The 57,671-nt window shown below is 56.3% G+C and carries 48 protein-coding genes, 3 tRNA genes and 1 pseudogene (2 of these 52 only partly in view); 31 read left to right on the forward strand and 21 right to left on the reverse strand.

Annotation, left to right across the window (positions count from 1 at the left end):
• A protein-coding gene (locus V3C19_RS03025; protein ID WP_130083072.1) for a phosphoglycerate kinase crosses the window boundary here: on the forward strand, positions 1-932 show its 3' portion. Its footprint begins 283 nt before the window's first position; only the last 932 of its 1,215 coding nucleotides appear in the window; its start codon lies off the left edge, out of view; its stop codon occupies positions 930-932.
• Between the two features lie 234 nt (positions 933-1,166).
• The gene (locus V3C19_RS03030; RefSeq protein ID WP_295931675.1) at positions 1,167-2,120 is read left to right on the forward strand and encodes a TraB/GumN family protein; all 954 of its coding nucleotides are present in this window, start codon (positions 1,167-1,169) and stop codon (positions 2,118-2,120) included.
• Here the strand turns inward: V3C19_RS03030 and mfd are convergent.
• The 4 genes from mfd to V3C19_RS03050 form a co-directional block, all read right to left on the reverse strand.
• Positions 2,117-5,293: a transcription-repair coupling factor gene (gene mfd / locus V3C19_RS03035; RefSeq protein WP_295931673.1), complete on the reverse strand. Its 3,177-nt coding sequence runs from the start codon at positions 5,291-5,293 to the stop codon at positions 2,117-2,119. The genes V3C19_RS03030 and mfd overlap by 4 nt on opposite strands.
• A gap of 124 nt (positions 5,294-5,417) precedes the next feature.
• Positions 5,418-6,599 (reverse strand): SHD1 domain-containing protein, encoded by a 1,182-nt coding sequence (locus V3C19_RS03040; RefSeq protein ID WP_295931667.1) that lies wholly within the window; start codon positions 6,597-6,599, stop codon positions 5,418-5,420.
• Positions 6,600-6,629: 30 nt separating this feature from the next.
• Entirely contained in the window at positions 6,630-9,182 is a 2,553-nt protein-coding gene (locus tag V3C19_RS03045; protein WP_130083068.1) for an MFS transporter, read from the reverse strand.
• Between the two features lie 26 nt (positions 9,183-9,208).
• Complete coding sequence (locus V3C19_RS03050; protein ID WP_295931666.1) at positions 9,209-10,192, reverse strand: hypothetical protein; 984 nt, start codon at positions 10,190-10,192, stop codon at positions 9,209-9,211.
• Between the two features lie 191 nt (positions 10,193-10,383).
• On the opposite strand from V3C19_RS03050, the gene V3C19_RS03055 reads away from it, so the two are divergent.
• Positions 10,384-11,166, forward strand: coding sequence for a hypothetical protein (locus V3C19_RS03055; protein ID WP_130083066.1), 783 nt, complete (start codon positions 10,384-10,386; stop codon positions 11,164-11,166).
• 51 nt (positions 11,167-11,217) lie between these two features.
• Here V3C19_RS03055 and V3C19_RS03060 read toward each other — a convergent pair whose 3' ends face one another.
• Entirely contained in the window at positions 11,218-12,045 is an 828-nt protein-coding gene (locus tag V3C19_RS03060) for a histidinol-phosphatase (RefSeq protein ID WP_238623767.1), read from the reverse strand.
• 121 nt (positions 12,046-12,166) lie between these two features.
• Between V3C19_RS03060 and V3C19_RS03065 the strand changes: the two genes are divergently transcribed.
• On the forward strand, positions 12,167-13,258 hold the full coding sequence (locus tag V3C19_RS03065; protein WP_130083065.1) for a phosphate acyltransferase: 1,092 nt from the start codon (positions 12,167-12,169) through the stop codon (positions 13,256-13,258).
• On the opposite strand, the gene tilS is transcribed toward V3C19_RS03065, so the two are convergent.
• Both tilS and V3C19_RS03075 read right to left on the reverse strand, forming a co-directional pair.
• Positions 13,212-14,219 (reverse strand): tRNA lysidine(34) synthetase TilS, encoded by a 1,008-nt coding sequence (tilS, locus tag V3C19_RS03070; RefSeq protein WP_330937150.1) that lies wholly within the window; start codon positions 14,217-14,219, stop codon positions 13,212-13,214. The genes V3C19_RS03065 and tilS overlap by 47 nt on opposite strands.
• Before the next feature lie 105 nt (positions 14,220-14,324).
• Positions 14,325-14,600, reverse strand: coding sequence for a type B 50S ribosomal protein L31 (locus V3C19_RS03075; RefSeq protein WP_130083063.1), 276 nt, complete (start codon positions 14,598-14,600; stop codon positions 14,325-14,327).
• Positions 14,601-14,748: 148 nt separating this feature from the next.
• Between V3C19_RS03075 and V3C19_RS03080 the strand changes: the two genes are divergently transcribed.
• The 6 genes from V3C19_RS03080 to V3C19_RS03105 all read left to right on the forward strand — a co-directional run bounded on the left by V3C19_RS03080 (position 14,749) and on the right by V3C19_RS03105 (position 19,431).
• A complete protein-coding gene (locus tag V3C19_RS03080; RefSeq protein ID WP_149874166.1) occupies positions 14,749-15,627 on the forward strand; it encodes a hypothetical protein in 879 nt (292 codons plus the stop codon).
• Positions 15,628-15,792: 165 nt separating this feature from the next.
• Positions 15,793-15,868 (forward strand) — tRNA-Phe (locus V3C19_RS03085).
• A 37-nt stretch (positions 15,869-15,905) separates the two neighbouring features.
• Positions 15,906-15,982, forward strand: a tRNA-Pro gene (locus V3C19_RS03090).
• A 1,234-nt stretch (positions 15,983-17,216) separates the two neighbouring features.
• Entirely contained in the window at positions 17,217-17,981 is a 765-nt protein-coding gene (locus V3C19_RS03095; RefSeq protein ID WP_130083060.1) for a hypothetical protein, read from the forward strand.
• A 124-nt stretch (positions 17,982-18,105) separates the two neighbouring features.
• Positions 18,106-18,393 carry a hypothetical protein gene (locus V3C19_RS03100; protein WP_130083059.1) on the forward strand — a complete coding sequence of 96 codons (288 nt, stop codon included), beginning with the start codon at positions 18,106-18,108 and terminating at the stop codon, positions 18,391-18,393.
• A gap of 96 nt (positions 18,394-18,489) precedes the next feature.
• A complete protein-coding gene (locus V3C19_RS03105) occupies positions 18,490-19,431 on the forward strand; it encodes an Amuc_1434 family mucin 2-degrading aspartic protease (protein ID WP_130083058.1) in 942 nt (313 codons plus the stop codon).
• A 107-nt stretch (positions 19,432-19,538) separates the two neighbouring features.
• Here the strand turns inward: V3C19_RS03105 and V3C19_RS03110 are convergent, their stop codons facing one another.
• The gene (locus V3C19_RS03110; protein ID WP_290511878.1) at positions 19,539-20,861 is read right to left on the reverse strand and encodes a UDP-glucose/GDP-mannose dehydrogenase family protein; all 1,323 of its coding nucleotides are present in this window, start codon (positions 20,859-20,861) and stop codon (positions 19,539-19,541) included.
• Between the two features lie 171 nt (positions 20,862-21,032).
• Here V3C19_RS03110 and V3C19_RS03115 point away from each other — a divergent pair, with 171 nt between their 5' ends.
• From V3C19_RS03115 to V3C19_RS03135, 5 genes are all read left to right on the forward strand, one after another.
• The gene (locus V3C19_RS03115) at positions 21,033-22,022 is read left to right on the forward strand and encodes a malate dehydrogenase (RefSeq protein WP_130083056.1); all 990 of its coding nucleotides are present in this window, start codon (positions 21,033-21,035) and stop codon (positions 22,020-22,022) included.
• 147 nt (positions 22,023-22,169) lie between these two features.
• Positions 22,170-24,320 carry a hypothetical protein gene (locus V3C19_RS03120; RefSeq protein ID WP_130083055.1) on the forward strand — a complete coding sequence of 717 codons (2,151 nt, stop codon included), beginning with the start codon at positions 22,170-22,172 and terminating at the stop codon, positions 24,318-24,320.
• A gap of 16 nt (positions 24,321-24,336) precedes the next feature.
• A complete protein-coding gene (locus V3C19_RS03125) occupies positions 24,337-26,238 on the forward strand; it encodes an NPCBM/NEW2 domain-containing protein (protein WP_295933661.1) in 1,902 nt (633 codons plus the stop codon).
• Between the two features lie 87 nt (positions 26,239-26,325).
• Entirely contained in the window at positions 26,326-28,716 is a 2,391-nt protein-coding gene (locus tag V3C19_RS03130) for a hypothetical protein (RefSeq protein WP_295933663.1), read from the forward strand.
• A 288-nt stretch (positions 28,717-29,004) separates the two neighbouring features.
• Complete coding sequence (locus V3C19_RS03135) at positions 29,005-29,646, forward strand: NAD(P)H-dependent oxidoreductase (RefSeq protein ID WP_130083052.1); 642 nt, start codon at positions 29,005-29,007, stop codon at positions 29,644-29,646.
• A gap of 11 nt (positions 29,647-29,657) precedes the next feature.
• On the opposite strand, the gene V3C19_RS03140 is transcribed toward V3C19_RS03135, so the two are convergent.
• Together V3C19_RS03140 and V3C19_RS03145 are read right to left on the reverse strand one after the other, a co-directional pair.
• Positions 29,658-30,428 (reverse strand): RluA family pseudouridine synthase, encoded by a 771-nt coding sequence (locus V3C19_RS03140; RefSeq protein WP_130083051.1) that lies wholly within the window; start codon positions 30,426-30,428, stop codon positions 29,658-29,660.
• An 11-nt stretch (positions 30,429-30,439) separates the two neighbouring features.
• Positions 30,440-31,132, reverse strand: a complete 693-nt coding sequence (locus V3C19_RS03145; protein ID WP_295874101.1) for a pseudouridine synthase — start codon at positions 31,130-31,132, stop codon at positions 30,440-30,442.
• 137 nt (positions 31,133-31,269) lie between these two features.
• Here V3C19_RS03145 and V3C19_RS03150 point away from each other — a divergent pair, with 137 nt between their 5' ends.
• From V3C19_RS03150 to V3C19_RS03210, 13 genes are all read left to right on the forward strand, one after another.
• A complete protein-coding gene (locus tag V3C19_RS03150; protein ID WP_161981203.1) occupies positions 31,270-32,652 on the forward strand; it encodes a tetratricopeptide repeat protein in 1,383 nt (460 codons plus the stop codon).
• Between the two features lie 184 nt (positions 32,653-32,836).
• Positions 32,837-33,694: a hypothetical protein gene (locus V3C19_RS03155; RefSeq protein WP_130083048.1), complete on the forward strand. Its 858-nt coding sequence runs from the start codon at positions 32,837-32,839 to the stop codon at positions 33,692-33,694.
• Between the two features lie 7 nt (positions 33,695-33,701).
• Positions 33,702-34,613 carry a hypothetical protein gene (locus V3C19_RS03160; protein ID WP_130083047.1) on the forward strand — a complete coding sequence of 304 codons (912 nt, stop codon included), beginning with the start codon at positions 33,702-33,704 and terminating at the stop codon, positions 34,611-34,613.
• 111 nt (positions 34,614-34,724) lie between these two features.
• Positions 34,725-35,615, forward strand: a complete 891-nt coding sequence (locus tag V3C19_RS03165) for a hypothetical protein (RefSeq protein ID WP_130083046.1) — start codon at positions 34,725-34,727, stop codon at positions 35,613-35,615.
• Complete coding sequence (locus tag V3C19_RS03170; RefSeq protein WP_295933667.1) at positions 35,608-36,528, forward strand: hypothetical protein; 921 nt, start codon at positions 35,608-35,610, stop codon at positions 36,526-36,528. The genes V3C19_RS03165 and V3C19_RS03170 overlap by 8 nt, the downstream gene beginning before the upstream one ends.
• Before the next feature lie 582 nt (positions 36,529-37,110).
• Complete coding sequence (locus V3C19_RS03175; RefSeq protein WP_295933670.1) at positions 37,111-37,821, forward strand: hypothetical protein; 711 nt, start codon at positions 37,111-37,113, stop codon at positions 37,819-37,821.
• Positions 37,822-37,876: 55 nt separating this feature from the next.
• On the forward strand, positions 37,877-38,785 hold the full coding sequence (locus tag V3C19_RS03180) for a hypothetical protein (protein ID WP_149873750.1): 909 nt from the start codon (positions 37,877-37,879) through the stop codon (positions 38,783-38,785).
• Positions 38,786-39,020: 235 nt separating this feature from the next.
• Positions 39,021-39,791, forward strand: a complete 771-nt coding sequence (locus V3C19_RS03185; protein WP_295933674.1) for a hypothetical protein — start codon at positions 39,021-39,023, stop codon at positions 39,789-39,791.
• The gene (locus V3C19_RS03190) at positions 39,781-40,680 is read left to right on the forward strand and encodes a hypothetical protein (RefSeq protein ID WP_130083041.1); all 900 of its coding nucleotides are present in this window, start codon (positions 39,781-39,783) and stop codon (positions 40,678-40,680) included. The genes V3C19_RS03185 and V3C19_RS03190 overlap by 11 nt, the downstream gene beginning before the upstream one ends.
• 109 nt (positions 40,681-40,789) lie before the next feature.
• On the forward strand, positions 40,790-41,629 hold the full coding sequence (locus V3C19_RS03195; RefSeq protein WP_295933678.1) for a hypothetical protein: 840 nt from the start codon (positions 40,790-40,792) through the stop codon (positions 41,627-41,629).
• Between the two features lies 1 nt (position 41,630).
• Entirely contained in the window at positions 41,631-42,512 is an 882-nt protein-coding gene (locus tag V3C19_RS03200) for a hypothetical protein (RefSeq protein WP_130083039.1), read from the forward strand.
• Between the two features lie 131 nt (positions 42,513-42,643).
• On the forward strand, positions 42,644-43,498 hold the full coding sequence (locus V3C19_RS03205) for a hypothetical protein (RefSeq protein WP_149874352.1): 855 nt from the start codon (positions 42,644-42,646) through the stop codon (positions 43,496-43,498).
• Complete coding sequence (locus V3C19_RS03210; RefSeq protein WP_295933680.1) at positions 43,495-44,355, forward strand: hypothetical protein; 861 nt, start codon at positions 43,495-43,497, stop codon at positions 44,353-44,355. Before V3C19_RS03205 ends, V3C19_RS03210 begins: the two co-directional genes overlap by 4 nt.
• A 150-nt stretch (positions 44,356-44,505) precedes the next feature.
• Here the strand turns inward: V3C19_RS03210 and V3C19_RS03215 are convergent, their stop codons facing one another.
• The 6 genes and pseudogenes from V3C19_RS03215 to V3C19_RS03235 form a co-directional block, all read right to left on the reverse strand.
• Positions 44,506-45,261 carry an amino acid ABC transporter ATP-binding protein gene (locus tag V3C19_RS03215; RefSeq protein WP_275667852.1) on the reverse strand — a complete coding sequence of 252 codons (756 nt, stop codon included), beginning with the start codon at positions 45,259-45,261 and terminating at the stop codon, positions 44,506-44,508.
• The gene (locus V3C19_RS12815; protein ID WP_342778974.1) at positions 45,254-45,937 is read right to left on the reverse strand and encodes an amino acid ABC transporter permease; all 684 of its coding nucleotides are present in this window, start codon (positions 45,935-45,937) and stop codon (positions 45,254-45,256) included. Before V3C19_RS12815 ends, V3C19_RS03215 begins: the two co-directional genes overlap by 8 nt.
• A 135-nt stretch (positions 45,938-46,072) precedes the next feature.
• A pseudogene (locus V3C19_RS12820) lies at positions 46,073-46,738 on the reverse strand (transporter substrate-binding domain-containing protein); the annotation flags it as partial.
• 215 nt (positions 46,739-46,953) lie between these two features.
• Positions 46,954-47,328, reverse strand: coding sequence for a fluoride efflux transporter CrcB (crcB, locus tag V3C19_RS03225; protein ID WP_295933688.1), 375 nt, complete (start codon positions 47,326-47,328; stop codon positions 46,954-46,956).
• A gap of 306 nt (positions 47,329-47,634) precedes the next feature.
• The gene (locus V3C19_RS03230; protein WP_330937151.1) at positions 47,635-48,558 is read right to left on the reverse strand and encodes a tail fiber protein; all 924 of its coding nucleotides are present in this window, start codon (positions 48,556-48,558) and stop codon (positions 47,635-47,637) included.
• Positions 48,559-48,873: 315 nt separating this feature from the next.
• Positions 48,874-48,950, reverse strand: a tRNA-Pro gene (locus tag V3C19_RS03235).
• 102 nt (positions 48,951-49,052) lie between these two features.
• On the opposite strand from V3C19_RS03235, the gene argC reads away from it, so the two are divergent.
• Genes argC through V3C19_RS03250 form a run of 3 tightly spaced genes read left to right on the forward strand, consistent with a single transcriptional unit; the run spans position 49,053 to position 51,894 of the window.
• Entirely contained in the window at positions 49,053-50,096 is a 1,044-nt protein-coding gene (argC, locus tag V3C19_RS03240; protein WP_130083033.1) for an N-acetyl-gamma-glutamyl-phosphate reductase, read from the forward strand.
• 31 nt (positions 50,097-50,127) lie between these two features.
• Positions 50,128-51,381: a bifunctional glutamate N-acetyltransferase/amino-acid acetyltransferase ArgJ gene (gene argJ, locus V3C19_RS03245; RefSeq protein WP_130083032.1), complete on the forward strand. Its 1,254-nt coding sequence runs from the start codon at positions 50,128-50,130 to the stop codon at positions 51,379-51,381.
• A 12-nt stretch (positions 51,382-51,393) separates the two neighbouring features.
• Positions 51,394-51,894, forward strand: a complete 501-nt coding sequence (locus V3C19_RS03250) for a YkgJ family cysteine cluster protein (RefSeq protein WP_130083031.1) — start codon at positions 51,394-51,396, stop codon at positions 51,892-51,894.
• A gap of 173 nt (positions 51,895-52,067) precedes the next feature.
• Here V3C19_RS03250 and V3C19_RS03255 read toward each other — a convergent pair whose 3' ends face one another.
• The 5 genes from V3C19_RS03255 to V3C19_RS03275 form a co-directional block, all read right to left on the reverse strand.
• Complete coding sequence (locus V3C19_RS03255) at positions 52,068-53,210, reverse strand: tetratricopeptide repeat protein (RefSeq protein ID WP_130083030.1); 1,143 nt, start codon at positions 53,208-53,210, stop codon at positions 52,068-52,070.
• Positions 53,211-53,342: 132 nt separating this feature from the next.
• The gene (locus V3C19_RS03260; RefSeq protein ID WP_295933693.1) at positions 53,343-54,350 is read right to left on the reverse strand and encodes a hypothetical protein; all 1,008 of its coding nucleotides are present in this window, start codon (positions 54,348-54,350) and stop codon (positions 53,343-53,345) included.
• Between the two features lie 74 nt (positions 54,351-54,424).
• Positions 54,425-56,926, reverse strand: a complete 2,502-nt coding sequence (locus tag V3C19_RS03265) for an excinuclease ABC subunit UvrA (protein ID WP_130083028.1) — start codon at positions 56,924-56,926, stop codon at positions 54,425-54,427.
• A gap of 1 nt (position 56,927) precedes the next feature.
• Positions 56,928-57,566 carry a polymer-forming cytoskeletal protein gene (locus V3C19_RS03270; RefSeq protein WP_130083027.1) on the reverse strand — a complete coding sequence of 213 codons (639 nt, stop codon included), beginning with the start codon at positions 57,564-57,566 and terminating at the stop codon, positions 56,928-56,930.
• Positions 57,567-57,637: 71 nt separating this feature from the next.
• Positions 57,638-57,671, reverse strand: partial view of a polymer-forming cytoskeletal protein gene (locus V3C19_RS03275; RefSeq protein WP_238623766.1) — the end only. Its footprint extends 551 nt past the window's final position; the window shows 34 of its 585 coding nt (coding positions 552-585); the start codon falls outside the window, past its right edge — the gene reads right to left on this strand; it ends in the stop codon at positions 57,638-57,640.

Raw genomic sequence — 57,671 nt, forward strand, 5'->3', positions numbered from 1 at the left:
TTGGCCCGGAAGCTGAAGCGGCCCGCGCCGCCATGAAGGACGGCGACGTGGCCCTGCTGGAAAACGTCCGCTTCTATCCCGGTGAAAAGAAAAACGATCCGGAATTCGCCAAGGCTCTGCTGGGCAACGCCACTCTGTTCGTGAACGACGCGTTCGGCACCGCCCACCGCGCCCACGCTTCCACGGAAGGCGTTACCCACTTTGCGGAAAAGAGCGCTATGGGCTTCCTGATTGAACGCGAGCTGGAATATCTGGAAGGCAAGCTGGAAAACCCGGAAAAGCCCTTTGTGGTGATCATGGGGGGGGCCAAGGTGTCCGACAAGATCGAAGTGCTTTCCAAGCTGATGGAAAAGGCTGATACGTTCCTGATCGGCGGCGCCATGGCCAACACGTTCCTGGCTGCAGAAGGTTATGACCTGGGCGCTTCCAAGATTGAAGGCGACAAACTGGATCTGGCTCGTGAAATTCTGGCGAACGCCAAGGCCAAGGGTGTCAAGTTCGTGCTTCCGGCCGACGTTCGCGTGACCATGAAGTTCGAAGACGGTGCGGAAACGTTCTGCACGGCTCCCTTCGCGGAGGGCGGCAAGGTGCCGGAAGGCGGCATGGCCATTGACATTGGCGACAAGGCCATCGAAGAATTCTCCGCTATCATCAAGAATGCCAAAACTGTTCTGTGGAACGGCCCGATGGGCGTCTTTGAAATGGACTGTTTTGCCAAGGGCACCAAGGAAATTGCGGAAGCCCTGGCCGATTCTTCAGCCATCTCCATCGTGGGCGGCGGCGATTCCGTAACGGCCGCCAAGAAATTCAAGGTTCAGGACAAGCTTTCCTTCTGCTCCACGGGTGGCGGTGCTTCCCTGGAACTTTTGGAAGGCAAGGTGCTGCCCGGCGTGGGCGCCCTGTCTGACAAATGCTGCTGTAAACAGAAGTAAACCGTCATGTGACGGTTTGCTTCCGGGACGTCAGCTCTGCGCGGCCTGATTCTTCATCCCCCGTTCCCCTGAGGGAACGGGGGATTTTTTATGGTCTCCCGGTATTCCGCATTACCTTCCTGGCAGGGTAAGGAATAGAAGGGACTCTGCGGAAGTTTTTTTGGCTTGCTCTGCGGATGATGGCCGCTAGGCTGGTGGTGTATGAACATATTGCGCGGTATTTTGTTTATCTTCATGCTGTTCTCTTCCGCACTTGTTGCCGTAGCTGGCTCCGGCAGGAATGCGGAAGAATACGGCGGGTACCCGGCTACGTTCCTGAGGCTGGAGGCGGATTCCCCTGAACGGCAGGATTTGGCAACGCCCGTGGCTTCCTATGTGAATGACGGCGGACAGGAGGTGAGGCTGATCGGGGCGATGCATGTGGCTGAACCGGAGTATTACGACCGTTTGAACAAACTGTTCGGGCAATGTGATTTGCTGCTGTTTGAAATGATCGGCGGGGAAGGGCTCCAGCGGCAGGAGGAATTGCGGAGCAGGATTGACCGGAGCAAGCCGCTGGGCGGCTTGACGAAGGAAGAAGCCTGCGAATGGAACCGGCTGGAGGCATGGGAAAAGGAACAGAGGGAGGAAGAGTCTTCCTTCCTGCTGAACTGGCTGGGGGAAGCCTATAAAAGATTCAGCAAAGCCTTGAATTTGCAGGCCCAGATGGATGGAATCGATTACTCTCCGTCCCACTTCGTCCATGCGGACATGACCATGGGGGAATTCAGGAAGGCGCAGGAAGAAAAGAAGGAGAGTTTTATGGGATTGATGGCGAAGGAGATCATGTCTTCCCTGAAGGAAGAGTACTGCGGCTATCAGCCGAATCAAATCAAGATGGCGATGGATCTGATTACGGGAAATGTTTCCGGACTGAAGAATGAATTGATGCGTATGCTGGCCTATACCAGCCCTGATTCTCTGGAGGATACGGTGATTCTGAAAGGCAGGAATGCCAAATGCATGGAGATATTCGACCAGTGGAAAGGCAAGGGTGCGCGCAAGATTGGCATCTTCTACGGGGCGGCGCATCTGCCCGGTCTGCATGCGGAGCTGCTGAAGCGCGGCTACCGACTCAGGGAAGTCCAGTGGCTGACTGCCTGGAATACCCGGGAGCAGGCTGACGGCAGGGATGCGGACCAGGATTAGATCTTTTTAAGCATTTCCAGAGTTTCCTGAAGCTTTTCCGCCGGGGTGATTCCCGCCAGGCGCGGAAATTTGTTGGACAGGAGGATGAAATCCCCGTTCCGGGTAAGCATCAGGCGCTGGCCGCTGACTTCCACCATGGATATATTGGCCATGGTGGCCAGTATCTTGATTTTGTGCGTGGCAAGCAGATGATGCACCGTTTCCGGTGCAGGTCCGAATCGGTCTTCCCAGGTGCGGAGCAGGGCGTCCGTCTCCTTGATGGTGCGGGCTCCCGCCAAATCCTTATAGGCGGCGATGCGCAGCGGGGCGTCGCTGATGTAGTTCCGCGGAATGAAGGCGCCCAGGTACTCCTTGCGGGATTTGGTCGCAAACTGCGTTTCACTGTTCACGATGAAATCCGCCCGGAGGGCGGCGTCCGCCCTGGGTGCGGAATGTTTGCCCTGCATGTGGGAGATGGACTGCTGGAGAAGCTGGCAGTACAGGTCGAAGCCGATGGCGGCGATGTGGCCGCTTTGCTGGGTGCCGAGCAGGTTGCCCGCTCCGCGGATTTCCAGGTCGCGCATGGCTATCTTGAATCCGGAACCCAGTTCCGTGTACTGTTTGATGGCGGAGACGCGCTTGCGGGCGTCTTCCGTAGTGGATGAGGACCTGGGCAGCATGAGGTAGGCGTACGCGCGGTGTCCTGAGCGGCCCACACGGCCGCGGAGCTGGTACAGATCCGCCAGGCCGAAGCGGTCCGCCCTGTCAATAATGATGGTATTGGCGTTGGGAATGTCTATGCCCGATTCAATGATAGTGGTAGCCAGCAGAATGTCCGCCTCTCCCCGCACGAAGGAGCTCATGACCTTTTCCAGTTCATCCTTGGGCATTTGTCCGTGGCCGATGACGATGCGCGCCTTGGGGACCAGGGCCTGTATTCTGTCCCGGAACAGTTCGATGGTTTTGACGCGGTTGTGCAGCAGGAATATCTGGCCGCCGCGCTCCAATTCGCGCTCCATGGCCTTCTTCATGATGCGTTCGTCATAGGGGCAGACGCTGGTCTGCACCGGCTGCCTGTTGACGGGCGGCGTGTCGATGGAACTCATGTCCCTGGCGCCCATCAGGGCAATGTACAGAGTGCGGGGAATAGGGGTGGCCGACAGGGTGAGCACGTCTATTCCCTTGAAGCGCTCCTTGAATTTTTCCTTGTGCTTGACGCCGAAGCGCTGTTCCTCGTCAATGACTACCAGTCCCAAGTTCTTGATGGATACGTCTTCGGAAATGAGCCGGTGGGTGCCGATGACGATGTCCACGGAGCCGTTTTTCAACCCTTCCAGCGTGGATTTGACTTCCGCCGCGCTGTTGAGGCGGCTCAGCATTTCAATCCGCACGGGATATTCGCTCATGCGTGACTTGAAGGTGCGGAAGTGCTGCTCCGCCAGTACGGTGGTGGGCACCAGCACGGCCGCCTGGCGGCCGCCGGTTACGCATTTGAATGCGGCGCGGATGGCTACCTCCGTCTTGCCGAAGCCCACGTCTCCGCAGATCAGGCGGTCCATGGGCCGGGTGGATTCCATGTCCGCCTTCGTCTGGGCGATGGCGCGGAGCTGGTCGGGCGTTTCACGGAACGGGAAGGAGCTTTCAAACTCCCACATCCATTTGCTGTCCGGCGGGTGGCTGTAGCCTTTGCCCGTCTGGCGTTCCGCTTGCACGTTCAGGAGCTGGGCGGCGTAGTCCGCCACGGAGCGTTCCGCGGATTTTTTGGCGCGCTGCCATTTGGAATCCCCCAGTTTGTTGAGTTCCGGCGTCCTGCTGCCCAGGCCGATGTAGCGGGAAACCAGGTGTGCCTGGCTGAGGGGGACATGCAGGATGGTGTTGTCCCGGTAGAGGATGTTCATTTCCTCGTCTCCGGAATCCGGAGAGGTGGAGATGTTGATGAACTTCCCGATGCCGTAGCTGGTATGGACCACCAGGTCCCCCGGATTGATGTCTTTCAGGGAGGCCTGGGCGCGTGCCTTGCGCGCCTTGTCTTCCCGGCTGGCGCGCCGCCGCGCCGTGGCGGACTGGTACCTGCCGAACAGCTCGGAGGAGGAGAGAACCGCCGTCTTCGCACCGGGGATGCTGAATCCGCCGGGCAGGTCTCCCCGCAGGCAGGTGATGGAAAGCAGGGCAGGGGTCCCGGCGCAGATATCCTTGAACCGCTCCTCTTCCGCCTGATTCGGGAAGAACATGCTGACGTTCCATTTCCGGTCCAGCCATTCCCTTATCTGGCGTTCGGCCAGTTCGCGGCGCATTTCCTGCATCACGAAGTCCCCGGCGTCAAAGCTGCCCAGGGGATTGTCATGGATGGCGAGAGAGAAATCCTCCTCTCCCTCCGCACTTTCCGGGGGAGCGGTCAGGATGCACGCGTGTCCGCGCTCCTTGCAGAAGGGGGTGGTGATGACCAAGTCTCCCGGCCTGATCCAGTCGCGCAGGGTTTCCGCGGCGTCCGCCTCCTGCAGAACGAGGTTGACGTGCTCCACCTTCCGGAAGGAGACCTGGGTATCCACGTCGAATTCCCGGATGGACTCGATTTCATCGTCAAAGAATTCCAGGCGCACGGGATTGGCGGATTGGAGGGGGAAAACGTCCAGAATGCCGCCGCGGCGGGACCACTGCCCGCGGGAAATGACCTGCGGAACGCCTTCGAATCCGGCTCCCGTGAACAGCTTTTCCAGCTCGTCCGGCGGCCGTGTTTCCCCCGCTTTCAACACCATGCCCTGATTCTGCATGCCCCTGGTGGAGGGAACCTCGTCATTCAGGGAATTTTCCGTCAGAACAACGGTCTGCCTGCCTATCTGCCCGGAGGCAATACGGTGCAGCACGTTCAGCCGCTCGGCGGTGAGTTCCGGGTCTCCTATTTCTTCGCCCAGTGCCACCTCCTTTTCCGGGACGAACAGGATATTGTGCACGCCCCATGTCTCCAGTTGTGAGGCTACGGATTCCTGGGCCCGCAGATGGGGAGTCACCACCCAGGTGCGGCACGTGTCCGGAACGCTGTTGATGCACAGGACCGCAACAAACGGCACGCCGGGCAACGCGGTGTGGTCGAAAACGGCCTGTTCCTCCGTGCCCAGCTTCGCGAGTTCCCTGTGGAAGGGGGCGGTGCGGGCCACCCTGTCCAGCAGGGAAGATATGGAAGCGTTTTCTGCCATGCGTGTCTGAAAGCCCCTGTTGAGGGGAGTTTGCCGCCTTTCCCCGCCATGTCAACGGTTTTTCAGGGCACGTGTGTTCCCCGTTCCCGACAGGGAACAGGCAGATTGTATGGAAAGAAAGTGATCAGGAAGAGGCGCGGAAGCGGATCTTGACGCCCGCCTTACGCCATTTTTGCTCGATCTCCTTGGCCAGTTCCTCGTAGGTCCTGCCGTCCAGAAGGAGTTTCTGCGCCTCCTTTTCACTGGTGCCGGACTGAATGGCCTTCATATAATTCTTGATGCGCTGGGCGTCCCCTTTTCCATCCATGTGGTAGAAGTAATAGGCCATCAGTGCGGCCAGGCCGTAGTGAAGATTGGCGTTTTCACTCGTGAACTGGGTGTAGGGCATGTTCATGAAGGCCTCCAGGCCGGGAGCCTCAAAATCGTCCCCCAGGGCGCGGCCCCCCGTGTTTTTCTTGCCGTACTCCGTAACGCGGGAAACGATGTGGGAGCGGTTGGCGCCGAAGTTGAAGCGGCCCCCGGCATAGGGCGTCATGGCCACATATTCCGCGGCCCCCTCGCAGAACCAGCTGGCCTGCTTGGCCTGCGGAGACATGAGCTGGTGCGTCAGTTCGTGAATGAGGGTGGTGGAATCCTTGTCCCGGTCAATGATGTAGGTGCTCCCCATGGGCTTGACACCCAGTGACTGGAAAGGCACCAGAATTCTGCCCCGGTCCCCCGGCCGCGTGGTTCCCAGGAAAATGCCCGCCGTTCCTTCGAGCCCCCCGTTTTCCAGATAGGTGCTGAACTTTTCGTACAGGTAGGCCGGGAATTTGGCGGAATCGTCATGGGGCGGAATGTTGCCGATGGGCAGCGTTTTGTTGGCCAGGTGGGTGGCTTCAAACAGGAGGCCCAGCCGCTTGATCATGCCTGCGCCCAGCTTGGCGTCGCAAATAAAGCGGAAATGGGGTGTCTCGTAAATATATTCCCCTTTTTCCTCCTTGATGGTTTCCACCTTGAAATTGTCCGGGCATTTGACGGTTCTGGGCCAGGGCTGCTTGTAATTGTCTGCTGGGTTGGAGGGGGGAGCTCCCGTTCCCTGTTCCGCGATGAAGTTCCGGTCCGCCTCGGAAAGCTGGTTCAGGGGAATGGTTACCGTCTGGCCTCCGGCGCGGGTCAGCACTGCCTTCTGGCCGTCCAGTTTGACGAATTCGGCCTCCAGGGTTTTTCCCTGGGTGTTGGTCCAGGTGCGGCCTTCCGCCGGGGAAAGCAGGGACAGGAAACACAGGGCCCCCGCAGTCAGGCAGTTGCGTGCAGGTGTCTTCATTGGGATAGTCTGGGTGGTGAGTCTGGTGTGTCAGTGCCTGGGCCTCGGCAGCATCAGGAGCAGAAGTCCGCAGAACAGCATGAGGCATCCGGCAGCGGCCAAGGTCGTGGTCAGGGGGATACCCTGGTCCTTGAACCAGCCGCCGAAGAAGGAGATGAGCGCGCCCACCCCGGCGGAGGTAAGGTTCAGGAGACCATAGCCGGTGGCAGAGTAACGCTCGTCAATATGGGAGCGTAACACAGGCATGAGGGTGGCGTCCAGCGATCCTTGCGCCAGCCCCTGCGTGGCCACCAAACCGAGCATGAGCACCAGAGGGACCGCAATGTCCCAGCCGAAGATACCGGGCAGCAGCGCCAGGACGACCAGCGGGCCGGATATGCTGAAGGCAATGCCCGGTACCAGCGCGCGTGCGCGGGTATTGCGCCTGTACCACATATCCGCAAGAATGGCGCCTCCCAGCACCGCGATGTATTTGGCAATGGAACTCCAGAGCGTGGCGGCGGGGCCAGCCTCCGCGGAGGAAAGGTGGTACTGGTCATGCAGCAGGGTGGGGTACCACGTCAGCAGGAACCAGTTGCCCGCTCCCGCAAAGGCTACCACGCAAAGCAGCATCCACATGGGGCGTCCGCTCAGCAGGCTGGAAAGGACGGCACCTGTGGAAAGCTTGGACGCGGGAAGCTTTACTGTCTGTTCGTCGTTGTCCACATTGATCAATACGGTTTCTTCCCCGGGCTTGTCCTTCTTCCGGGCAAGGGCCGTGTCCGCGGGCGCCTTGCCGGGGTCTTTCAGGAACAGGATCAGGACGATGGCGTAAGCCACGCCGATCAGACCGAACAGGGCAAAGGTCATGCGCCAGCCCGTCCAGGAAGCCATGGTAGCGCCGAATCCGGCGATGGCCATGCCCACGTAAATCCCGCTCATGTGCAGGCCCGTGGCGATGGAGCGTGTGCTGCCGCGGTGGTAGTCCGTGATCAGGGCCAGCGCGGCGGGAATGTAGAAGGCCTCACTGATGCCCATGGCCCCGCGGGCGATGAGCAGGGAGGTATAATCCTCCGCGTGCCCGGTCCACCAGGTAACTACGGACCAGACAACCAGGGAACAGAGAATCATCAGGCGGCGGCTGTAGCGGTCCGCCAGAAATCCGCCTACCGGGCTGAGCAGCGCGTAAATCAGCAGGAAGACGGAGGTAACCATGCCGAACTGGGCCTCCGTCTGGGGAATGTCCCGTACAATGGGTTCATGCAGGGCGGAAAGAAGCTGGCGGTCAAAGTAGTTCAGCATCACGACGAACCACAGCACGATGACGGCCACCCAGGCCCACAGACCGGGCCTGGTGTTCGGATCCGTGACGGCGGAGACGTTCCTGACGCCGTTGCGCACGGCGGAAATGATGATGATGGCCAGGACGATGACCGTGAGGATGAGAACGGCATAGTCCACCGTGCTCATCTCAAAATGGTATCCCGCGGTTGCGGACGCGTTCACGGGAGTACGTACGCCGGGAGCGGTTTCTCCGCTGATGGTGATGATCTCATTGCCTCGTGTGACAGCAGGGGCCGTGGCGATGCCTGCGGGCCATTCCCCCAGGCGGCTCCATTCATCCTTTACAATGTCATAGGCCAGGATGTCCCTGGACTGCATCACGGGCCTGGACGGGTCCGGGGAGTTACCGCGCTTGTCCCCGCCAATCAGGATGATGGTGTTCTCCTTGACGGGGGCGGGGCCGGCCGCTGCCGCTACAGGCGTTCCGGGACCGGTGCGCTCCTTCTTCATGCGCCCCCACTCGGCGGGGTTCGTGGAGCCTAGATCGTAGTCGATCAGGTCGGAAAGGTAGGTCCTCTCCGTTTCTCCTGCGGCATTTTTGGAAAGGGAACATCCCCCCACCAGGAAGAGAGTGCTGTCGGAAAAGGCGGCGGTGGCAAGAATGCGCCCCGGACCTTGGAACGGAGGCAGAGTCTTCCACTCCATGCTGGCCGTTTCAGGGGATGTGTCCAGCACGTACACGGTATTCAGGGCCGCTTCCGGTTCGTCCCGGTCCCGTCCGCCGATGACATAGAACTTGTCTCCCGAACCGACGAAAGCGGCTTCCGTCACGGGGCGGGGAAGGGAAGGAAGCTTTTCCACGGACCCGTCCGCCTTGATCAGCAGGGTGCCTTGCCAAATGCCCTCTTCATTGTGGCCGCCGGCCAGCACCACGCCCTTGCCGACGCTGGCGCATGCCGCGTAACCCAGCGGAACGGGCAGGCTGCCGACTTTGTTCCATTGTCCGTTGGTGAGTTTGAAAATATCCCGGTGGTACGCCTTCGGGCCGCGTTCCTCCGGCGTGGCGGCTCCGGGAGCGGCATTCGGGAAATTGGCCCCTCCTGCGGCAATGATGGACTGGGAGCCGTCTTTTTCCGTCACGGTCCCGGCAATCATGCCAGCGCGCCCCACGGGATCGGGCAGGTCAGGAATGCTGCCGGCGGAATGGACATCCACGGAAAAGGATGCGTGGGCGGTCGGGACAGCCGTCAGCATCAGGCAGGCGAGGACCGCGCACCATGTCTTGGTGAACCGATCCAGGTAATGTGAGGAGTGCGTCATATGATTTGTTGTTGGTGCTGGAAAAATCAGGAAAGGGAAATGCTCCAGACTTCGGGGGAGCGTCTGCCGGGCTTAAGTTCGCCGTTGACCGCGATGAAGCGGCCTTCCCAGGCGCAGCAGGGAAGCACCGCCCGCGGTGCTCCGATAGGGCCTCCGTCGTGCCATTCCGCCGTTGCCGTGTCCAGGCACAGGGACTGGTTGTTGAAGCCGGGATTGGTCTGCGGCGTGTATTTCCTGCCAGAGCCGTCGTCCCCGGCCAGCAGGTAGATGACCCCGCTCCGGGAGACTGGGGCCGGAGTGGGCGCGGCTGCAATGGCATAAGGCATGTCCGGTTGCCGCGTCCATCCGCCGGAAGGGGTGAAGCTCCATGCCTCCGTCAGTAGTTCCCGGACCTGGCGGCCGTTCTCTTCTTTCAGGCCGATGCCGCCCAGGACGTACAGAACACCGTTAACCGAAGCCATTTGGTGCAGGAAGCGGCCTCTCCCGGGCAGTGCGGGAAGTTCCTGCCAGCCTTGGCCGGGATTCGCGGAATCCAGCATGAACATCCGGTTGGTGCAGTCCTGCTCTCCGGAGTATTCACAGCCGCCCGTAAGGTACACTTTGCCGTCCAGCACGGCTGCCGCCGTGTAGGCCAGCGCGACTGGGAGGGAGGGAAAAGCGGAGACGATCAAGGTCCCGTCGGAAACTCCCAGCAGGTAAACATCCCTGCGGTGGCCTTTCTGGTCGCATCCGCCGATGCACAACAGGCCGTCTTCCAGGCTGGCGGACGCTCCGTAGGCATACGGCGAAGGCAGTACGCCAGCTTCCCGCCACGCAGGGCTTCCCGGCTCCAGGGTGAAAACACGGTCCGTCCAGGTTTTGACGCCTCCCTCCAGCATGGGCTTGCCGGGGAAATTCGTTCCGCCTGCACAAATAAGAATATTTCCGTGGGTTCCCGCATACATGCCGGCAAACCCTTCCGGATCGGGAAGTGGGGGTAAAGGACTCCAGGATGACGAATGTGAATTCATAAACGTGTAAATGCTTCACAAAACTCTAACGAAAAGGGGGGCGACGTGCCAGCAATAACATCTGGTCATCTTTTTTTGAATAAATTTCTTTTCTGGCGCCTCTTATCTAGGTAGAACCGTTGAATTGTATGAAACCTGGAGTCTGTCTACTAGTTCTGTGTGTCCTGCTGCCCGCCTCCCTGGCAGATAATATGGCCTTGCGGTCCGGCAGGGTTCTGAAAGATGCCAGCGTGGTATCTTCCGGGGATGACTTCGTCAGCGTCCAATATACGGATGGCGTGGCGAAAGTCCCCTACCAGGAGCTGACGGACGAACAGCAGAAGGCTTACGGGATGACGCCGGATGAGGTGGCCGCACGGCTGGAAAAGCGACGGAGCGAGGAAGCCATCCGCAGGCAAAAGGCGGAAGCGGTCAAAAAAGCGGCTGAGGAAGAGGCCAGGAAATTCCGTGAATCCCTCTCGGAAGCGGAACGCCATCCACGCTACCTGGAGGGGGAGGACGTTGTCCGCATGTTCCTTCTGATGGGGGATCTTTCCCGTGTAGAGGCCGAAGTCATCGCCCTCCAGTGGAATGCGCAGGAAGCGGACCGGGTAGGGCTGCCGCAGGATGCCAAAGTCTTCCGCGCCAGGGCTAGAACCTACCAGGACCAGATCAGTTCCATTCGTAAAAAAAGGGAAGATGCCGAGCTGTATTGGAAGGATCTGGAAAAGAAATACCTGGCCCTGAAAGACGGCACCCAGAAAAAAATCACGGACTTGAACAAGCAGGTCAACCAGTTGCAGGGTGAAATCCGTGAGGTAGCCAGTCAGCCAAAAACGGAGCGCGTCGTGGTCACACCCATCGTCAGGCCCTGGAACTATCCGCCGCCTGTCATTATCCGGCCCAATCCTCCTCCCCCACCGCCCAGGCCCCAGCCCGTTCCTCCTCCCGTGCGCCCGATACAGTCGCCTTACGGGACCACGATTGGAAGGTGACACGACAGGTTGCCGCCCAGGCGGGAAAGGGCGGCCTTGATTTATGCTGCATCAATTCAGAGGATGCAGCAGCATACTCCCTGAATCGAAAGAGGCGAGTTGCCTGAACCCGGCCCGGCGCGCCAGTTCCGCGGCGCGGTCAAAATCCCGGCCGATGTTTTCCGGAGCATGGGCGTCCGAACTGATGGTCAGGGGAATATCCATTTCTGCCGCCAGCCGCAGGAAAAGTTCGTCCGGATACTGTTCGGCGCACTTGTTGTGCCATCCGGCTGTATTGATCTCCAGACAGGCGCCGGACCGGCTTATGGCTTCCAGGGCTGGTTCATAATAGCGGCGCAGGTCTCCGCCGGGCCGGAAGCCGAACTTCTTGATCAGGTCCGCATGGCCCATGATTTGGAACAAGCCTGAGGCTGCCATGTCCCGGAAGCGTTTCCAGTATTGTTCCCAGGCATCCTCCACATCCGTCGTGTTCCAGAAATCCATCTTGTAGGGGTTGTCGAATTCCTCCTTTTCTCCAAGATAATGGACGGAACCGATCAGGTAATCCCAGGCATACAGGCTTTGCAGGTGATCCGTCCAGGGCTCAATGCCCGGGAACCATTCGCATTCCAGTCCGGCCTTCACCGCCAGCCCGTGCGGGGCGGCGAGTTCCGTAGCCTCCCTGATCCAGTCCAGATAGGCTCCCATGTCCGCCTGCTTCATGCGCCAGTCGTCAAACGGCTCCTCCTGCATAGGGGCGTGGTCAGAAATGCCGTATTCCCGCAGTCCGGCGCGAACGGCTGACTGCACATATTCCTGCGGCGTACCGGAGGCGTGCAGGCACAGGGGCGTATGTGTATGGTAATCGCAATACATGAAGAGGAAGGCACATGCTAGCATGGCGGCATGCCTGATTCAATCCGAAGAACGGTTTTTTCCGATTATTTGCGGTCTTTGACTTTATGAGTTGCTTTTATGGACAGGTTTTTTTAGAGTCCCATTGAATAGGACACGTGACATTATGAGTGATTGGCAAGGTTTTTCTCCGTTGAATGACTTCACTGGGCCGCTGCTGGACAACCTGAAGCGGCACCCCAAGCGCATCGTTTTCCCGGAAGGGGAGGATGTGCGTGTGTTGCGTGTTTCCGAACGTTTCGTGAACGAACAGGCTGGTGTTCCCATTTTGCTGGGCCGGAAGGAAATTATCCGGCGCATGGCGGAAATGAATGGAATTTCCCTGAAATTCGTACGCATCATTGAACCGGAAAAAAGCTCTGATCTTCAAATGTTCTGTGACCGTTATGAACGGGCGGAACAGATGTTCGGGAACGGCCTGCCCATGAATACCCGGGAAATTGTCTCCGAACCGGTGCACTTTGCCGCCATGATGGTGCTTTACGGCCAGGCGGACGCCATTGTGGCCGGGAACATGAAAAGAGTGGCTTCCGTATTCCGCGCCGTGAACAAATACCGGCAGGACCCCGTGCCCACGAAGCCCCTGTTTGCCATCTCCATCGTTATGGTTCCGGAATTTGCTGAAAAATTTGGAGGCCGGGGCATTTACTTCCTGGCGGATACGGGCGTGACCGCTGATCCCACGGTGGAGAACATGGCCTACTTTGCCGTGGAAACGGCCAAAATGGCCCGGCACATGCTGGGCAAAAGTGTCCGCGTGGCCATGTTGAGCGCTTCAACGGACGGTTCCGTTCCGGAACTGGCTGCGGACCGTACCCGTGCCGCCACGGCATTGGCCCGGAGCGTTGTGGAAAAGGAATGTCTGGACAATGAGATCACCGTGGAAGGTGAAATTCAGATTGATGCTGCCCTGTCTCCGGACTCCTACAGTGTGCGCGTGCACCGCACCTCCCTGCTCCAGCCCAGCGACGTGTGGGTGTTTCCCACACTGGATGCGGCGGATATCTCCAAAAAACTGATTTGCATGATGCCCTCCGTGTGCAACTACGGCCTGATTCTGGGGGGGCTTCTTTTTCCGATCGCCCAGCTTCCGCGTTTGACGGATGAAGACAGAATGTTCGGCACCGCGCTGGTGGTGGGCAATGAAGCCATCAAATTCCACCTGTTGTATCCGCAGGGCGTGGCTCCCCTTTATTGATCTGCGGCGGTGCGTCTTTGACAAACAGCCGCTTTTCCTTGCGCACGGCTATCTTTCCGCCGGGCAGGGATGTACGGGAAGGGCCTCCGGCATCCAGAATCTTCATGACCCGGAGCACGGCGGCTTCTGTCAGGTCCGGTATGGACTGTTGCCGGAGGTAATGATGCACGGCGCATTGCTTCAACTCCTGCGGAAGGCTGTTGACGCCGGGAAGGTACAGCCGCCCCTGGGGGTCGGTCAGGTCCATGGCTTCCAGAGCCTGGGCCAGGGCGGTGCGGATTTGGTTCTCAATCCGGCAGGCGCGTGAAAAGGAAAGGCTGGTGTCCCTGCGGAATATTTTGTCCAAATGGGGGATGATGTGGTGGCGCAGGGCGTTTCTCGTGTATTCGGTGGACTGGTTGCTGGCGTCTTCCCTCCACGGAATGTTTTTCTCCTCCAGATAGGCGGTGATTTCCTTTCTGGAAAAATTCAGCAGAGGGCGTACGACAGTCAGCCCGTTTTCCCAGATGGATACGGGGGACATGCCGTGAATGCCGGATGCCCCGCGGCACAAATGGAGCAGGGCCGTTTCCTGCTGGTCGTTGCGGTGATGCGCCAGAGCTACGAGCGCCCCGGGATATTCCGCGGCCCATTCCAGAAACAGGTTCTGCCGTGTTTTCCGGGCCGCTTCCTCCGTGGAAATGCCCTGGACGCGGGCCATGCCGGCCACGTCCGCCCGCCTCCAAACGCATGGAACGCCCGTGGATGCGGCATACTCCCGGACGAACTGCGCTTCTTCATCCGCCTCCAGGCGCAGGCCGTGATGCACATGGCAGGCAATGACGCGGCACCCTTCCATTCCGGAAAGCAGGGAAAGCAGGGTCATGGAATCCCGGCCGCCGCTGATGCCAGCCAGCACGGGACGGCCGGAACGGAGGAGTTCCGCAGACTGGCTGTCAAAATGGTCCGGGGTCAGCGACATGATAAGTCCAATGAAGCAGAAAAGCGGGGCAATGAGAAGCCTGCAAATGAAAAACCCCGTTTTCCGGGAAGAAAACGGGGCGGGAAAATGGAAATGAAGCGGCTCTTACTTGTTGAGCTTGGGCTTGCCGCCGCTGCGGCGGACGGAGCCGAAACGCTTTTGGAACTTGTCGATGCGGCCTTCGGTGTCCACAAACTGGTTCTTGCCGGTGAAGAACGGGTGGGAATCGGAGGTGATACCGCAGGAAATCACGAAATGCTCAACCCCGTCGATAACTTCCGTCTTCGGGGAACGGGTGGTGGAACGGGTCACGAAACGGCGGCCGGTGGAGATGTCGACAAAGACAACCGGATTGTACTGGGGATGGATATCTTTCTTCATGATCATGTATTGCGTTTCCAACGCAAGGGAGCACAAGTATAGGGACCTTAACCTCCATGTCAAGCGTGCCTTTGAAAAAAATGGAACTTTGGCGATGACGGTGCCGGAGCTTGATACGAGCCTTGTTATCGGGATGATGTTGCAAAAAATGGAACAATTCTTGAAGAGGCCTCCCTGGTGGGCGTGGTTTTCCCTGATGGGGCTGGAAATCCCTTGTGCCGCCATGGCCTGGGCTTTTGCCGTCAGCCAGTCCCATCTGGTGGTTGTTTCTTCTCCCTGGCTGTACCAGTTCCTATTCGTGGCCGTCTGGTGCGTCAACATGCTGGACAGGGTGCTTAAAGTCTTCCGCGGTGATCCCGCCGTTCATACGGATGAATGCCTGATGTTCGCCAGAAGGCACTGCTTCGTCATCTGCCTGCTGATCGCGGTGGCCGCCGTGACGGGATTGTGGATCATGTTTTTCCAGCTGGGTGTCGTGATCTTTGAATTTGCCCTGCTTCCAGGCGTATTCAGCATCCTTTTCCTGTTCTTTTCCACCAATCCTTACCGGAGGGGAGGGATATCCCCGGGATTCGGCCTGGGGGCTTTCTTTGCCTCCGTAGCCTTTGCTACCGGCGCCGGCATTCCCGCCTATTTTTACGGTAGCCTGGGCGGCGGCTGGGGCTCCCAGCTTTCTACGTCCACCTGGTATCTCGCGGCTCTGGTGGTGCTGGGCATGTTCAGCCGGGAAAGATGGAACGAGGAAGAGCGGGAAAAAGAGGGGGAGGATTCCGTTGCCCGCGACATGGTAGCTCTCGTCTGGATGGGCGTTATCGTGATCTACGTGGTTTTCTGTCTGGCCGCCGCAGCGCAGGAATACACAGCTGATGCCTGGATTTATTACGGCCTGGCCATGGCGGGCGCCTTCATGTTTGTACTGGACAGATTGAAAAAAAACATGCCTCCTCTGATGCTGCACACCTTGTCCTGGGTTGCGCTGATCTTTCCGATGGTGCTGAGCGGGCTGCTGGCACAGGCTTCCTCCTGACGGGTCGGCGGAGATGCAAAAGGGGACAGGGGGATTGGAAAATGTTTTTCCCGTCTCGTGCCGGACATGAAGCCTAGAAAATGAAAAAATGGTATTTTGTTGTTGCAATCCTGAAAGGGCAGTGATAGATTGCGCCCCGCAAGCACGTTCCTCGTGCAAGCAAGTGGCTCGGTAGCTCAGTCGGTAGAGCAGGGGATTGAAAATCCCCGTGTCGGCGGTTCGATCCCGTCCCGAGCCACCATTTTTATCCCAATTCTTTTTAATCCCACCTTTTTATTCGGGAAGTAGCTCAGCCTGGTGGAGCGCCTGCTTTGGGAGCAGGATGTCGCAGGTTCGAATCCTGTCTTCCCGACCATTTCAAAACCTGTAAATCAAATGATTTACGGGTTTTTGTTTTTAGAGTTATTTCTCATTGGTTGTCCGTAAAATAGATTATTCTTGCGGTTGATGGGTCAACCCAAAATTGGAGGGAAGCGTGATTTTGGAGAGACTGCTCATAACGGCCCCCCCCCCCCCCGCACGCGGAGGTAGTTCTCGAAATTACGATAATTTAAGGCTTGCTTGATTTTGATAGGGAAGCGTTCATGGATGATGCGCTCCACCGTGCTTGAAGAGAGGCTAAACTTACGAGCAATGGCTAGTCTGTATTGCTCACTGGAACGTTTTTTGGGCAGCAGGCGTTGTCTTTCGGGGTTCTTCTTTCTGTTGTTTTAGTCTTGATAGTACTCATTCACCGATTTTAAAGTAGAACCGAAAATCATGCGGGAGCGCCTTGAAGCGCTCCAACTGGTTCAAATGCTGGGCAATGTCACCAAAGTCTGCCAGGAGCGGGGCATCTCAAGAACACGCTTCTACGAGTATAAGCGTAGATTCCAAACCCTCGGATTTGAAGGGTTTCGAGGCCTGCCTCCCATCCATAAAAGCCACCGTCAAACAACTCCCCAAGTAAGTTGAACGACGAATCTTGGAACTTAGTGTCCAATATCTCACCAAAGGATGCGGATATATTGGGCATCTTCTTCAACTGGAAGCTAAAAGTTGTTCTAAACCAACCATTCAAAAGATACTCGAAAGGCATGGACTGGACTCTCGTTATGAACGATTGCTTGAGTCGCTAGAGATATGAACAACGGCAAGAAAAAACACGGATTAAGGCTTTGGAGCAGCAATAGGAAATGCTGCTGGATAGGGTTCGATCAAAATTCCTCTATGTTAGCAACAGGAATATTGCTTCTTTCACTTTTGACAAGATAGGATGGGAAGATGATATAAAACAGGAAGCAGCAAAATACTTTGGAAACCCCCGGCTTCCGTAAGCGTTGATGCAGATTGTAGTTTTGAGAAAAAAGTGGAAGATCTATTTTTAATAGCAGGGGGTAAGGATAATAAAGCTTTATACGGAGTTAATCTGAATTTATCAATTATGCGTACGTTGGATTTAATATTAATTTATTTTCTCACATTTTTTAATATTAAATATGTCTATGAATTTTTTATTATTGATCTAATAATTATTGTTGACAAATATAATCTTTATGTCGTAATAGGAACGATATAATTGTCCCAACGGCAATTGCACCAATTATCCCATGATTAAAATAAAAAAAATATTCGCAAAATTAATTGTGCTGTCATATGCTTCTGCTTTGTCTTTCGCTCTGGAGCCTATGGTAGTAGTCCCGGAGGAAAATGCATCAACACGTTCTGCTATTCAGAGTATCAGATTGCAGGGATTGAGTAGATTAAAAAATACGGAATTTCATTTTGGAAGCAAGAAGCTCATGGAGAAGGCTCCTGATCTCAAAAAAATCCTCAATGGATTAAAAGTGGAGAATGGAATTTTCTTTCTTACTGCTGATGAGGGAAATACTGTCCTCTATTGCGATCAAAAGGGTCGTATAAATAGTTCACTGGATATCCGATATTCCAAAAGCATTTTCGGTGTACGAACTGATATGGTCATTTTTGAGTGGGTTTCGTTTAATTATTGGACTATGCCTTCCCTTTATAAGGAAATAGTATTGAGTAACGATTGTTGGGTTATGACCAAAGGTGACGATGTTCTTTGTTTTACTTATAAAAATGCGGGATTGGCATTCAAGGGATTTACAGATCCTGCTACTTTTGTTACCCCTGAAACGGTAAAAACAAGATATGCTTCAGTTGGTGAAATGCTGCCTGTTCTGAAAACACTATGTCTTATCCTGCATGGAAAAGCGCCGGCGGTTTATGATCTTGATCTGGCTCAAAGGAAATTAGAGGAATTTAACTATTCTATTACGCAACGCGACCGCAGAGCCAGGGAAGTATCCAACATCCGTTGGCACGAGGAAAGGAAACGGCAAAAAGAATGAAGACAACTTGTTCCACTCTTTAGTATTCTTGTTTTGTGGTTTTCAGCTGGTATTTCTCCGTTGATGCCATCAGGATTCCGAATTTTTTGCTTGAGATTCGCAAGGAGGCTCGCACAGTAGCTATATGAAGCGGAGCCAACGGAAAACAGCCTTCTTTTCCTGGCTGGCGGGGTTAAGGTGGTCGTTTGCCGGGTATGTGGCGGGGACGCTTCTCGCGGCGGGGGCAGGGGCGCTGGATTTTCCCATGCTGGGGCGGGGAATGCTCCTGGTGGCGGTGGTTTGTTTTGTCGTGTCTCTTGTGTGTGCGGGGGCGTGTATCCGGAACAGTAAAGTTGCCCGCTGGTACCTGTTTCTCGTCGCCGTAATGATGATGGTTGCGTTGCTGTTCAGACAGGGGGGATCAATTAATTAGTCATTTGTATATCTTTTGATTGACCGCTTGCACGCGCGCATATATTTTCCCGTCATGTCCATTCGATTTTTGTCGAGTCTCTCTCTTGTGGCCGGCATGTCCCTTGCAGCCCAGGCTGAAACTCTCCCCTACCCGGATTCCGATTCTTCCGATGGCTATGATTCCGCCTATTACGCCGAGTCTTATTCCGGAAGCTACCACAGCGCTCCGGCTCCAGTGTCGGAATCTTCTTCCACCAGATCCATTTTTCCCACCCAGTCTTTTTTCGAGCTGCTGGGGCCGATGGATTCCCGAAACGGGCATGGCCATGTAAATATCCAGAACTGGTTGACGGACGTGAACCTGTGCCGCATGTCCAGCGGTTCCTGGGATTTTTCCGCAATAGCGGCCCTGCGGATGACCTGGTTCAACGGGCAGGGGGCGGATGAAATGGATGTGGACCGCTTGTACACGATCTGGCTGAACATGAATGCCTCCTGCGTTATTTCAGGGAAGACGCGCCTGGTGTTTGGCTTGACGCCGGAGATTTCCACGGATTTTGATACCTGGACGCATAACAATATCTTTTTCGGCGGCCATGCCATGATTGCCGGGCCTTTGAATGATCGGTTCAGCTACGGCATCGGCATCGGTTACTACCCCCAGCTTGGGGAAGCTCCCCTCCTCCCCGTGTTTCAGTTCAAGTGGAAGGCGGGCAACAACTGGAGCCTTCAGCTTGAAGGCGCGCGCCTTTCCTACACCAAGAAGGTGGGAGAAGGGCTGACGTGGGGGCCTTTCGTTTCCATCGTGTCCGGTACCTGGACAATCCATCATGACCGCCGCGTGCGGCAGTTCGAGTGGATTTCCGGCATTGCCGGAGTGGGGGCCAATATCGGTTTGGGCCGCTGGGGAAGCGTGCGTCCCAGGCTGATGACGGACGTAGGCTTTTCTTTCGGGAATTCCGGCACGCTCAAGACCAGCAACGGGAATCATGAACTGGAGAAACGCCATTATGATCCCGGGTTTTATCTGCGCGCGGGTCTTCAGTTTGAGTTTTAAAGAATTGGCAGGATAGCGCATTAATGATGGAAGACCCCGGAGCGGATCAACGCTCTGGGGTCTTTTTTAAATTGCTTGTCCAGGCGCCTGCGCCGGTTGCGGCGGAATCAGGCTTCTTCTATGAAAGGACGGCCCACGGAGTGGTATTCAAATCCCACGGCTGTTATATTGGCTGGGGACAGGATGTTCCTTCCGTCAAAGATGATGCGGTTGCGCATGACTTCCGCCAGTTTTTGCAGGTCCGCATTGGCGTAGTCGCTCCATTCCGTGGCGATGATCAGCACTTCCGCGTCTCGTGCGCATTCGTACATATCCTCCACCGGAGTGATGCCCAGTTCCTCCAGTCTGGAACGTGCCGTGCCGATGGCTTTGGGGTCCGTAGCGGTGACGATGGCCCCTTCTTTGCGGAGTTTTTCACACAGCTTGAGGGAGATGGATTCGCGTATATCGTCCGTGTTCTGTTTAAAGGCCAGGCCCCATACGGCTATTTTCTTGTCTTTGAGCACCCAGAGGCGGTCCCTGATTTGATCCAGGAAGTGCGTGTGCTGGGAGTCGTTGATGCGTTCCACTTCCTCCAGCAGGGTGAAGGGAATGCCCAGCGTACGGCTGATGTTGATGAAGGCTTTCACATCCTTCGGGAAACAGGATCCGCCGTAGCCCAGTCCCGCATTGAGGAAGTGGCGGGAGATGCGCTTGTCCATCCCGATGCCTTCCGCGACGAGCTCCACGTCCGCCCCGGTTTTTTCACATACCTTGGCCACGGCGTTGATGTAGGAAATTTTCAGGGCCAGGAAAGAGTTGGCCGCATGCTTGATGAGTTCCGCGGAATTGACGTCCGTTTCCAGAATGGGGGCATGGATGGGCTGGTAAACGCGTTTGATGACATTCATGGCTCGTTCGGAATTGGCCCCGATGACGATGCGGTCCGGATGGAGAAGGTCGTTCACGGCGCAGCCTTCCCGCAGGAATTCCGGATTGGAGACGATGTCGAATTGAACGTCCGTCCCCGCGTAGCGCTGAATGGTCTGCCTGACTTTTTCCCCTGTTTTGACGGGTACGGTTGATTTGTCCACGATGACCTTGTAGCCCATTTCCGGCTTCAGGACTTCGGCGATTTCCCGCGCCACTTTTTCAATGTAGGTCAGGTCCACGGAGCCGTCCGTATTGGGCGGCGTGGGTACGGCGATGAAGATGACGTCGCTTTGCGGGATGGATGAAGCGATGTCCGGGGAGAATTCCAGCCGCCCCACGGCCACGTTTTTCCTGATGAGGTCTTCCAGTTTGGGCTCGTAAATGGGAATGGACCCGGATTGCAGCGTCCTTATTTTTTCCCTGTTATTGTCTACGCAGATGACATGGTGGCCCATTTCCGCGAAGCAGGTCCCCGTAGTCAGTCCAACATATCCGCTTCCGATAATGGTTAAATTCATGATGAAAGTAAAAAATTAGTAAAAAAAGAATAAATGCGTGCAAGGGCATATTCAAGCATAATGAGGAATGCTTTTTTTTGCCAACATAAAAAGTTACTGATTGAGCACCCTCTCCGGTTGTGTTATACCTGCGGCCAGACAGAGCAAATCTGTCCATTTTTAGTTTAAGTTATGAAAACACCTATCACCGTTACCGTTACAGGAGCCGCCGGACAAATTGCCTATTCCCTGCTGTTCCGCATTGCCTCCGGCAGCATGCTGGGACCGGATCAGCCCATCAATCTGCGCCTGCTGGAAATTCCGCCGGCCATGAATGCCCTGGAAGGCGTTGTGATGGAATTGCGTGATGCCGCGTTCCCGCTTCTCAACGAGATCGTCCCCACCAGTGATCCGGATGAAGCGTTCGCCGGCGCCAACTGGTGCCTTCTGGTAGGTTCCGTACCCCGCAAGGCCGGTATGGAACGCAAGGACCTGCTGGATATCAACGGCAAGGTGTTCATCGGCCAGGGACAGGCCATCGCCCGCAGCGCCGCCAAGGATGTGCGCGTGCTGGTCGTCGGCAACCCGTGCAATACGAACGCCCTGATCGCCATGCATAACGCCAGCGGCGTTCCGTCCGACCGTTTCTTCGCCATGACCCGCCTGGATGAAAACCGCGCCAAAAGCCAGCTTGCTGAAAAGGCTGGGGTTCATGTGACGGAAGTGACCAACGTGGCCATTTGGGGCAACCACTCCTCCACCCAGTATCCGGATTTCACGAATGCCAAGATCGGCGGCAAGCCGGTGACGGAAGTCATCAAGGATACGGAATGGCTCAAGGGCGACTTCATCACCACCGTCCAGCAGCGCGGCGCCGCCATCATCAAGGCTCGCGGAGCTTCCTCCGCCGCTTCCGCCGCTTCCGCCGCCGTAGATACCGTGCGCAGCCTGGCTACCCAGACGCCCGAAGGCGACTGGTATTCCGTGGCCGTCTGTTCCGACGGTTCCTATGGCATTGAAAAGGGCATCATCTGCTCCTTCCCGATCCGCACCACCAAGGACGGCGGCTGGGAAATCGTGCAGGGCCTTCCGATCGATGCGTTCTCCCAGGAAAAGATTGACGTCACTGTCAATGAACTGAAGGAGGAACGCGACGCCGTTACTTCTCTGTTGCAGCACTAAACGTTGATTTGTGTTTTGTAAACCGGGTTCCCTGGCGGGAGCCCGGTTTTTTATTGCGTGCAGAACTCCATAAGCCTCATTTTCAGCGGGACAGGAATTGATTTTCATGTTATAGACAGGGTGATAGACCCGAATGCCGTTTCATTTATGGACCAGGACCGCATATTATACAGGGGAGAAGCGTTTACGCTGACCGGAAGCCGCTTGAACCAGGATGACTTCCATTGGGCGCAAGTGGAAAAGGATGGCCGGGTGAGGACGATGAAGAATGGCCGGTATTCCGAATGGCGCATTGTGCCGGAGACGGAATACGGCCCGCGCTACCGCAGCGGATTTGAGGTTCTGAACAAGGCCTACTGCCTCGCCTTGAACGAGGCAGGAGCCCTGCTCAATGAAGAAGGCACCTTCCGTACCGGAGCCAACTGGCCCTCGGTATGGACCAGGGACATCGCCTATGCCACGCATCTGGGGCTGGGAATGTGGAATGTCCGGGCCTGCATGAAAAGCCTGCAGGCCCGCGTGCGGAACGGGGAGGTGGAGCAGGATACCGGAACGGGCGGTTCCTGGCCCATTTCTTCAGACCGGGTGGTGTGGTGCATCGCCGCGTGGGAGGCGTATTGCCTGACGGGGGACGGGGACTGGCTGCTCCGGGCGTCCCGCGTGCTGGAAAAAACCTGTCTGAAGGATGAAAAGGTGCTGACGATGACAGGCGGCCTGATGAAAGGAGAGTCTTCCTTTCTGGATTGGAGGGAACAGAGTTATCCGGCCTGGATGACTTCGGCGGACATCGGGGATTCTTCCTGCCTTTCCACCATGGTTCTGCACGCCGCGGCCCGGAAAATGCTGGCCCGGATGTTCCGGGAGCTGGGGATGGAAGGAAAGGCACGGGAATGGGACGGAAAGGGAGCGGCTCTTTCCGTAGTGGTTGAAAAATTTTTCCGCATTCCGGGCAACGATTTGTACGGACAGTATCTGTATGGCCGGGGGTACCCCGTTCTGTCGGAAAAGGTGGACAGCCTGGGAAATATGCTTTGCGTGCTCCTGGGCCACGCGCATGGCGCCCATGCGGCGCGCATGGTGGCAGCACTGCCCCATTGCGTTTACGGCATTCCCTGTTTCCATCCCCAGATGCCGGAAGATGTGCCTCCATACCACAACCGGGCCACCTGGCCGTTCCTGGAGGGGTATTATGCGCAGGCCGCCGCGGCCACAGGGAATGAGTGCGGGCTGGCCCTGGCGCTGGCCTGCATGGTGCGCGCGGCACTTCTGTGCGGCACCAACAAGGAGAACCTTCTTCTGGAAACTGGGCTGGACGAGGGACTCCTGCTCAGTTCCGACAGCCAGCTCTGGAGCATTGCCGGCATGCTGGGAGGTTTTTACAAGGGATTGTTCGGACTTCGCGTTTCCCCAGACTCCCTGGAGTTCCGCCCGTGCATTCCGGATTCCTTTGCGGGCGTGCACGAGCTGTCCGGGCTGGAATACCGCGGCATGACGGTGGATGTCAGGGTGAGCGGGCAGGGCAGGCGGATTGTCTGCTGCCGGATCAACGGGCAGGAAGCTGACCCGGTGCTGCCCGCCGGGGGGAAGGGAAGAAAGGCTGTGGAACTGGAACTGGCCTCGGATGGTGAACATCCCGGGCAAGTGAATTTGTCGCATGTAAAACGGAGCCTGGCGTCCCCCGAATGGAAAGCCAGCCGCCACGGGATCTCCTGGACCGCCGTTCCCGGCGCGGATTATTACCGTGTATTTCGGAACGGAATTCCCGTGTCCCAGACGGAATATTGCTACTACATTGCCGCCCCGGCGGAAGGGGAGGCGCATTACCAGGTGATGGCCGTTGCTCTGGATGGGAGGGAATCCTTTCTGAATGAACCCAATGAGTATCCTTCCGCGGATTCGCGCCTGGAGACACGCCCCTGCGGCCTGGCCGGAGACGAGGTCTGGTCCTCCCGCGTCACCAAGTCTCCGGACGCGCTGTTTTACAACGTGAACATTGACCGTCCGGGCGTGTACCGGGTGGATGCGTTTTTTGCCAACGGCACCTATGACGTGTCCGACGGGAATACCTGCGCCATGCGCAGCCTGTATCTGAACGGGCGGCGGGCGGGCACGCTGGCCTTTCCCCATACGTCCCGGTCTGGCAACTGGGACTGCTTCATTTATTCCACTGCCGTGGAGGTCGTGCTGAAGCCGGGGCCATGCCGCGTGGAGCTGGCGTATGATTCATTTTCCGTGAATATGAACCGCCTGGTGAATGATGCAGTGATAAAACATCTCCGTTTCACGCGTATATCCTGACGACTTCATGGATTTTATGTCTAAACGTTTTTTTGTACTCCTGCTGGCCCTGGGAACGGGGATATGGAATGCCCGCGGCATGGACGGAGATGTCTCCCCTGCTGCTCCCGTTCAGTCTGACGCCCCCGCAGGGGCGGAGTTTACACGCCTGCCCGTGAGTTGGAGGGCGAATCCCCGGGATGTCGCCAACGCAAAAGCGGCTTGGAAGACACTGAGCGTCTACCATCAGGGAAAACCCGCGTCCGGCAGAAAGCTGCATGTGGTTTACGTAACGTTCAAGGACAGGCCGGCCCTGGACAAGTACCGGGAACGGTATGATCATTTGCTGAAAAATATCCAGGCCTATTATGCGGACCAGATGCAGGCCAACGGTTTTCCTCCCCTGACGTTCAAGCTGGACCTGGACGCCCAGGGGCGCCTGATTGTGCATGACGCTTATGTGGACAAGCCCATGAGCGGGATGAATGTGCAGAATTCCGGCCCCGTTTCCCGTGAAGCCGCCAGGAAGGTGCTGGCTTCCAAGGGCATTGACATTGAAAAAGAGCATGTGCTGATCATCTGCCAGCTTCCGGATGGTGTGGGCCCCTATTACGGCGGCGGCTTCAGCCACCAGGGTACTGGCTGGACCTGTGACCAGGAAGGGCTGGACCCCGCCAATTTCCTGGACACTTCCATGATGACGGGCGGCCGCTTCAAAGTTACCAAAGGCAAGAATGCCTCCATTTACATAGGAGGAACGGCTCATGAACTGGGGCACTCCTTCGGCCTTCCCCATACGGGGACGGGATGGGATTATCCCGATGCCGGGGAATCACTGATGGGTTCCGGCAACTATACGTACGGCAACGAATTGCGCAAGGAGGGCAAGGGCTCGTTCCTGGCGCCGACAGATGCCTTGAAGCTGGCCAGCGTTCCCCTCTTCAACGGCGTGGAAACCTCCCTTCCCGCGGATGCCTCCTTCGGCCGCATGATCGGCAAGTACGTTCCGGGTTCCTTTGAACGGCTGGAGGCCATTCCCGTCAAGGACGGCTTGCGCTTGAAAGGAAAAGTCAGGCTTGACCGCCCGGCTTACGGGATTGTGGCCCATCTGGACCCGCCCGGCGGTTCCGACTATGACTCCAATGCCGTGGGCGGCGCCTTGAACGGCAGCGGAGAGTTTGACCTGACCATTTGCAGGCCCGGGTTCAAGGGCGGCTTTATCGAGATGCGCGTGGCCGTTCTGAACTGCGACAGCACGCGCTGCATGACCACGCTGCCCGTGTGGCTGGACGAGCAGGGGGCCAAAGTGCCTTCACTGGCACAGTCCGTTTACTTCGGCGATGTGCAAAACCTGTGGATGCGCGGCCGCACGGATGAAGCGGGGAAGGCCTTGGCGGAAGTGGAACGCAGGCATGGCTCCAGGCCGGAGGTGAAGGAATGGCTTTCTGTCTGGAAGCGCGCCTTGGAACGCAGGGACGTCTCCCAGGAATTCACGCCTGCCGGAGTCCCGGCGGACCTTGCCCGCGTCAGCCTGAATGACTGCAAGCCCTCCGTAGCGCAGGTGGGGTGGGCCGTTCCTCTGTGGGATGTCCTCTTCCCGTCGGATCTGGGACCTGTTCCATTCTTCAAGACAATCGGCCGTCCGGAACATTTCATCCTGGCGCATGCCCCGGCGGTTTTCGCCTATGATCTGAATGGCGCCTGGAAGGAATTCCACGCGGATGTGGGGTTGCCGTTCGGCTCCGATGGCAGCGTCAGGTTTGGCGTTTATCTGGATGGGAAAAAGCTTTTTGAATCCCCCGTGCTGAAAGACGGCTCTTCCGTGCCGGTCCGGGTAGCGGTGGAAGGCGGGAAAAAGCTGGAAATCCGCGTGGATGACGCCGGAGACGGGAATACGGCGGACTGGGGCATCATTGCCAACGGCGTTCTTACCCGGTAAAATTTGGCGGCCACTGGCGGAGAAATATGACATTAGGCTTGTCTTTTGTCCTTTCTCATAGTGTTCTGTGGACTAGCCATGATTGGGATGAACGCAAAGCTATGGGGCGCGGCGGCGCTGATCGCCTTGAGTGTGCCCTTGGCTGCGGAAACGGCGGCGGAAAACGCTCCGGGCGGACCGCCTGCCGGAGACGAAGGGAAGGATGACCGGACGGAACGCGTCGGAAATCTGTTTTCCGGTTCCATGATGCCGGAGATGCCTTCCTATCTGACAATCTCCAACGAGGGGCCCCTCAGCTATATCCACGACCGCAAGACGTTCATTTTTGAAGGCGCTCCGCAGGTTCACATCATTACGGACACCGGGCTGGAAGTGTTTGCCGACCGGGCAGAGGTGGATGCTGCCGCCGACAAGGTTTTTTTCAAGGGCAACCTGTCCATTTACCAGCATGACAGCCGGACGAATACCAGCAGCCTGACGCGTGCCGGCAGCGCGGAATACGACCGGAAAAGCGATTCCTTCACTTCCGACGCCCTGAAGACGAAGGTGGACGGAATGATTCTGCGCAGCGGCAACTTTGAGTACAGGACGGACGAAAAGGGGCAGTCCTATCTGGAAGCGTTTGATGCTTCCATTACCGCGGAAGATGTGAGCGACCCCCTCACCTGGATTTCCGCGGACAGGATACGCGTATACCCGGAAGACAGGTTTTCCTTCAAGAATCTGACCCTCCATTACGGCGGCGTTCCCTTCTTTTATTTTCCCTATCTCAGCCATTCCCTGAATCCGGAAGTGGGATACCTGCCCATGCCCGGAGTCAGGTCCATATGGGGGCCTTATCTGCTGAACGAGTACGGCTTTCTTCTGGGAAACAGGAGGGTGGAAAACCACATGCCCTCCGCCGATTACCTGGGTACCCTGCATCTGGACTACCGCACCCGGCGCGGTTTTGCGTACGGCCTGGATATCCGGGACGTGCCGCTGGAGGAGAGATGTCCGGACATGACGGGCCTGTCCGTGTACATGACCCGTGACCGGGGGGCGAAGATTTCCGCGGGCGATGACGAGTACCGTGAACACCTGGACCCCGACAGGTGGCGCCTGGCGCTCCAGCAGATGTGGTCCCTCCGGGAAAACGCCCTGACGGAATGGCGTCTGAAAGCCAATGTCAACATGCTGAGCGACGAGTACATGCTGCGTGACTTCTACCCGGAGATCTACCAGCGCAACTCCTCTCCGGACAACACGGTGCTTCTTTCCCGCACGGACGATACCAATGATTTTTCCCTTCTGCACCGTTTCGTGCCCAACAATTTCTACATGGCGGACCAGCGGACGGAATTGAGCTACGAACGCATCAAATCTCCCATCTTCCGCTCCCCCGTCATGTATGAAAGCCGCACCAGTTTTGCCTTCCTGAAGCAGTATGTGCCGCCTTTCATGCGGACGGATATCCGGGACCTGGTGGACCGCCTGGAGCCGGGAAGCCCTGCCTATGACTACTGGGCCCGCATGCTCATGACGGACGGATACAGCAGGTTCCATACGTTCCATGAATTTTCCGCTTCCCATAAAATCATGGGATTCCTGAACCTTACCCCCAAGGTGGGCGGCGGCTACACGGGTTATTACGATACGGGAGACAACAAGCCGCTCAACCAGGGCATTTTTTACGCGGGGACGGACGCGGACTTCAAATTCTCCCGCCGCTATTCTTCCGTGTACAGCGATTCCATGGGGCTCAACGGCATGAACCACATTGTCCAGCCGCACTTCACGCTGGCGTACGTGAAGACCAATACGCTGCATGAACTTTATCCCCAGATTGACGGAGATACGCCTACTACCAATCCTCCTTCGCTGAGCATGGGAAGATATACGGAGATCGATTCCCTGTCTTCCGGCCTGGTTTTTCGCTACGGGCTCCGCAACATGCTGATGACCAGCCGGGATGCCAATTCCCACCGCTGGTTTTCCTGGGATGTGTTCATGGACGCCTACTTATATGATCCCGTTGACCGGAGGGACTTCTCCAACCTGTTCTCCTTCATGCGCTGGAATCCCGTTCCGTGGATGGAGTACCGTTCGGAAATGCAGGCGCCCCTTTTGGGGAGGGACAGGGTGTCCGGCTGCCGTGAATACAACAACTCCCTGCGCTTCATGCCCTGGCGGTCCACGGAAATCTCTGTGGGGCACCGTTATTTGAACCAGCACGCCTTGTTGGAGGACAACAGCCAGCTGGACCTGCGCATTCTCCAGCGGTTTTCGGAAGCCTGGGCTTTCAGCGGCAAATGGCGCTTCTCCCTATTGGACGGCAAGCTGGATATTCAGGAATACAACATGTACCATAATATGGGGTCATGGTACCTGGGCGTGGGAGTGTTCGTACGCAAAAACGGCGGCAGGAACGAATTCGGCCTGGGAATCAGCTTCACAATTCAGGAGACAGGCGACCATATGCCGGTTAAATTCCTGTAGTCTTGCGCCCGGATACGGCAAATGGAAATGCCGGAGGAACGTGGAGATAGTCCGCGCATTCCGCCATTCCGGTCATATCACGACCCTCCTGTCCTGCCTGCGGCCATTTCTTCCGTATTCCGGCCGGAACCCCTGCCGCCATGATGCCTGCGTGCCGGAACCTTGGCTTGCATTCCGGCAAAGAAGAAGGATGATGAAGAACAAAGGGCGGAAGCGGATGGCATGAAAAGTGCGTTTCTGACGCCATGCATCCGCGGGAAGCTCTGAATCATTGGTCTTATAACGAATATGAATGCTCAGGAATTGATTAAAACGCTGGAATGGCGCTATGCCACCAAGATATTCAACCCGAACCGCCGCATTCCGGAGGCGGACTGGAACGCCCTGCTGGAATCCCTGCATTTGAGCCCTTCCTCCCTGGGATTGCAAATGTGGAAGTTCATTGACGTGCGGGAGCCGTCCGTGCGAGCGGAGCTTCGCTCCGTTTCCTGGGACCAGCCGCAGGTGACGGACTCCTCCCATCTGGTGGTGTTCTGCGCGCGCAGGGACTTTTCCACGGAAGACGTGCAGCGTTATCTGGAACGCATTGTGGAAGTGCGCGGCGTGACGATGGAATCCCTGAACCTTTACCGGGACCGGATTGTTGAGCTGGCGGGTTCCAAATCCCCGGACGTGCTCAAGGCATGGCTGGAACGCCAGGTGTACATCGCGCTGGGATTCATGATGAGCTGTGCCGCAAACTTGCGGATAGATACGTGCGCGCTGGAAGGCATGGACCCGGCTGCATATGACCGTATCCTGAAACTGGAAGATTCCCCATATTATACGCTCTGCGCCCTGGCCCTGGGCTACCGGGATGAGGAAGCGGACAAGTACGCCCGTCTGGCCAAGGTCCGGTTTGACCGCGGCGACGTCATCCAGGTCATCTGAGGGCTGTTTTCCTAAAGTGCCAGCAGCCTTGCCATGTCTTCCGGCAGGGGCGATTCCGCGGTGAAGGTTTCTTCATCAAAGGGAAACTCCAGCCGGCAGGCGTGCAGGGCATGGCGGTGCAGGATCAGCTGCTTCTCCAGTTCCCGGTTCCAGCCGTGTTGGATGTATTCCAGGTAGCAATCCTCGGAGGGGCCGTAAATCTTGTCTCCCGCGATGGAATGGCCCAGATGCTCCAGATGCACGCGTATCTGGTGCATGCGGCCTGTTTCCGGAATGCACCGGACCAGGGCCAGAGGGCCGCTGGCCGATTCCAGGGTGCGCTCTACACGGAATGCCGTGATGCATTCCTTTCCGGCGGGATGTACTGTTTGTTTTACCCAGATGCGGCTTTCCCCTACTTCCCCCTGCCGCAGGATGGGGGCCGTGCAGACCGTTTCCTTCCATTCTGGCCATCCCCTGACGATGGCCAGGTATTCCTTGTGCATCAGCCGCCGTTGCATGGCGCGCCCCAGCTGGCGGGCGGCGCTTCTGTTTTTCGCAATCAGGGTCAGGCCGCTGGTTTCCCTGTCCAGCCGGTTGACCAGGGAAAGGGCGGCTCCGTTGACCAGTTCGTAACGCAGCAGCTCCTCCACGCCTTCCAGCAGGTTGGGTTCCCGCTTCCCGTTGGACGGATGGACGATCAGCGGGGCTCCCTTGCTCACCACAATCCAGTCTTCCGACTCCGCCGCCACATCAAAATGAGGGAAACAGGAAATAGGCTCGTCGGAGATGGGAATCCACATGGAAGGAGGGATTAAATCATGTCCGGGCGGATGGGCGTCCAGTCTCCGGGTTCCAGGTTCAGGTCTTCAAGCTTCAGCCTGCCGATGGAAACGCGGCGCAGGGAGGCCACGGGAGCGCCCACGGCGGCCAGCATGCGGCGCACCTGGTGGTACTTTCCTTCCGTCAGCGTCAGCAGTGCGCGGCGCGGTTCCAGGATTTCCAGGCGGGCGGGGGCGCAGGGGTGCCTTTCTCCCTCCAGCGTCAGCGTGCCGGCGGCGAACAGTTCCACGGCCTCCGCGGGGATGTCCTGTTCCGTGGCAGCCTCATACACTTTGGCAACGTGGTGCCTGGGGGAAGTCATGCGGTGGATGAACTTGCCGTCGTCCGTGATCAGGAGCAATCCGGACGTTTCCTTGTCCAGCCGTCCGACGGAGGAAACGGCGGGATTCCGGTGTCTCCACTGGAAGGGCAGGAGGTCGTAAATCACGTCCCCTTCCTCTTCGTCGTGGCTGCATGTGTAGCCGGCTGGCTTGTGGAGGGCCGCATACAGCCCTTCCGGGAATTCCACCGGTTCTCCGTCTATCAGGACGTCTTCCGCCTGAACTTTGTCCGCGGGGTTGGCGCATGCGCTCCCCCCGGACGTAACGGAGTGGCGTTTGATCCATCCCGGCGCTTCCCGCCTGGAACAGTACCCGTAGCGGGATAAAAGAGCGTCCAGTCTCATGCGGCGTATTTTTTCCTAACGGGAACAAAAAACAAGATTGAAATACGCCCCCCTGATTGATAGTATTAAACTATTACATGCGGGAACTCCCTGTTTGGAGTTTTTCCGATGCTTATCATTTACACTCATATAGTTCCATGATTGATACGATTACAGAAGACCAGCTGACCCCCCAGCAGGCCGAATTTTGGGTGCGCGCCCGCCAGGCGGTGGATATGAACAACTTTCCCTATGCTGTCAGCCTTCTCAAGGCGCTGGTAAAGCAGCTGCCGGGCTTTCTGGAAGGGCGGCAGGCCCTGCGCGCCTGTGAAATCAAGCTGAATCCGGAGCCCAAGAAAGGCGGCCTGTTCAGCGGCATGAAAATCAGCACCAGCAAGCTCACCTCATCCAAAAAGGATGCGGCCACCCAGCTCTCCTCCCTGGAGGACGAACTGGAAAACGATCCTTACAGCATTCCGGTGAATGAGGCGCTGTACGCAGCCGCCATGGAGGTGGACTTTCCGGACCTGGCCGCCTTTGCGCTGGAAACCATCCGCCAGGGGCATCCCACCAACAAGAAAATGCTCCATATGCTGGCTTCCCACTATGTCTCCAGAGATCTTCCGGCCAAGGCCGCGGAAGTGTTCCACGACATCGTGAAGCTGGACCCCACGGACAGCGTGGCGGTGAAAAGCGAGAAGGACTGCATGGCCCGCGCCACGATGCAGCAACAGAAGTGGGAAGAGGCCAAGAGCTTCAAGGACGTGATGAAGGATTCCTCCGAAACGAATGCTCTGGACAAGAGCGACAAGAAAGGCCTTACCCGTGCGGAACTGGAAGAACGCCTGGGCCTTCTTTCCGCCCGCTATGCCCAGAACCAGCAGGATCAGGCCGTGGTGCGGGACATCGCCAACGTTTACGAACAGATGGAGGACTGGGCCAACGCCTACTCCTTCTATAGCTACGCCTTCAGTCTCAGCAACAACGACATCTCCCTGGAAAACAAGGCCGGGGAAATGAACGAGCGCCTGCGCAAGGCCCAGGTGGAGGAAATCCGCAAGCGCGCCGCCGCGGACCCGGACAACAAGGAGCTTCAGGAGCAACTGGCCCAGTTCAGCCGGGAAGCCGCCGAACAGCAGGTGGCCCTGTGCCGCCAGCGCGTGGAAAACAATCCCACGGATCCGCAGACGCGTTTTGAACTCGGGCAGGCCCTCTTTGACTGCGGCAACTATACGGAGGCCATCCCGGAACTCCAGCGCGCCCGCAACAACCCCCATATCCGCATCCGCGCCATGCTGCTGCTCGGCAAATGTTATGACGCCAAGAACATGCACGACATGGCCCTTCGCCAATTGGAAGAGGCCAACAAGGAATTGATTGAAATGAATGACACCAAGAAGGAAATCCTCTACATGATCGGCCTGCTTTATGAAAAGCTCGGCAAGAAGGAGGAATCCCTGGCGGCATTCCAGCAGATTTACGATGCCGAATACGGTTACCGGGATGTAGCCCGGCGCGTAGAATCCTCTTATGGCAGTTAACGGCTGCCTGCCGCAGTTCAGATGGAAACGGGATATCCCTTTGACGGGGTATCCCGTTTTTTATGGAGGCAGGGGGTGAATGCCGCTGGAAACGGCGGAAAAAAGGTCCGGCAGTTTTCAATGCCTCCGGAATGCTGATTTTTTCTCTTGCCCCTTGAACGGGAAATGTTAGCGTTAATCATTCATGAAAAATGGTTTTGTGAAGTTCCTGACTGTATGCGCCTTGTGTCCGTTGGCCGTCCACCTTTCCCGGAGCGGGGATGTCCCGGAGAAGGAAACTCTTTCCGCATCCCTGTGTTCAGCCTATGCCAGAACATGGTGGCAGCCCGGTGTCAAAAATCCGGAAAAGACGTTTCATGTGGATTTGAAAATCATGAAGCCCGCCTTGTGGAGGATGGTGTACTGCAATGAGAAAGATGCCCGTCTGGCTGTTCATGATTCCACGGGCGGCCGTTTCGGCGTCCTTTGTTGCGAAGAATCCCTGTTCATGGAGGACCTGGAACATCCGGTACTGGAAATGGAATGCAGGGACTGGCTTCCTGCGGCCGGGGCGGCATGGGTGGAACTGAAAGGGAAAATTCCGTGCATTATCGGAAAGGAGGAGGCCTTGTCCGAAGGCCTTTCCTTCACCGTGGGGCAGAAAGACCAGAAGAAGCCTTTGCTTCTGAAAGGAGCCGTTCTTGAGGAGGCCGGAAGCGAAAAGGATGGACGGGGCTCCCTGGAGATGTCATTTGTCCGGGACAGGGATTCAGGGGGGCTCAGGATGGAGATGAAGTTGAAATCTTCCCGGTATATGGGGATTCTGCGCCTGGAGCTGACGACGCCGGAAGGCGCTCCTTTTCCGGCGAGAGAAGATTTATTCAGCCGTAGCAGCTCATCCGGGGAATATTCATGGTTCTGGTCTTATTTATTGAATCCGGATGAGAAAGGGAAAGTTCATGTTGCCGTGAATTACATGACCGGGCTGGAATGGGTGGATATGCCTGTGGAAATTAAATTCGGCATGTCCGGACTGGTGCAGGATTCTCAAAAGGGCGAATGATATGAAGATGATGCAGTCCATAGGACACGGCGCGGGAATCTTTCTTCTGTTTTCCGGAGCGGCATTCTCCAGCGAGGGTGGAAAGGATGTTCCCTCAGAAGTGGGGGTGTCATTTACGCAAGTAGGACTGGAACGTGACATGTGGTTTGACGGAGAGAAGAGCCCATTGGAATGGAGGTGCCGTGCCGTTCTTTTTATCCCTGACCGCTGGGGATTCTGGAATCCTTCGAATACGGAGCGGCAATTCATGGAGGCCGTGGATTCCACAGGCCGGGAATTGTCTCCGGTGAGGTTTGACTTGGGAAGGATGGATCAAAGCCGTGACAGGGGAATCTCTTATATGGAGATTGAAGGCTTTGCTCCATCTCTTCCTTCTCCCGGGGCGGAGTGGGTGCGGTTGAAGGGATTGCTGAGGGTCCCCGTGGCGCTCATCATGGATAGCCCTGTTTATGTACTCCCGCTGCGGAAGGGAGCGTCCGTCCTTATTCCCTTGCCGGGGAATGAAAAAGGGAATACGGGGAAGTTGGAGGATGTGGTGGCGTCCGACGACATGCCGATGGGGATGCTTTATTTCAAGGATTTTACGTGGACGAGGAAGGATGGAAAAAAGACCTTTTCCGTAACGGTTTGCCTGGACGTGGATACTCCCTTTTATCTGGATGAATTCCAGTTGCTTGACGAAAAAGGCAAATTGCTGTCCGCCGGCATGGACAGTTATTCTTCATCCGGAAATGATAATTCAATAATATGGGAAACCGCGTTGGAGTTTTCTGTTGCCAAAGAGATGGGGAACATTGGGATACGGTTGCGTTACAGAGGAGAGCCGGAACATGTATCCGTCCCTGTGGACGTCAAGCTGGGCATGGGCGGGGAAATCCGGAAGGAACCGGAGAAGCGGGAGGAAAGGCGGAATGGATAGGAACTCCGCATGAGGGGAATGATCTGGATTTTTGGAAGCCGGAACTGCGTTTTGACCTTGTTTCCGGGAGGGGGGCTGGTATGGTGAAAATTCCCTCGTACCCTCCCTGTTATGTTGTACCGTTTTTTATTCCTTGCCGCCTTCGCCTGCGGCCTGACAACACCGTGTTTTTCTTCTGGAAAAGAATCCGTTCCGGAACCGTCCGTTGACGTCTCCCTTTATCAATGGTCCACGAACACGTCTTTTCGGCAGACGCCTCCTGTGGAGAGCAGGGAATTCCAGCTGGAAATGAAGGTCGCCGGAAATTCTCCCTGGAAGGTAATCTATTGTGAAGATAAAGAACATGAATTGAGCCTGAAGGATTCTACCGGATCCTCCTGTTCCGGGATGGAATGCAGGTATTACGCTTCCCATAAGCCGGAAAGGGACAGGAGAGATGGCATTGTTTACGTAACTGCGGATTCCTGGCTTCCTTCCCCGGATGCTGTGTGGACGGAAGTGAAAGGCGACATTCCTTGCGTGGTGTCTTGTGCCACGGCTGATTCGGAAAGCGTGAAAATCAAGCTGGAGAAGGGATTTTCCATTCCTGTGGTGCTAAAGAACGCCGGAATGGAACAGGAAGGAGGGAAAGGCGGCCATGATGTGGAAGCTGTGCTGGAGGTGGAAAATTATCAGGCCGGGAAAGAGGAAAACTCCGGCAGTTGGCTGGTACTCCAGCTGACTTCATCTGAAAAGATAGGTTTTCTGGATTTTGAATTGAAGGCGGCTGATGATACTGTGTTATCGGTTAGAACCTCCGGGAGAGGATTTGGAACGGCTGAAAACAAGTATGAATGGAATCGATATTTGTCTGTGGAGGGAATAGAAGGCAATGAACTGTCCGTAACTGTCAGGCATGCGGTGAATTTGAAGAGGATCATGGCTTCGGTTGATATCAGAAGCGGCCTGTTCGGGCAGATGGAGAAGATGGAAATGAAGAAAGAGGGAAATGGCCATGAATAGGAAAAGTGTGGTAAACATGCTGCTTGTTCTGGGCGTAGCTGCGGCCGTCTGCCCGGTAGCATGGGGGGAAGAGGAAGTGGAAAAACCTGTAAAGGCCAGATTTACCTCCGTGAAGGTGGCAAGCGAGGAATTATGGATGAACGGGCAGTTGGAGGAAGGTCCCTTGCAACTGGTTTTTGAGATAAGGCTGGATATCAAGCCCCATTTGTCTTTCCAAAGGAATTTCGATTCCATTCAATATCTGGAAATGACGGATTCCTCCGGAAGAAAGCTGTCCCCTGTGGAATTCAATCTGGGCTATCTGTATCAGCAGGGTTATGATGGAGAAGCATATGCATGCGTGTTCGGGAAAGTTGGGGAATTGCCTCTTCCGGATGTGGCATGGCTCCGGCTGAAGGGAATGCTGAAGGTTCCCGTTGCTCGGCTGGTGACGGGGCCTGTTTATGAACTCGTTCCAAAAAAGGGAACGGAAATGCATGTTCCGCTGCCCAGGGAGACGGATGATAAAACTGCCGCTCCCGAAGATATCGTAGTGGCAGGAGATCCCTCTACGGGAAGGCTTTTTCTTGATGAATATGAGGTCGTTGAAAAGGACGGCAAGAAAACGGTTACGGCAGAGATCGGGCTGAAGACGGATTCTCCTTTTGAGCTGGAAGGATTCCAGGTTCTGGATGCCAAAGATGCCGTTTTGAAAACCGACTTGAGGGGCAGTTCTTCCGGAAGGTCGGGAGAATCAAAAAGGTGGACAAGATCTTTCCGGTTTGAGGCTCCGAAAGACTTCTCGAAAATGAGAATAAGAATGGTGTACAGGGTTCCTGTGGAATCCGTGGCCGTTCCCGTGGATGCCAAAATAGGCATGAGGGGTGAGATACCGGAGGAGCCGGAAAAAGGAAAGGGCGGGGGGCGCCGGTAATGCGTGTTTGGGAGTGAAGATACGGCAATTTTGGGAAGTTGCTGGGATGGGCATTGGTATAGGGACATGGATTCGCGGGTGGTTATGTCCTTCCGCAGTCTTTTCATGACCTGACGTTTCCCATTTCCGTCCGGATGTGTGTTGCAGGATGGCCTTTGTTGTTCCATCGTTGAAAAACCGGCTTCCGGAAAGTCTGCCGTATCCGTTTCGAGGCACGGTTGTATGCAGCGTGAAACTGCCGGGAATTCGCGAAAGTGCGGAATCCGTCTTCTTTCCGGGAATGTCGTGGAAGCATTTTCCCGTTGCCGCCGGGCATGATTCTCGTCTTTGGCGGGATGTTTACGTTTTCCCGGCAAAGGTGTATTTTAAAAGTTGATTCAGAAAATAAAAATGTTACTTGTGTGAAATAACAAACTACCTGTGAATGAGATGATACAGTATTTCCATCTGCCCCGGGTGGCAGCCGTTTGCTGTTTTTTGCTTGCTTTCCCTTCCTATGGGGAGAAAGGAACCGAAAATCCGGCTTTTTCCGCTTCGCTGTACAAATGGTCGACAAGGCCTGCCGAATCCGGGGATTTTCCCTTGAAGCGGGAACTTCAAATAGGCCTGAAGATCAAGGAGGAATCCGATTGGAAAATCGCCTATTTCCGGGAAGGCGGGACCGGTGTGACTGTGGTGGATTCAAGGGGTTCCTCCTGCTCCGGCATGAAGAGCGATTATTCCGTTTTTTTCTCTTCCGGATGCCGCATCAGGAATGAAAGAATCCTTCTGTCAACGGAGTCGTGGCTGCCGTCGGCGGAAGCGAAGTGGATTGAGGTAAAGGGAAACTTGCCTTTTGTCGTTTCCCGCGATTCTTCCGTGTCGGAAAATGTCGTGCTGAAGCTGGTCGAGGATTTTTCAGCGCCGCTGGTACTTAAGGGCGCCGCCCTGGATGGGGGAGACGTAAATGTGATGCTGAAAGTGGATTCCCTTAGACCGAATCCCTTGAGAAAGGGAACCCTCAGCGTCACCATCAGCATGAGTTCCGAAGCTCCGGTGGGATTCCTGGATTTTGAAGTGCAAAGAACGGACGGGACAGCTATTCTGGGAAAATGCGGCGGGGAAAAAGATAGAAATTCCGCACGGAAACATGGGTGGCGCCAGTTTCTGGTGCTGGACGGCACGCACGATGAAGAAGTGATTGTGGCCGTCAAATATTTGGTCCGCTTGAAAGAAGCCGTGGTTCCCGTTCATGGGCGCAGCGGCCTGTTCGGCACGGTGGCGAAGGAAAAGGTTCAACCGGGAAGGAATTGAGATGAAGGAGCATGAGATGATGATGAAGGGCCGGATTTTTCTGTGTACCGTGTTCATGGCATGGGCTGCCGTGATGAATGGCGGACATGCCGCGGAGGAAAATCCCGTGAAAGTTGGAGTGGGTCATGTCGGCTGGGAACCCCATCTGATGTGGCACTGCAGTGGTGAAGAAGATCTGGGGGATTTTAAGGAAACGGAACCGGAGTTGGGAATATCGCTCATGCTGAGCGCCAGGGAACCGTTGTGCTTTCCGAAATATGCCCATGGCGGGAAACAGGTTTTGGAACTTATTGATTCCTCCGGCAGGAAACTTGCTCCGGTCACGTTTGATTTGGAACAATTATTTCAAAGACAGGAACAAGGCGTTACTTATGCGAACGTTGCCGGAACTCTGAAAGAGGCTCCGGGGCCGGATATCTCCTGGCTGCGCCTGAGAGGGGAATTAACCATGCCTCTTGCGCGGTTCCAGCAAAGTCCGGTTTATGAACTGGCCTTCCAGTCCGGCGCGCAGATGGATATTCTTCTGCACAACGACAGTGCGGAGGAAGAGGCGGGAAATGGCGACATTGTCGTGGGTGAAGATGGTTCTGTGGGAAAACTTTCCCTCGGTGAGTGCGGGATTTTTGAAAAGGAGGGGAAAAAGATGGCCCGGGTGGAAATTGTGCTGGAAATAGAGTCTCATTTTGATCTGACCGATTTTCAGATATTGAATGACAGGAATGGAGTTCTGGAATCCACATGCCTGAGCAGGATAGCGTCGGGAGAAGGCTTTTCTTTCTCTCCCTTTTGCTACGTGAAGAGTCTGCTTGAATTGGAAGCGCCGGAAGATCTCCGGAAGCTCAGGATCAGGCTGCTTTACAGGGTGCGGCAGAAGGCGGTCACCGTTCCGGTGGATATTAAATTTGGCATGAGGGGGGAAATCCGGGAGGAACCGGAAAAAGGGAAGGGCGCCCTCCTCCGTTGATTGTTGCACCGCAACCCGGCACTGATTTTCTGGAAATTATCCATGTTGATGATTGTGAATAAATAATATATTTATTGGAATGGGACTAACGTTTAACTATTTTATATTTTGCCGTTTTTTATTCTGCCCGGCGGTTTGGGGAATGGCCCTTTGCTCTTCCTCTTTTGCCGGGGAAATACCTGAAGAACCTGTCATAACCGTTTCCCCTTACAACTGGTCCACACAATCTGTACGGATGGGAGACCCTTCACGGAAGAGGCAGCTTGATCTTGAATTGAAAGTCACGATGAAGGCCGCAGAAGAGTCCGGTTGGAAAATTGCCTGCTGCGGGGTCAGTGAAAGTGGATTGAAGCTGGCGGACTCGGAAGGTTCCTTGTGCCCCGGCATGGAGTGTTGTTATGATGACTCCCCCTCGTTGCTGGAGGGGCTGAAGAAGGGAAAGAGGATTACTTTGTCCACGGAGTCCTGGCTGCCGTCGGCAGACGCGAAATGGATGGAGGTGAGCGGAAAGATACCCTTTTTCATCTGCCGGGCTTCTTTCATGTCGGAAAGCGTTTCCCTGAAGATGGGGGAGGGAAACTCCGTTCCCCTGGTCCTCCGGAATGCCGGACCGGATGGAAAGGACGTGAATGCCGTACTGAAGGTGGTTCCCTACAAGGTTATCGGGAGCGAGGGGTGGGTATCTCTTCATCTGCTGGCACCGTCAAAAATAGGTTTTCTGGGAGTTAAAATGGAATCCGAAGCTGGAGCCGTGCTGCCCGTGAATGGTTCGTCGGAATGCATTTCCGGGGAAGCGGATCATCCCGGCGGGAAATACTGCTGGATCGTGAACTTCCGGGAGGAGGACATCAAGGGGGAGGAATGGAAGGTTTCCGTCAACTATGCTGACGAATTGAAAAAAATCATGGTTCCGGTACAGGCACGGTTCGGCCTGTTCGGAGTCATGGAAAACCGGAATATTCAACAAGAAGGGAATGGAGATGAGAATGCACGGCATGATAAGTAACTGGCTGGTTCCGGCGGCGGTGGCCCTCTCATGGGTGGCGGTTCAGACAGGACGCGGAGCGGCGGTGGAAAATGAAGTGGGCATTGGAATGGATAATGTTGGGTGGGATAGTGATCGGAGGTGCCGGAACGGCGTTTGGGAAGAAAGCGCTCTCAAGTTGAAATTCTGCATGATTTTGAGTGTCAGTGAACCACGATGTTTTGGGGAATATGCCGACACCGGGTTGCAATATCTGGATGTAACGGACTCTTCCGGACGAAAACTGGCACCGGCGGAAATCCGTTTGTCAGCAACGATTCAGAACACGGCGGATGGCATGGTGTATTTACGCATTGCCGGGACTGCCGGAGAAGCGCCTGGCCCGGATGCCGCCTGGCTGCGTTTGAAAGGAACGCTGCGGGTGCCTCTTGCCCGGCTGGTGAAGGGAGACGTTTATGAACTGCCTGCGGAGAAAGGAACGGAAGTTTACATTGACGTGCCCGGCAGCAACGGCGGGGAAGGGGAGGCAAGTGAAGATGTGGTGACAGCCCGGACGGCTTCTTCCTCAAGAATTGTTCTGAAAGAATATAAAAAAATTGAGTATGAGGGCAAAAAAATGGTCAAAGCGGAGATTGGCCTGGAGGCAGACGCTCCCATTGAGCTTTCTGCATTTCAAATCTTGAATGACAAGAATGAAGTCCTGGAAACCATGACTGGGGGAATGTCCTATTCTCCAGTGGAATCTTTCTGTAGAGCGGATGCCACGTATTTTTTTGAGGACCTTGGAGACGGGAAAAAACTCAGGATCCGGCCGATTTACAGGGCCTTCCGGAAACTAGTAAAAATTCCGGTAGATATCAAATTTGGCATGAGGGGAGAAATACGGGATGAGCCGGGAAACAGGAAATAATATCCGAACCGGAAACGGTTCTCCGGTCATCGGAAAAAGCTCTTCCGTTTTGAGATCATCGTTGGTAATGTGATTATCATTACAGGAAATCCTGTTTGTTCCCCTACCCATGCTCTACCGAATCATACCCTGGCTGTCCGTGTTTTGCTGCATGGCCGTTTGTTGTTCCGCACTTGCGAAGGAAGCTCCCGGGGAACCAGCCATATCCCTCTCCTTGGACAGATGGGAAATCAGTACGGATCCGGAAAGGATTGACTTGGAACTGTCATTCCTGGAGGAAACTGACTGGAAGGCAGCCTATTTTGATGAAAGCAACGCCAGTCTGAAATTGGTGGATTCCAGGGGAGATGCCAGTTCCAAAGGCGAGTGCCGGTATATTTCCCGCAATGACTTTGCTTTTAATGAAAAAACCGGTGAGATTTCCCTGTCCTGGGAGGACTGGCTGCCCGCGGAAGATACGGAATGGGTGGAACTGAAGGGGGAAATTCCTTTTTTCATGTACCGGACTGCCGTACTGTCGGAGAAAGTGAAGGTCAAGCTGGTCAACGGATTTTCCGTGCCGCTGACGCTCAAGGGTGCCGGCTCGAACGGCGAAGATGTGAAGGTGCAACTGTCGGTGAGCAGGTTGGGTGCCTGGTGCGGACAGGAAGAGAGTTCTCAGGTCATGTTCTCCCTGGTTTCCACCGTCAGGCTGGGCCTGCTGGACATGGAGACGCACACGGAGGACGGTACTCCGCTGCCGGTGGCGGAGTACGGTGGAAGCGGCATTGATCCCGGCGGAAAGCATGACTGGTGCCGCTATCTGGAGCTGGGCGACAGGAAGGAGGAGGGACTGGATATTTCCGTCAGGTACGCAACCGGGATGAAAAAGATCGTGGTTCCGGTGAATATCCGCTTCGGCTTGTTCGGCATGGGGGAAAAACAGGAAGGTTCAACGAAAAAAAATTGATATGAAGAGATACGCCATTCCGGGCATCTGCCTGATTCTGGGAGCTTCCCTGGGGGACGCCGCTCCGGAAAAGGATGGGAAGGAAGAAAAGCAGCCGGTAAGAATTGAATTTGTTTCCGTAGGATTATCCAAGAGGGAGCGCAAGGAAAAAATCCCGTTGGAGTTGAATGTAGAAGCAATATTAAGTGTTAAAGAGCCTTTGTCCTTTGCGGTGTGGGAGCATTCCGGAGTCCAGTATCTGGAGGCCGTAGATTCCGCGGGGAGGAAGCTGGCTCCCGTGGAGTTTGACATAAGCCCGTTTCAATCCTCCCGGAAAGGATGGCGCCAAACCGGGATGAGGGGCACGGCGGGGGAGATTCCGCTCCCGGGAGTTTCCTGGATACGGCTGCAAGGGGTATGGCGCATTTCCCTGGCCCGGACATTGAAAAGCCGCGTTTATGAGCTGCCTCTGTCAAAAGGGACGAAGATAGATGTGCCGTTGCCCGGAAACAGTGAAGAAGGGGAGGAAGGCGCCGACGTTGTATCTGTTCAGGGGCCTTCAGCGGGAAAGCTTGTGCTGGAGGATTACAGCACGTATGAAAATCAGGATGGGAAAATGGTCACAGTGATGATCGGTCTGAAGGCTGACTCCGCTTTCCGTCTGGATTCCTTCGAGATACTGAATGAAAAGGATGAATCATTGAAGGCATCCCCTCTTGGTACCAACTATTCTTCTGATGGAGACGATTCTTCCGCCTACTGGGCAAAACGTTTTGTCTTTAAAGAACCGGAAAAGCTGGAAAAACTCAGGTTCCGCATCCTTTACCAAATTCCCCATGAAACGGTAGCTGTCCCCGTGGATGTCAAACTGGGCATGAGGGGGAAAATCAGGAAAGGAAAGTGAACCTGCCCGGGGGCCGAACAGGAAAAACGATGCGGAAGCCGCTTGTATTTATTCATATGTAAGTTACACTGAATGGAGAATTTTTCTTTGACGTAATGTTCCGTGCCTTGTTTTCATCCGTACTGGCATGCGTGCCGGTGTTGCTTCATGCGCAGCCGGTTTCCGAACCTGCCGTGAAGGCGGTTATCCACTCCGTGAATATATGGAGCGGCGAAGGCTGGTTCCATGGAAAAGACACTGTCCCGCATCTGACCATGCACATGCTGTTCCAGTGTACGGCTCCTTGGAAAATCGCCTCTGTGCATTTGGAGAAAACGCGGCTGGATTTATGTGATTCTCTGGGAAGCCGCCCTCCCGGTGTGCAGTTGTTCCATCAAGCTTCCGTGACAGAACGGTGGATGGTAAGCCCTCTCCGGCCGTGGCTTTCCGTGGAGGGAAGGGATTGGACGCCTGGGCGGGATGCCCGCTGGGTGGAAGTTCGGGGAACTGCCGCCGTTATGGTTTCAAGCATGGACAGGGATTCGGAAGTGGTGTCGGTCCCATTGGAAAAGGGGACGGGGGTTCCCGTGGTGCTGGAAAAAGCCGTACTGAACCACGGGAAGGAAGAGGATGTACACACGGAGCTGACCGTGACAAACTGGGGTTTCTCCATTCCCGGCCAGAAAGATAATGTATGGGTGGAGTTGAGTTTGGTTCTTCCGGATGGAAGCGGAGCCCGCGAATTGGAATTAGTGGATCGGGACAATCCGGAAGAGAAGAACAATCAATCTCTGCTGCCGGGAAATTTCAGGAACGGGAAGTCCACATGGGCGGCATTCTTTGTTCTGCAAAGACCGGAAGACAATCGGCTGAATTTCAGGATCCGGTATGCGTCGGGATTGAAGGAAGCGGAAGTTCCCGTTTCATTCAGGATTGGCATGGCGGGAATGGTTCTCCCGGCGGGGGCGGCCGGGGAAAACTGTGAAATAAACGGGAACGGAGAATGATGATGAAGAAAAGTTGCGGAATATTCTGGATGACAGGCTTGGCGATGTTTGCCGGAGCGCAGGATGCGGGCGGCTTAAAAAGTTCCGATGTAAAAGTGGAATTTCCGGTAGTCCAAATAGGGTTGATGGATAGAAAGGGAGAGAGCCTCCCGATTCCGAAATTGATATTTGGAGCCATGCTGAGTGTCCCTGCCCCCCTGAATTTTGAAGCTGACGACAAGGTTCAGGAACAAGTTCTGACGGCGGAGGATTCCACGGGGAAAAAGCTGGGCGATGTGACGTTTAATCTTGCCTTTCTTGGTGGAGCGTCCAGGGAGAGCGTGAACAAGACGCTGGTTTACGGCGAGTGTCCGCGCCTGCCGGCTGCGGACGCATCATGGGTGCGTTTGCGGGGAACGCTTCGTGTTCCTGTGGCGCGTGACCGGGAGACGCCCCTTTATGAATTTCCGCTGGAGGAAAAGGAGGTCAAAAAGGATGTGCCTTTGTCGCCGTATGCTGAAAGAGAGCAGAAAGGCGACATCATCGTTGCAGAGGAGGAACCCGCCTGTGAATGGACGGTAAGTCTGGCGGAAAGGAAGGGAGAGCAGTTCACCGTACGTGTGTCACTGGGCAGCGAGCACCGTTTCATGATTGATGAATGGCAGTTGTTTGATGGAAAAGGAAGGAAAATTGATTCTTCGGTGTTATCCTTTTTCGGGAGTGTTTCGGAGAATTTTCTGGAGGATGGCTATGTCCTGCAATTCCCTTATCAGGGAGAGTTGCCGGTATTGAAAGTCAAGCTGCTGTACAAACAGCACGTTGATATCGTCACCGTGCCTGTGGATGTCAGAATAGGATTGGGAGGCCAAAGAAAGTAATGGAGGCCTCCGGGAGCAGAAACTCCATGGCCTCTTGTGGCGGTTTCTCCGGCTGGGGCGGAGGAATGGTTCCGGAAGCATTTTTTGTGTGAATCCATGCTCCGGACGGGCAGGGACGCGGTCTTTCCTGATTCCGGACTGTCCTTCCGTTTAAAGTACCTTGGAGAAGAATTCCTTCAGCCTGGGATGTGACGGGTGGTCGATGACCTGGGAAGGGGAGCCTTCCTCCACAATTTTTCCCCTGTCCATGAATATAATGCGGGTGGCCACTTCCCGGGCGAATCCTATTTCATGGGTGACGACCGCCATCGTCAGGCCGCCTTTAGCCAGCTCCTTCATCAGGGAAAGGACTTCCCCCACCATTTCCGGGTCCAGGGCGGAAGTCGGTTCGTCAAACAGGATGACGTCCGGATTCATGACCAGGGAACGCACGATGGCAATGCGCTGCTTCTGGCCGCCGGAGAGCTGGAGGGGATAGGCATGCCGCTTGTCATACAGGCCGATGCGCTGGAGCAGGGCTTCCGCCTGGGCCGTGGCTTCCTTTCTGGTGGCGCGGCCCGTCTTCACGGGGGCGATCGTGATGTTTTCCAGAATGGTCAGATGAGGGAAAAGGTTGAAATGCTGGAAGACCATGCCTACGTGCTGCCGGAATTTGTTTACATCCGCATGGGGCGCGTTGATAAGTTCCCCCTTGAACCGGATTTCCCCGGAGGTGGGCTCTTCAAGCAGGTTCAGGCAGCGCAGGAAAGTGCTCTTTCCGGAACCGGAGGGGCCTACGATGAACACCACCTCCCCCTGATTGATCTGCGTGGTGACATCGTGCACCGCATGGACGGCATTGAACTCCTTCACCAGATTGCTGATTTGGAACATGGGCATGGGCGTATGTTGGGGCGGCTCATTCATTGTTTTTCAGTCTCCTTTCCAGCTTGCCCAGCAGCCAGCTGAACAGCATGACCATGGCCAGGTAAATCAGGGCCACGGCCATCAGGGGCATGAAGGCGGTGTAGGTCTGGCTGCGGATGATGTCGCCGCCCTTGGTCAGGTCCTGAAGGGCGATGTAGCCGGAGACGCTGGTTTCCTTCAGGAGCACGATGAATTCGTTCCCCAGGGAGGGCAGCACGTTTTTAAATGCTTGCGGAAGAATGATGTAAATCATGGTCTGCGCATATCCCAGGCCCAGGCTGCGGCCTGCTTCGAACTGCCCCTTGTCGATGGCCATGATGCCGCCGCGGATGATTTCCGCCACGTAGGCGCCGGAGTTGAAGCCGAAGGCGACCACAGCCACCAGCACCTTGCTGATATCCACGGAACCGAAGATGATGAAGTAGATGATCAGCAGCTGCACGACAACGGGGGTGCCCCGGATGACCGTGAGGTACAGCTTGCAGAGAGCATTCAGGAAACGGAGCTTTCCCGTCTTGTCGTGGGTGGCGCGGATGACGGCCACCACGAAACCCATCAGAACGCCCAGAAGTACGGAAAAGAAGGAAATCTCCACCGTAACCAGAAAACCGTTGGCCAAGTACTTCCAGCGTCCTTCCTGAATAAAATTGACCTCAAACGACTCTTTCAGGTCCAGCCACTTGCCTTCCAGCCAACCGGTTCCTGCGGCATGGGCGCCGGATGAACCGGGAGGCCTGACCTGCATGGCGGCGTATTTGGCCCGTATCTCTTCCAGCTTCCCGGACGCCTGCATGTCGGCAATGACCTTGTTGACGTGCTGGAGGAGTTCCGTGTTTCCCTTGCGTATGGCAATGGCGTACGTTTCCGAGGTCAGGGGCTCCGGCAGTATTTCCAGCTCATCATGGTTGGCCAGGTACATCTTTGCCGGGTCCCGGTCAATAACCACCAGGTCCACCTTGCCTGCCGCCAGTGCGGCCACGGCCAGCGCCCCGTTGGGAAAGCGTTCCGGCTGCTGGATGTTGCGGGTGACGTAAATGTCCCCCGTAGCTCCGTGCTGGACGCCGATTCTCCGGCCCCGGATATCGTCCCTGCTCCGGATGGAGGAACCTTTGGGAACGATGATCACCTGGGCCGCCTCCACGTAGGGAATGGAAAAATCCACTTGTTTCCGGCGTTCCGGAGTCACCGTAATTCCGGAGGCCGCCACATCCGCCTTGCCGGAAACCACGGCCGTAATCACGGAATCGAAGCTCATGTCTTCAATCACCAGTTCCTTCCCGGCGCGTCTGGCTACTTCCCGCATGATCTCCGGATCAATGCCCATGATGGCGTTTTCCTCCCGGAACTCATAGGGCGGGAACGTGGCCTCCGTCACCATCAGGATTCTGCCGTTATCCGCCGCGGAGGCTCCGGAACACAACAGGCACCAGCTTGTCAACAGGGCTCCGAGGCATTTCAGAAGATGGATCAGCGGCATGGCAGGGTGAATGAGTACATGATGGCGGTTGAACCGCTGGGATATATGACTTACCAGCCAGGAAGGCAATATAAAATTGACGCAAGCCTCTATTCCGGCCGCATGGAAAACGTGGGATGCCCATCCCGTGCCGTAGTTGATTCAGCCGTCCGGCGGATTGCTTGATGAAGCGCATCCTTTTATCCTGTTCCCGGGTTGGCACGGGATGAACAGAATCATACCGCCTTAAGCAGCGTATAGCCCAGCCAGACGGCCAGGAAGCCGCCTGCCAGACTCAGGACGGCATAGAGAAGCAGCGTGAAGAATTGAGCGCCCTGCGCCATCAGGAAATTTTCATTCATAAAGGTGGAAAAGGTGGTAAAGCCTCCGCACAGCCCGATGGTGAGAAAAATGCGCAGTTCCTGATTGATCAATGTGCCCCGGTCAAAAAAGCCGTACAAAATGCCGATCAGAAAACATCCGGCCAGATTGACGGCCAGAGTCCCGAGGGGAAATCCCTTCACGACGGAATCATTCAGGCAGCAGGAAAGAAGGTGCCGGAGTATTCCGCCGATGAAGCTGCCCAAGCCGATCAGGAGGATGCTTTTCACGGTGGGAATATAAGTAATGCTCGTCAGCGTGTACAGGTCTTTGATGCGTTTAATGAAAGAGGGTGGTTTTTCATAGCTGGGTGAAAAAGAATCATTCCTGCTATTGTTCGGAGCAAAGCGACAAAAGCAAGAAATGAAAACTGCTGCAAGCAGATAAGCTTGCAGCGGCTAGGATGAATCTGATGACGTAGAATAAGTCTATCGTCTATTTTTGTATGGATGTGACTTCAAATCAAACTAGCGGATCACCATGTTTCAGAAAATGAGCATGGGTTTGTAGTTATTTGAAGCTGATTATGTTTTCCATTAATATTTGATGAGAGGCATCAAGGCTATATTGACAGGCCTGTTCTCATCAGCTGTAGGTACAACTCTTGACGCATCAAATATGGTTTTTTCATTAAGTGACCCTGCTTCCCAATATCTAGCATTAGATATTGATTCTGAGCTTGCCGCATGTGCTTGTTGCGTAAAAACTCCCGATAAATTCCTTGCCCAAAGCAACCCATTTAGACATCCCATGAAACTAAATGTTCCTGTAATGTTGCGGATTGCATCTCCTTGAACACTTCCTGCTGTCCTGTCTCCAGTTGCTGCGCGGATGAACAGGCCGTTATCCCTTGTTAAATCAGGAATGGCAAAAGTAGTCGCTCCGTCTCCCCCATAAGTGGTGCCGATGGCTGCGTGCAGGGCGGGGTACTGGCTTATCTGCAACAGTGCCCCATTGCATTTCAGCCAGCCCTCCGGCGGTGTGGAGCCGCAAAACCACATGAAGCAGCCCGGAGCAATTCCAGATCCGCCCGGACCTTCCGGACCGGCGGGGCCGGGATCGCCCTTGTCGCCCTTCGGGCCTTGTGCCCCGGCAGGTCCCGGCGTTCCCGGTTCTCCTTTGGGGCCTTGCGGCCCTTGTGGGCCTGTGGCTCCGGGATCGCCTTTATCACCTTTGTCCCCCTTGGGGCCTTGGCCTCCGGCGTTCCATTTTTCTTTTTCCTCCGCTGTGACGTGGATGGTCGTGTCTTCGGCATGCATGAAAAATTCATCCTGCATTACCATCGGAATTCCATTAATGGTTGTGGTTTCTTTCATGATTATTATTTTTTGTAATGGAGTATGGGAAATCTCCGCTGCCGCCTGTGTAGAATAGGGATATATCCATTTGCCAAAGGTATTTTTTATTTTGCCTGGCAAGCGGCAGCGACCGATAACACTTCGATGGGAATTTGCCCCCATTCCGGAAAAACATCATCCCGTGTGGAACGTCAGAGGACTGGAGAAGATTTACTGCTATATAGTGAAACCTGTAATGATGGCGGTTGATATTTTTCTGTAAAATAATACCAGGACATTCGTTGGACAGTTGAGTGCCACGGTTGTTGAAATGTGTATTGAGCCGGTCCGGAGAGCATGTTTGCCTGCAACCTGTTTTTCGGCAGGAAACAGAAGGACACGGTCTAACGTTGGCATATTTCCTGCGGCGAACGACATGTCTTGAGAAACAGGAAACAAAAAACCGCTTTAAGTATTTGATCTTAAAGCGGTTAAAAGTGGTCGGGTTGACAGGATTCGAACCTGCGACCCCCTGCACCCCATGCAGGTGCGCTACCAGACTGCGCTACAACCCGATAAAATCGGACCGACCGGGGCCGTGTCTTGCGACGGCGAGGTGTATATAGGAAAACTTTAGTGTTGGCAAGAGTCTTTTTTCAATGCATACCTTTTTTGTCATGAAGCAAGTTCAAGTAGCAGTTGTCGGGGCCAGTGGCTATACCGGGCAGGAGTTGTTGCGCATTCTGCTGAATCACCGCGGGGTCAGGCTGGTATGCGCTACGTCCCGCCAATATGCCGGACAGCCGCTGTGGGAGGTGTTTCCCCGTTTCCGGCAGGTGCCGGGCTCCGATTTGAGGTTTACGGATTCCGATGTGGAGGCCATTGCCGCCACCGGGGCGGAAGTGGCGTTTCTTGCTCTGCCGCATGGCGTGGCCGCCTCCTATGCCCGCGGGCTGGTGGACCGTGGCGTGCGCGTGATTGATTTGAGTGCGGATTTCCGCCTGAATTGCCCGGATGTGTATGAGGAGTATTACGGGAACGCCCATCCGGATACCGCTCTGATGAAGGAGGCCGTGTACGGACTCCCGGAATGGCGTGCGGCGGAGATTGCCCGGGCGCGCATTGTGGCGTCTCCCGGCTGTTATCCCACCAGCATCCTGCTTCCTCTCATCCCTCTGTTCAAGGCCGGGATTCTGGAACCGGAAGACGTGGTGGTGTGTTCCGGCAGCGGCGTAAGCGGCGCGGGGCGCAAGGCGAGCATCCCCCTGCTGTTTTGCGAATGCAACGAAAGCTTCCATGCCTACGGCGTGCCGAAGCACCGCCATTTGAGCGAGATTGAACAGGAACTCTCCTGGGCTGCCGGGGAAACGGTGGTCATGTCCTTCACCCCGCATTTGATCCCCGTGAATACCGGCATTTGCTCCACCATTACGGCCCGGGTGAAGGAAGGAGCGGATCCCGATTCCGTGGGCCGCCTGCTGGAAGAAGCGTATGCCGGGGCTCCGTTCGTACGTCTGCTGGGCCGCAACCAGCCTGCGGATACCAAGAACGTGACCCGCACGAATTGCGTGGACATTGGCTGGGCCTATGATCCCCGCACAAAACGCGTGATCCTGATGAGTGCTGAGGATAATGTGGTGAAGGGAGCGGGCGGCCAGGCCGTCCAGTCCTTCAACCTCATGTGCGGGTTTGATGAAACGGAAGGCTTGTGGGTATTATAGTTTTTTGTTACGCTGAAAACACTTCAAGACGATGAATGATTCATCCTATATTCCGGTTGACGGGGGCGTTTGCGCGCCCCAGGGCTTTCTGGGCAGCGCGGTGAGCTGCGGCATCAAGAAGCCTGAGGCCACGCGCCTGGACCTGGCCCTGATTTATTCCACGGAACCCTGCGTGTCCGCGGGCGCGTTTACGACGAACCGCGTTCAGGCGGCCTGCGTGAAAGTGAGCCGGGAGCATCTCCGCAAGGGAGATATCCGCGCCATTGTGGCGAACAGCGGCAACGCGAACGCCTGCACCGGAGCCCGGGGGGTGGAAGACGCCAGAGGGGAATGCACGCGCATTGCGGAGATTCTGGGATTGAAGCCCTGCGAAGTAGCTGTCTGTTCCACCGGCGTAATTGGCCTGCCGATGCCCATGATGCGCATTTACCCGAAGTTTCCGGAATTGGCGGAAGGCCTTTCCCGCGAGAAGGGGCATGAAGTGGCGCAGGCCGTGATGACGAGCGATACAAAGGAAAAGATTATCGCCATTGAATTCATGGTGCAAGGCAGGCCCGTGCGCATCGGCGCCTGCTGCAAGGGGGCCGGCATGATCAATCCCTGCATGGCTACCATGCTGTGCTTCATCACGACGGATGCGGGCATTTCCCGCGATGTGCTGGAACTGTGCGTTCAGTCCGGAGTGAAAAATTCTTTCAACTGCATCACGATTGACGGTGACATGAGCACGAACGATACGGTGCTGGTGATGGCGAACGGAGCATCCGGCGTGAAGCTGGAATCCCCGGAAGACATTTACACATTCCAGCAGGCCCTGGCCTACGTGATGCTGGAACTGGCCAAGCACATCGTGCAGGACGGGGAGCGCGTGACGAAATTTGTGACTGTCCGTGTGACCGGAGGCCGTACGGAAGATGAGGCGAGGAAGGCGGCGGAAGCCGTTGCCAAATCCTCCCTGGTGAAGAGTTCCTGGAACGGGAATGACCCCAACTGGGGGCGCATCATTCATGCCGTTGGCTATTGCGGCGCGAAGGTGGATGAAGAGAAGATCGACATTGATATTGCCGGGCTGCCCGCCTGCCGGGGCGGCGTGCAGGCGGATACTCCGTCCGACGATTTGCGGCAGGCCGTGCAGGTCCCTGCGTTCCAGGTGGATATTCATCTGAACCGCGGTGAGTTTTCCCACACGGTGTACACGACGGATTTGTCTCCGGAATACGTGGATTTCAACCGTTCCGAATATGCGTACTGGAACCAGGCGAAGGCCGACGGCCTGACCCGGTAGCGTTTGCTGAACATGGCGTCAGGCAGGTGCCGTCATGGAAGAGCGGAGGGGAATGCCCCCTCCGCCGAGGTGTTGGCGGCTGTGCGGCTGCTGCTGGAGGAAGGCGCCCGGCGCGCTTCCCGTGCGCAGCGTTTCTGCACGGGCACGGCGGACTGCTGCCGCTTCCGCCTGACGGGGGAAACACCCCACGTTACCTTGGGCGAGGCATGGCTGGCCTGGAAGGCATGGCGCGCGGCCGGGCGTACCCGCGTGGAACTGCCGGAGGACGGAAGCTGCCCTTTTCTGAACGAACAGGGGAGATGCATGATTTATGAAGGAAGGCCGCTGGCCTGCCGCACCCATTTTTGCATTTCCGCAGGCGGAACCCTCCCGCGCCGGGATGTGATTGACTTGATTCATGACCTGGAAGACATAGACGCGGCACTGGGCGGCGGCGGCGCCTGCCGCCTGCCTGAAGCTGTGGAACGGCTGTCCAGAAAAGGCGCCGGGAGAGGGAAAAGAGCCGGCCGTTAGCGGGATTTGAATGGGGCGCCCTCAGATGGCACTTTTAAGGAATGCGTTTCCATAAAACGGAGACCACCGCTGTGTTCCGGAATGAGGGGTTGCTACAGAACAGGCACATGTGCAGGAACAGTACCACCTGGTTTCCTGAAGAAGGACTGAATTCGTGCAGGTTGGTTGGGACCTCAGGCTTGGGAGCCGGATTCCTTGTTTTTCTCCTGTTTTGAATGGAGATGGCGCAGGGCGCTTGCCGCCTTTTTATTGCCGTGGGCAATGGCCTTCTGGTACCAGGCTTCTGCTTCTTCGTCATTTTCTTCAATGCCGTAGCCGTGCGCATAGCAGTTGCCTACGTTGAACATGGCGGTAGCGTTGCCTTGGTCGGCTGCTTTCAGGTACCATTTCAGGGCCTCCGCGTGATTGACAGGGGTTCCTTTGCCGTTCAGGTGGCACCATCCCAGGTTGAGCTGGGCCGTATTGTGCCCCTGTTCGGCTGCCTTGGTGTACCAGTAGACGGCTTTGCTCATGTTCATCTCCACGCCGTGTCCGTTGCCGTAGCACCAGCCCAGGGTATATTGGGCCGTGATTTGCCCTTGCAGGGCTGATTTGTGGTACCAGACCAGCGCCTTGTCCAGGTTGGGCTGAACGCCGAATCCGTTTTCATAGCACCATCCCAGGTTGTACTGGGCCGTGGCATGGTTCTGCTGTGCCGCTTCCTCATACCAGTAGGCGGCTTTTTCCGGGTTTTTAGGCGTACCGCTCCCGTTGCCGTAGCACCAGGCCAGGTTGTATTGGGCGCGGGGATCTCCCTGTTCCGCCGCCTGACCGTACCAGTACACGGCCTGTTCCCAGTTCCGCTGGCTGTTGCTGTTTGCATAAATCCAGCCCAGATTGAGCTGTGCGACGGCATGGCCCTGTTCCGCCGCTTTCGTGTACCAGCTGATGGCCTGCTGTTCGTCTTTTTCCACTCCCAGGCCGTTGATGTAGCAGAACCCCAGGTCGAACTGGGCTGTGGGGTGGCCCTGCCGGGCCGCCTTTTGATACCAGTAGAATGCCTTGTCGTTATCCTGCGGGACGCCGATGCCATTGGAATAGGCCCATCCCAGGTTGAGCTGGGCGGTAACGTGGCCCAGTTCCGCCGCCTGATGGTAGCAGTAAAAGGCTTCCTGCTGGTTTTCCGCTACGCCTCGCCCCTGTTCATAATTGATAGCCAGTTGGAACAATGCCTGGGGATCTCCCGCCAGGGCCGCCTGCTGGAGGGTTTCTATATCGACGGAATAGGTAGAGACTGATTTTTCCTGGTCGCCGTGATTGTCGGAAGCGTCGTTCATTTCACAAATGCGCACTGGAGAACATTGGAACAATTGGTGCTCTCCTGAGTTGTGCGTTTGCCTATTCTGCACATTTGCCCGGTAAGAATCAAGGCCCGTTTTTAAGAGAGGCAAGGGTTTGGGACCGGCTCATCACACCGTACGCCTGCGGTGGCACAGAGAAAGGAAGAACCCGCAGAAGGACAGTACCGCAGCGGATGGTTCGGGAATAACGAGGTCTCCCAGCGGTGCCTTGAAACTCTGTATTTCTCCCAGCTGGCAGCCAGTCAGCCCTACATCGGCATAGGTATTGTCGTATACGTCATCTTCACCGTCCACGCTGGTCAGGTAGATGTTGTTCTCTTTGTCCAGAAGGACTTTCTGCCGGAACATGCCCACAGAGTAATCGTCTGAATCCGTCAGATAGACAATCAAATTTCCATCGGGATCCATATCATAGCCCCACATGGTGATGGCGTGTCCTCTTCCATCTTTCCCAATCGTCAGAGTAGTCCCCCAATTGTTGTTGATGCTTTGCGTTAAGATGCTGTAAACGCCGTTTTTGTCATCGCCGTTCCAGAAGGAATAGAAACCGAATAAAGGAGAGTCGCCGGGAATCCCATCTCCCGGATTGGGATCTACGTAGTTCAGTTTCAGTTCTTTCCAGTACCCTCCTTCATGGGCGGAGGCGCCTTGAATTACGGACTCGGTGGGGAAAAAGACATCCGGGAGAGTGTCGCCATTAAACCACCAGTTCCAAGCCTGTTCCACGGAACCGCCTTTGTTGCTCCAGCTTGTCGTGATGGCTTGGTAAATGCGTAACTGGCAGGCTTCCGGCATGTTGTCGTAAGTGGAGGATTTACCGTTGGGCGTTGTTGGGGGCAGGTCGCTTCTGGTATCCTGCCACCACTGGAGGACGTTGGAAGCTGCTGCTGCCCAGCAGAGTTGGTTATCAAAGGGATTGTCGGAACTATAATATCCGGAGGGACGGGCAAGGATGGAACCGTCGCCCCACGTCCACTTGGTTTTCTTGTTGCAATCGTACCATCCTCCGGATTCCGAGACATTTTCCAGGAATACGGGCGTGGCGCATGACGGTTCAGGCAGAAGGCACCATGCAAGAAGTGCCGCTGGCAGGAGACGAGTGGATAAAGAAAACATAGGTATGAGAATGAAATTCTCCTAGCTTCTAGAGAAAATCCTGTTCAGCGTCAAGATAATGATGAAACCTGTTTTCAAGCGGGATTCAGCCAGCGGGATGTGGGTGCCTCCGGAATGGCCGCCACGGCGGCGGGCGTTCCTTCCGCGACGATGTTTCCGCCGTGCCTTCCGGCGCCCGGTCCCATGTCGATGAGATGGTCCGCCGCATTCAACAGGTCCCGGTGGTGTTCCACGCACAGGACGGTGTGTCCGGCATCCCTCAGCCGGAAAAGGGCCTTCAGGAGAAGTTCCACTTCATTAAAGTGCAGCCCCCCTGTGGGCTCGTCCAGAATGAACAGGGCGCGCTTGTCGTCTTCCGCCAGTTTCCAGGCCGGCGCCTTGGCGAGTTCCGAGGCTATTTTGATGCGCTGTGACTCCCCGCCGGAAAGGGTGTCCGCCCGGCGGTCGAGGTTGAGGTAGCCCAGTCCCACGTCTTTCATGCTTTTCAGAATGGCCGCAGCCTTGGGCAGCGTGGCGAAAAATTCCGCCGCTTCATCCACGGTAAGGGCCAGCGCCTGGGCGATGGATTTTCCCTTCCATGTTACTTCCAGTGTTTCGCGGTTGTAGCATTGGCCCTGGCAGGCGTCGCAGGGCATCGTTACGTTGCCCAGAAAATTCATGTCCACTTCTGTCATGCCGGTTCCCAGGCACCGTTCGCAGCGGCCGCCGCGGACATTGGTGGAGAAGCGCGCCGCCGTGTAGCCCCGTTGCTTGGAGAGGGGCAGTTGGGCGTAAAGGGGCCGCAATATATTGAGCAGTCCCGTGGCGGTGGCCGGCGTGGAGCGCGGGGATTTGCCGATGGGCGCCTGATCGATGATGACCAGGCGACTGAGACGTTCCGAACCCTGTACGAGGGGGGGGAGTCCCTTTTTTCCGCTTAAATCCTTTTTAAGTGCGGGAATGAGGCAGTCCCGCACCAGGGTGGATTTGCCGGACCCGGACGGCCCGGAAATGCAGGTGAGGGTACCCAGCGGAAGACGTAGCGTGATATTGTTCAGGTTGTGCCTGTTCGCATGTGTCAGAACGAGCTGGCCGCTGGGGGCGGCCCTGCGTGGCGGTGCTGGCATTTGCCGCGTTCCGGAAAGCCATGCCCCAGTGGGACTCTCGGCGTTTGCCATGATGTCCTGAAGGGAACCCTGCGCCAGGATATGGCCGCCGTTGGCTCCGGAGCCCGGACCCATGTCCACCAGGTGGTCCGCAGCGCGTAGAATTTGTTCGTCGTGTTCCACGGCAAGCACCGTATTGCCCAGGTTGCGCAGCGTTTGGAGCGCCCGCAGCAGGCGGTCCGTGTCTGAAGGGTGCAGCCCCGTCGTGGGTTCGTCCAGGATGTACAGGACGCCGGAGAGGCCGCCCCCCAATTGGGAAGCCAGCCGTGCGCGCTGCAATTCTCCTCCGGAGAGCGTGTTTGCCTGGCGGTCCAGGGAAAGGTAGGACAGCCCCAATTCATTCAGGAAGTGGGTGCGCTTGTTGACTTCTTCCATCACGGAATTCAAGGCGGGGGCCAAGGTTGCGGGAATTTCCAGCCGTTTGGTCTCTCCGGCCATGTCCTCCAGCGGGAGCGCCGTGAGTTCCGCCAGATTGTAGGCGTGGTCCGGCGTGTGCATGGTAACGGCCAGTGCCAGCGGGGAGAGCCTTTGCCCGCGGCATTCCGGGCATGGACCGTTTTCCTGTTTGTTGAGCCCGGTGCCGTGGCAGGAGGGGCAGGCGCCCAGAGGGGAGTTGAAGGAAAAATGGCGCGGCGTGAGCTGGGGAAGCAGGTATCCCGTTTCCGGATTGCGGTAGCGGGTGTGGAAGGCCTGGACGGCGGGTTCCTCTTCCGGCCTGGTGATGACGGCCCTTACTTCGTCCGGATTGATGCGAAGTGCGGTTTGCAGGGAGTCCGCCAGCCGGGAAGAGGAGCTTTCCCCCCGGATAATGATGCGGTCAATGACCAGCGCCGCGTCCGCCGCCGGAACGTCCGGAACCCCTAATTCCTCAATATCCCGCACTTCCCCGTTCCAGTAGATGCGCAGAAAGCCCTGTCTCTGGAAGTCGCCCAGCGTGGCGGCGGGGTCCTGGGCCAGCAGGGCTTCCGCGGGGGCCGTCAGCACCAGGCGCGTTTGTTCGGGCAGGGTAGCCAGGGCGTTCGCAATCTGGTCCGGGGTTTGCCGGACCAGTTCCTTTCCCGTCTCCGGGTCGTGGGGGCGCCCGGCCGCCGCATACAGGATGCGCAGGTAATCCAGGATTTCCGTGATGCTTCCCAGCAGGGTCCGGGGATGCTGGTGCCGGGCGGACTGCTCCAGGGAAAGAGCGGGGGGAAGTCCCGTGATACTGTCCACGTCCGGCTTGTCCGGCTGTTCGATTCCTTGCCTGGCCCTGGCGGACAGGCAGTCCAGAAAGCGTCTGCGGGATTCGGCAAAAAGCGTGTCGAACGCCAGGGAGGACTTGCCGGAGCCGGAAGGACCGCTGAAGGCGATCAGCTTGCCGGAAGGCAGGTCCAGATTCAGATTCTGCAGGTTGTGCTGGCGGGCGCCGCGGATGGAAATGGGAAGATTCATGTCAGGACAGTCTGGTGAGGGAACCCTGGTGGATTCCCCCTTCTTCAATGACAAGGCGGCGCGCCGTAATGTCACCAAGAAATTTGGCATGCCGGTGGATGGTGACAGTACCTTCCGCCGTGAGGGCGCCTTCCAGGGTTCCCTGTACCCAGGCGTTTTCCACATGTACGCCTCCCGTGACCAGTACGGCCGTCTTTTTTTCCACGGTCAGCCTGCGGGCGCGCAAGGTCCCGGAAATATGCTGATCCGCCTTGATTTTGCAGACGCCGCTGCACAGCAGGTCCCCGGAGGCTTTTCCATTCAGGATCAAATCCCGGCATTCAATATGCAGCCCTTTCAGGTCGGCGTTCGCCTGCACGGTCACGCAGCCGCAGGTCTGTACCTTGGTCCGGTGCGTCCTGCTGTGCAGGGTAATGTCGTCCAGCTTGATATAGGCGGAGCAGTGGCTGCACCTGGCGGAGACGGCGGTAACGGGAACGGCGGTACGCCGTCGGCAGGCAAAACATTCCACGTTCCGGGAAGGAGCGTGGCTGCCGCCCGTTGCCGCCGGGAGCGTCCAGGGCGGGGCGGGGCTTGGCTGGCGGATTTTTCCGGAGGGCCGGGGGCAGATCCGGGGCACGGGATGGAAAGGAGTGTTCATGGGACAAGGAGGGGCGGCAAAAGAACCTGCGTTCCTTTGCCGCCCCTGAAAATGGCTGATGGGTGGAATGTTTATTCCGCATCAATGTCCAGCGTACTCTGGCTG

The organism is Akkermansia sp. AE01SA01, from assembly GCF_036417395.1.
In the GTDB taxonomy this organism is placed as follows: domain Bacteria; phylum Verrucomicrobiota; class Verrucomicrobiia; order Verrucomicrobiales; family Akkermansiaceae; genus Akkermansia.

What these genes read in the sequence shown, in the direction of transcription:
- V3C19_RS03125 (WP_295933661.1), top strand. Translation starts at nt 24,337, where the DNA reads ATGTCTAAACGTTTTTTTGTACTCCTGCTGGCCCTGGGAACGGGGATA.
- V3C19_RS03110 (WP_290511878.1), bottom strand. Translation starts at nt 20,861, where the DNA reads ATGAATTTAACCATTATCGGAAGCGGATATGTTGGACTGACTACGGGG.
- V3C19_RS03230 (WP_330937151.1), bottom strand. Translation starts at nt 48,558, where the DNA reads ATGGGGGCAAATTCCCATCGAAGTGTTATCGGTCGCTGCCGCTTGCCA.
- V3C19_RS03040 (WP_295931667.1), bottom strand. Translation starts at nt 6,599, where the DNA reads ATGAAGACACCTGCACGCAACTGCCTGACTGCGGGGGCCCTGTGTTTC.
- V3C19_RS03210 (WP_295933680.1), top strand. Translation starts at nt 43,495, where the DNA reads ATGATGATGAAGAAAAGTTGCGGAATATTCTGGATGACAGGCTTGGCG.
- V3C19_RS03130 (WP_295933663.1), top strand. Translation starts at nt 26,326, where the DNA reads ATGAACGCAAAGCTATGGGGCGCGGCGGCGCTGATCGCCTTGAGTGTG.
- V3C19_RS03105 (WP_130083058.1), top strand. Translation starts at nt 18,490, where the DNA reads ATGTCCCTTGCAGCCCAGGCTGAAACTCTCCCCTACCCGGATTCCGAT.
- V3C19_RS03270 (WP_130083027.1), bottom strand. Translation starts at nt 57,566, where the DNA reads ATGAACACTCCTTTCCATCCCGTGCCCCGGATCTGCCCCCGGCCCTCC.
- V3C19_RS03180 (WP_149873750.1), top strand. Translation starts at nt 37,877, where the DNA reads ATGGCATGGGCTGCCGTGATGAATGGCGGACATGCCGCGGAGGAAAAT.
- V3C19_RS03195 (WP_295933678.1), top strand. Translation starts at nt 40,790, where the DNA reads ATGCTCTACCGAATCATACCCTGGCTGTCCGTGTTTTGCTGCATGGCC.
- V3C19_RS03080 (WP_149874166.1), top strand. Translation starts at nt 14,749, where the DNA reads ATGGAACAATTCTTGAAGAGGCCTCCCTGGTGGGCGTGGTTTTCCCTG.
- V3C19_RS03155 (WP_130083048.1), top strand. Translation starts at nt 32,837, where the DNA reads ATGAAAAATGGTTTTGTGAAGTTCCTGACTGTATGCGCCTTGTGTCCG.
- V3C19_RS03060 (WP_238623767.1), bottom strand. Translation starts at nt 12,045, where the DNA reads ATGCTAGCATGTGCCTTCCTCTTCATGTATTGCGATTACCATACACAT.
- V3C19_RS03265 (WP_130083028.1), bottom strand. Translation starts at nt 56,926, where the DNA reads ATGAATCTTCCCATTTCCATCCGCGGCGCCCGCCAGCACAACCTGCAG.
- V3C19_RS03055 (WP_130083066.1), top strand. Translation starts at nt 10,384, where the DNA reads ATGGCCTTGCGGTCCGGCAGGGTTCTGAAAGATGCCAGCGTGGTATCT.
- V3C19_RS03160 (WP_130083047.1), top strand. Translation starts at nt 33,702, where the DNA reads ATGATGCAGTCCATAGGACACGGCGCGGGAATCTTTCTTCTGTTTTCC.
- V3C19_RS03170 (WP_295933667.1), top strand. Translation starts at nt 35,608, where the DNA reads ATGAATAGGAAAAGTGTGGTAAACATGCTGCTTGTTCTGGGCGTAGCT.
- mfd (WP_295931673.1), bottom strand. Translation starts at nt 5,293, where the DNA reads ATGGCAGAAAACGCTTCCATATCTTCCCTGCTGGACAGGGTGGCCCGC.
- V3C19_RS03075 (WP_130083063.1), bottom strand. Translation starts at nt 14,600, where the DNA reads ATGAAGAAAGATATCCATCCCCAGTACAATCCGGTTGTCTTTGTCGAC.
- V3C19_RS03100 (WP_130083059.1), top strand. Translation starts at nt 18,106, where the DNA reads ATGAAGCGGAGCCAACGGAAAACAGCCTTCTTTTCCTGGCTGGCGGGG.
- V3C19_RS03165 (WP_130083046.1), top strand. Translation starts at nt 34,725, where the DNA reads ATGTTGTACCGTTTTTTATTCCTTGCCGCCTTCGCCTGCGGCCTGACA.
- V3C19_RS03065 (WP_130083065.1), top strand. Translation starts at nt 12,167, where the DNA reads ATGAGTGATTGGCAAGGTTTTTCTCCGTTGAATGACTTCACTGGGCCG.
- V3C19_RS03190 (WP_130083041.1), top strand. Translation starts at nt 39,781, where the DNA reads ATGATAAGTAACTGGCTGGTTCCGGCGGCGGTGGCCCTCTCATGGGTG.
- V3C19_RS03095 (WP_130083060.1), top strand. Translation starts at nt 17,217, where the DNA reads ATGATTAAAATAAAAAAAATATTCGCAAAATTAATTGTGCTGTCATAT.
- V3C19_RS03215 (WP_275667852.1), bottom strand. Translation starts at nt 45,261, where the DNA reads ATGAATGAGCCGCCCCAACATACGCCCATGCCCATGTTCCAAATCAGC.
- V3C19_RS03050 (WP_295931666.1), bottom strand. Translation starts at nt 10,192, where the DNA reads ATGAATTCACATTCGTCATCCTGGAGTCCTTTACCCCCACTTCCCGAT.
- argJ (WP_130083032.1), top strand. Translation starts at nt 50,128, where the DNA reads ATGAATGATTCATCCTATATTCCGGTTGACGGGGGCGTTTGCGCGCCC.
- V3C19_RS03140 (WP_130083051.1), bottom strand. Translation starts at nt 30,428, where the DNA reads ATGTGGATTCCCATCTCCGACGAGCCTATTTCCTGTTTCCCTCATTTT.
- argC (WP_130083033.1), top strand. Translation starts at nt 49,053, where the DNA reads ATGAAGCAAGTTCAAGTAGCAGTTGTCGGGGCCAGTGGCTATACCGGG.
- V3C19_RS03185 (WP_295933674.1), top strand. Translation starts at nt 39,021, where the DNA reads ATGGGAGACCCTTCACGGAAGAGGCAGCTTGATCTTGAATTGAAAGTC.
- V3C19_RS03135 (WP_130083052.1), top strand. Translation starts at nt 29,005, where the DNA reads ATGAATGCTCAGGAATTGATTAAAACGCTGGAATGGCGCTATGCCACC.
- V3C19_RS03260 (WP_295933693.1), bottom strand. Translation starts at nt 54,350, where the DNA reads ATGTTTTCTTTATCCACTCGTCTCCTGCCAGCGGCACTTCTTGCATGG.
- V3C19_RS03200 (WP_130083039.1), top strand. Translation starts at nt 41,631, where the DNA reads ATGAAGAGATACGCCATTCCGGGCATCTGCCTGATTCTGGGAGCTTCC.
- V3C19_RS03030 (WP_295931675.1), top strand. Translation starts at nt 1,167, where the DNA reads ATGCTGTTCTCTTCCGCACTTGTTGCCGTAGCTGGCTCCGGCAGGAAT.
- V3C19_RS03145 (WP_295874101.1), bottom strand. Translation starts at nt 31,132, where the DNA reads ATGAGACTGGACGCTCTTTTATCCCGCTACGGGTACTGTTCCAGGCGG.
- V3C19_RS03250 (WP_130083031.1), top strand. Translation starts at nt 51,394, where the DNA reads ATGGCGTCAGGCAGGTGCCGTCATGGAAGAGCGGAGGGGAATGCCCCC.
- V3C19_RS03115 (WP_130083056.1), top strand. Translation starts at nt 21,033, where the DNA reads ATGAAAACACCTATCACCGTTACCGTTACAGGAGCCGCCGGACAAATT.
- tilS (WP_330937150.1), bottom strand. Translation starts at nt 14,219, where the DNA reads ATGTCGCTGACCCCGGACCATTTTGACAGCCAGTCTGCGGAACTCCTC.
- V3C19_RS03150 (WP_161981203.1), top strand. Translation starts at nt 31,270, where the DNA reads ATGATTGATACGATTACAGAAGACCAGCTGACCCCCCAGCAGGCCGAA.
- V3C19_RS03045 (WP_130083068.1), bottom strand. Translation starts at nt 9,182, where the DNA reads ATGACGCACTCCTCACATTACCTGGATCGGTTCACCAAGACATGGTGC.
- V3C19_RS03120 (WP_130083055.1), top strand. Translation starts at nt 22,170, where the DNA reads ATGGACCAGGACCGCATATTATACAGGGGAGAAGCGTTTACGCTGACC.
- V3C19_RS03255 (WP_130083030.1), bottom strand. Translation starts at nt 53,210, where the DNA reads ATGAACGACGCTTCCGACAATCACGGCGACCAGGAAAAATCAGTCTCT.